Origin of the sequence: Pseudomonas donghuensis (genome assembly GCF_000696345.2) — a bacterium.
Classification (GTDB): domain Bacteria; phylum Pseudomonadota; class Gammaproteobacteria; order Pseudomonadales; family Pseudomonadaceae; genus Aquipseudomonas; species Aquipseudomonas donghuensis.
This window is the reverse complement of record NZ_CP071706.1, coordinates 168,046-222,815: the sequence shown is the minus strand read 5'-3', so window position 1 is coordinate 222,815 and position 54,770 is coordinate 168,046. Positions and strand designations below refer to the sequence as shown.

Below are 54,770 nucleotides of genomic sequence, written 5' to 3'. Positions count from 1 at the left end.
GGTTTACCCCGCGATCAGGGCGTCACAACTTCTCCAGACACCCCGCCAGATCATTGCCCAGCGTCTCCAGCAACTGCTCATACCCCCGGGCACTGGCCGGCGCCGTCCCGCCCAATGCATCCAGCTCCGCCAGCGTCACCGGCAGCCCCGCCGTCAGCGTCTCGGCCAAGCGCGGGCGCAATGGCGGCTCGCTGAACACACAGGTCTTGCCCACCTCCTGCAGACGCTTGCGCATCGCCGCCACGTGCTGGGCACCCGGCTGTACTTCCGCTGCCACGCTGAACACGCCGGTGTGCTTCAGGCCATAGGCCGACTCGAAGTAGTCAAACGCTTCATGGAAGACGAAGAACGGCTTGCCGCTGATGCCTGCCATACGCTTTTTCAGACGCGCATCCAACGCATCCATACGCTCGCCAAAGGTCTTGAGGTTGCTCTGGTAACGTGCGGCATTGGCCGGGTCGGCAGCGCTCAGGTCAGCCGCCATCTTCGCCGCAATCACCCGGGCGTTGACCGACGACAGCCACAGATGGGCATCGAGGCTGCCCGGGCGGTGATCGTGGTCATGATCGTCGCCATCTTCGTCGTGGGAGTGGCTATCTTCGCCAAAGTGGCGCAGATGCAGACCCGCCAGGCCCTGCACGGCGACGCTTGGCTTGCTGCGGGTCTTGAGCACCCGCGGCAGGAAGCCTTCCATGTCCGGGCCGATCCAGTACAACAGCTCGACGTCGCCCACGCGCCGTACGTCGGAAGGGCGCAGGGCGTAATGGTGCGGCGAAGCGCCTGGCGGCAGCAGCACTTCAGGCGTGCCGACACCGTCCTGGACCGCCGCAGCAATCTGCTGCAGGGGCTTGATACTGGTCAGCACACGCACTTCGGCCTGTGCCTGAGCCATCACCAGGGTGGCGGTAAAAGCGACAAAAAGGGCAAAAATTCGGGACACGATGACCACTCACAGGGGCTGAAACAGGTAACATAATAACGTCTCCAACCAGAACCGTCGCCGCTCATGCCTAAAACCCCGTTGGCCAACCGCCCCCACGACCACTCCCATTGCGTGCACAGCGCCCTGGCCGAGGCCGATGCGCTGTGCGCACGCCAGGGTGTGCGCCTGACCGCCTTGCGCCGGCGTGTGCTGGAACTGGTATGGCAGAGCCACAAGCCACTGGGTGCCTACGACATCCTCGCCGTGCTGAGCGAGCAGGATGGCCGCCGGGCGGCGCCGCCCACCGTCTACCGGGCGCTGGACTTCCTTCTGGAAAACAGCCTGGTGCACCGCATTGCCTCACTCAACGCCTTTATCGGCTGCAGCCACCCCGAGCACGCGCATCAGGGCCAGTTTCTGATCTGCCGCGAATGCCACGTGGCCATCGAGCTTGAGCAGAGCAGCATCAGCGACGCCATTGTCGCCAGCGCCAAAGACGTCGGTTTCAGCGTCGAAGCACAGACGGTCGAAGTGGTCGGCCTGTGCAGTAACTGCCGGAGCGCCTGATGAGCAATGCGCTGATTCGCCTCGAACAGGTGGGCGTGAGCTTCGCCGGGCAAGCGGTGCTCGACAGCATCGACCTGGCCGTGGAGCCCGGGCAGATCGTCACCCTGATCGGCCCCAATGGGGCTGGCAAAACCACCCTGGTGCGCGCCGTCCTGGGCCTGCTCAAGCCGCATACCGGCACGGTCTGGCGCAAACCGCGGTTGCGCGTCGGCTACATGCCGCAAAAGCTCCAGGTCGATGCCACCTTGCCGCTCTCGGTGCTGCGCTTTTTGCGCCTGGTGCCCGGTGTTGATCGCGCGGCGGCCTTGTCGGCGCTCAAGGAAGTCGGCGCCGAACACGTCATCGACAGCCCTATCCAGGGTATTTCCGGTGGCGAAATGCAGCGCGTACTGCTGGCCCGTGCCTTGTTGCGCGAGCCCGAGCTGCTGGTGCTCGATGAGCCGGTGCAGGGCGTCGACGTTGCGGGCCAGTCCGAGCTGTACAGCCTGATCACCCGCCTGCGCGACCGCCACGGCTGCGGCGTGCTGATGGTTTCCCACGACCTGCACCTGGTCATGAGCACCACCGATCAGGTGGTTTGCCTCAACCGCCACGTCTGCTGTTCCGGCCACCCGGAGCAGGTCAGCGGTGATCCGGCCTTTGTCGAACTGTTCGGCAGCAACGCGCCGAGCCTGGCGATCTATCACCACCATCACGACCACGCCCACGACCTGCACGGTTCGGTGGTCGCCCCGGCCAAAGGCGGCCACGTTCATGGAGATCACTGCAAGCATGGCTGATTTTCTGCTTTACGCCCTGCTCGCAGGTCTGGCGCTGGCATTGGTTGCAGGCCCTCTGGGGTCCTTTGTGGTCTGGCGGCGCATGGCCTATTTCGGCGATACCCTGTCCCATGCCGCGCTGCTCGGTGTTGCTCTGGGTTTCGTGCTGGATGTCAGCCCGGCCTTGGCGGTCACCGTCGGCTGCCTATTGCTGGCGATCCTGCTGGTGACCCTCCAGCAGCGTCAGCCACTGGCCTCCGACACCCTGCTGGGCATTCTTGCGCCCAGCACGCTTTCACTCGGTCTGGTTGTACTGAGCTTCATGCACGATGTGCGCATCGACCTGATGGCGTATCTGTTCGGCGACCTGCTGGCGATCAGCCCGGGGGATCTGGCCTGGATTCTCGGCGGCAGCACTGCGGTGCTGCTGTTGCTGGTGGTGCTGTGGCGCCCGCTGCTGGCGGTCACCGTGCATGAAGAGCTGGCCATGGTCGAGGGCCTGCCTGTCGTTGCGCTGCGCCTGGCGCTGATGCTGCTGATTGCCGTGGTGATTGCCGTGGCGATGAAAATCGTCGGCGTGCTGCTGATCACTTCGCTGCTGATCATTCCCGCCGCTGCGGCGCAACGTCACGCCCGCTCGCCGGAACAGATGGCCCTGGGCGCCAGCCTGCTGGGGGTTACCGCAGTATGCGGCGGCCTGGCGCTGTCGTGGTTCAAGGACACCCCGGCCGGGCCGTCCATCGTGGTCTGCGCCGCAGTGCTATTCTTGCTGAGCTTGGCACTGCCCCGGCGCTGAAGGCGTGGGGTGCAGCCTCGGCGGTTGCACCCTGCGACATTTAAAAAGCGCGCAGGGTCCTGAAGAGTTATTTTCGAGTCTGCGGACTGGGTGTAGACTTGCTCGCTTTTTGCGCAAATAGAGAGTCGCAGGAATGAAGCCGTTCGCCTCCCGTTATCTGCTCCTTGCCGCGTTTTCGCTGATCCTCGCCGCGTGCTCCAGCACCCCGGCCGACAACGCCGCCGTGCCTGCCCAGCCTGATGCCTGGCAGCAGCTGGAGCACAGCATCGCCAGCAGCGAGCTGGCCACTGCCGAAGATCAGCTCGCCACCCTGCAGAGCCAGGCGCCGAATGACAGCCGGATCGAGCAGTACCAGCGTCAGCTGGCCGAAGCCTACCTGCAACGCAGCCAGATCGTCCTGCAAAAGGGCGATGTGAATGCGGCAGCCACCGCATTGGCCCGCGCCCGTGCGCTGATGCCCAAGGCACCGGCGCTGACCGGTGGCGTCAACGGCGCAATTGCCCAGGCTCGCAAGGCCGAGCTCGATAAAGCCGAGGCTGCCCTGAAAGCCGCCGAAGCGCGCCCGGCCGCCAAGCTTATCGACCCGACGGCGCCCAACACCGTGGTTGCATTGAAAACCACCAATATTCGCGAAATGCGCAAGCAACTGGATGACATCGCCAGCGATGTGGTCAATTACCAGTGCGATGTGGTGTTCCAGGTGCCACGCAAGCAGGATGCACCCTGGCTGCAAACCTTGCTGGGCAAACGGGTGAAAAAACTCGACGGTGAATTTGCCCTGCAGCAAAGCCACGAGATTCACCGCAACCAGCCTGCCCAGGCGGTGCTGATCCCACGCCGCCCATGACAAACAGGGTGCCCTGATGGGCACCCTGTTTGTGCATCACGCCGGAATGGCTTTCGCTGCGGCCTCACGCTCCCACACCCGATGCTTGCTGATTGCCGTGATGAAGGCCTTGTAGGCTTTGTCATCATTGCCCAGCAGCAAACCGCTGTCGGCCTTGAGCCCCAGCTTGTCGAGCACGGCTTGCGCTTCGCTGGCCAAGCCAATCGGCTTGAGGTGCTTGTAGGCTTCAAGCAGAAAGTGCAGCGCCACACCGTCACCGGCCAGGGCCTGAAGCGAAGCCTTGCCGCCCGGCACCCAGGCCGCATCGAAGATCACCGACGGCATGCCTTCCATTGAGGCATCCACCGCCAGCGCCTTGCCCTGGGCGGTTTTTACCGGCGCCGAGCTCGGGCCAAGGATCTTGATCTGCGCGCTCTCGGCTTCCAGCGCCTTGACCAGGCTATCGACACTGACACCATCCACGCCATCAGCCACCAGCACCGCCACCTTGCGGCCCTTGATGCCTTCGCCGAGCAAATTCATCTGGCTCAGTGCCGGGGATTGTTTAAGGCTTGGCTGAGGCACATCCACCGTGCCTTTCTTCGGTGCCGGCAGGCCAAGGTTGGCGGCCACCCGCGCCGCCAGCGTGAGGTCGATATTGGCGAGGATCTCGTTGACTTCACGGGCGCGGATGAACTCCCGTTCAACTTTGCCCAGCTCGAAGCTGTAGGCACTGATGATGTGCTCCTGCTCGGTCGGGCTCATGCTCTGGAAGAACAACCGCGCCTGGGAGAAGTGGTCGGCAAATGATGGGCTGCGCTGGCGCACCTTGTGCGCTTCGATGCGCTCCGGATACGACTCGAAACCACCCTCGCTGGCTGCTGGCGCAGTCTCCTTGGGCCAGCCGCCGTCGATCGAGTTGGGCTCGTAGGAGGCGCGGCCCTTGTCCAGCGTGGTGCGGTGCTGCGCATCGCGCTGGCCGTTGTGGTTAGGGGCCAGCGGACGGTTGATCGGAATCTCGTGAAAGTTCGGCCCGCCTAGCCGGCTGATTTGGGTATCGGTATAGGAAAACAACCGGCCCTGCAGCAGCGGGTCGTTGGAGAAGTCGATGCCGGGGACGATATGCCCAGGGCAGAAGGCAACCTGTTCGGTTTCGGCAAAGAAATTGTCCGGGTTGCGGTTGAGCACCATCTTGCCCAGCGGCGTCACCGGCACCAGCTCTTCGGGGATGATCTTGGTCGGGTCGAGCAGGTCGAAGTCGAACTTGTGCTCGTCCTCTTCAGCGACGATCTGCACGCCGAACTCCCATTCCGGGTAATTGCCAGTTTCAATCGCTTCCCATAGATCACGGCGGTGGTAATCGGTGTCTTTGCCCGCCAGCTTCTGCGCTTCGTCCCAAAGCAGCGAACACACGCCGGCTTTGGGTTTCCAGTGGAATTTGACGAAGCTCGATTTGCCTTGGGCATTGATCAGGCGAAACGTATGCACGCCGAAGCCCTGCATGGTCCGCAGGCTTTTTGGAATGGCACGATCGGACATTGCCCAGATCACCATGTGCGCCGACTCCGGCACCAGTGAGACGAAGTCCCAGAAGGTGTCGTGGGCCGAGCCGCCGGTGGGCATTTCGTTGTGTGGCTCAGGTTTTACTGCATGGACGAAGTCGGGAAACTTGATCGCATCCTGGATGAAAAACACTGGCATGTTATTGCCGACCAGGTCGAAGTTGCCTTCTTCGGTAAAGAACTTCACGGCAAAACCGCGCACATCGCGCACGGTATCACCCGAGCCACGCGGGCCCTGAACGGTGGAAAAGCGCACGAACACCGGGGTGATTTTCTCCGGGTCCTGGAGAAAACCGGCCTTGGTCAACGCGGCATGTGATTCATAGGCCTGGAAATAGCCATGGGCCCCGGTACCGCGGGCATGGACGATGCGCTCGGGGATACGCTCATGGTCAAAATGCGTGATCTTTTCACGCATGATGAAGTCTTCCAGCAGCGACGGGCCTCGGTCACCGGCTTTCAGGGTGTTCTGGTTGTCGGCAACCTTGACCCCCTGGTTGGTGCGCAGCGCCTGGCCAGTGGCGTCACTGCGAAAGGTTTCCAGGCTTTGCAGCTTGGCGTTGGTATTGGCGCGGTCCGGGGTCTGGGTACCGGCGAGTTGGCTTTCCTTGGGCGGGTTCTTCTTGCTGGACATCAGTGTGCTCTCCTCACTCAATCAGTCCTACGGTTCGACCCCACGGCGGGCCCTATTCAGTAGTGACTGATGGCCCCTGCAGGCGTTCCTTCGGATTGACCACTGATCGCGTTATTCCAGTAGCATTGGTCAATTGCGAAATAAATGCTAAGAACCTCTATACGAACAGGCTAAAATGCGCGCCCGGCTAACCGCTGACCCCATTCCCATGCGCCCCACAAGGTTCGCTACGTGATCGAGTTTCAAAATGTTCATAAAACCTACCGCGTAGCCGGTAGGGATATCCCCGCACTGCACCCGACCAACCTGAGCGTCGAAGACGGCCAGGTGTTCGGGCTGATCGGCCATTCCGGCGCCGGTAAAAGTACCCTGCTGCGCCTGATCAACCGCCTGGAAGCGCCGAGCGGCGGCAAGATCATTGTCGACGGCGAAGACGTCACCGCGTTCAACGCCAATGATCTTCGGGGTTTCCGCCAGCAAGTCGGGATGATCTTCCAGCACTTCAACCTGCTGGCCTCCAAGACCGTCGCCGACAACGTGGCCCTGCCACTGACCCTCGCGGGCGAGCTGTCGCGCAAGGAAATCGACGCCCGCGTCAACGAACTGCTGGCCCGCGTCGGCCTGTCCGATCACGCGAAAAAATACCCGGCACAGCTCTCCGGCGGCCAGAAGCAGCGCGTCGGCATCGCCCGCGCCCTGGCCACCAAACCGAAGATCCTGCTGTGCGACGAAGCCACTAGCGCCCTCGATCCGCAGACCACCGCCTCGGTGTTGCAGCTGCTGGCCGAGATCAACCGCGAGCTGAAGCTGACCATCGTGCTGATCACCCATGAAATGGACGTAATCCGCCGGGTCTGTGACCGCGTAGCGGTGATGGACGCCGGTCAGATCGTCGAGCAAGGCCCGGTGGCCGATGTGTTCCTGCACCCGCAGCACCCGACCACCAAGCGCTTCGTCCAGGAAGACGAGCAGATCGACGAAAACGAACAGCGCGACGACTTCGCCCACGTGCCAGGCCGCATTGTGCGTCTGACCTTCCAGGGCGATTCGACCTACGCACCGCTCCTGGGCACCGTCGCCCGGGAAACCGGTGTGGACTACAGTATCCTGGCTGGACGCATCGACCGCATCAAGGACACCCCGTATGGGCAACTGACCCTGGCCGTCACTGGCGGCGACATGGAAGCGGCGTTCGCCCGCTTCACTGCGGCTGATGTTCATATGGAGGTACTGCGTTGATGGACGCCTTGAGTTTCTTTGCCAACGTCGACTGGGCCGAAATCTGGCTGGCTACTATCGACACCATGATCATGCTGTTCGGCTCGCTGTTCTTCACCGTGCTGCTCGGCCTGCCGCTGGGCGTGCTGTTGTTCCTTTGCGGCCCGCGCCAGCTGTTCGAACAGAAGGGCGTGTACGCGCTGCTGTCGCTGGTGGTGAACATTCTGCGCTCGCTGCCGTTCATCATCCTGCTGATCGTGATGATCCCGTTTACCGTGCTGATCACCGGCACCTCGCTGGGCGTCGCCGGGGCCATCCCGCCACTGGTGGTCGGTGCCACGCCATTCTTCGCTCGCCTGGTGGAAACCGCGCTGCGTGAAGTCGACCGCGGCATCATCGAAGCCACCCAATCGATGGGCGCCACTACCCGCCAGATCATCATCAACGCTTTGCTGCCCGAGGCCCGTCCGGGCATCTTCGCAGCCATTACCGTCACCGCCATTACCCTCGTGTCGTACACCGCGATGGCCGGTGTGGTGGGCGCTGGCGGCCTCGGTGACCTGGCGATCCGCTTCGGTTATCAACGCTTCCAGACCGACGTGATGGTAGTCACCGTGGTCCTGCTGCTGGTACTGGTTCAAGTCCTGCAGAGCGTGGGCGACAAACTGGTTGTGCATTTTTCCCGTAAGTAACCCCATGGGTCGGCGCTGCCGACGCACCGGGGGCCGGATCGGCCCTCACAAGGAGTGATTTGATGAAAAAACTGCTTGCTGTTGTCGCCGCCGTTGCGGCCTTCTCCGCCCAGGCCGAGACCCTGACCGTCGCCGCCACCCCGGTACCGCACGCCGAGATCCTCGAGTTCGTCAAACCGGCCCTGGCCAAAGAAGGCGTGGACCTGAAGGTGAAGGTGTTCACCGACTATATCCAGCCGAACGTGCAAGTGGCCGAGAAGCGCTTGGATGCCAATTTCTTCCAGCACCAGCCGTACCTGGATGAGTTCAACAAGGCCAAGGGCACCCAACTGGTGAGCGTTGCCGGTGTGCACCTGGAGCCGCTGGGCGCCTACTCGAGCAAGTACAAGAAGCTTGACGAGCTGCCATCGACGGCCACCGTGGTCATCCCCAACGACGCCACCAACGGCGGGCGCGCCTTGCTGCTGCTGGACAAGGCCGGTGTGATCAAGCTCAAGGACAACAAGAACATCCTCTCGACCGTCAAAGACATCGCCGAGAACAGCAAGAACCTGAAATTCCGTGAACTGGAAGCCGCGACCATCCCGCGCGTGCTGACCCAGGTCGACCTGGCGCTGATCAACACCAACTACGCGCTGGAAGCCAAGCTCAACCCCGAGTCAGATGCTCTGGTCATCGAAGGCAGCGATTCGCCTTACGTGAACATCCTGGTGACCCGCGCAGACAACAAGGACGCGGACGCTGTGAAGAAGCTGGTTGCAGCGCTGCACACCCCGCAAGTGAAGAAGTTCATCGAAGAGAAGTACAAGGGCGCGGTCAAGCCGGCGTTCTGATAAGCCGCATCGCCCTCATCGCTGGCAAGCCAGCTCCCACAGGTTCAGGTGCAAAGCCGGACCTTGTGGGAGCTGGCTTGCCAGCGATGCTTTTCAGTCGCGTTTAACCAATCCCGGCAATTGAGCAACCAGCTTCTGGTTGTTGAACGGCGCCCGGATAAACCCGCGCTGCTTGCCATCCGGCCCCAGCAGCGCCAGGTTGCCGCTGTGATCGACCGTGTAGTTCGGCTTGCTGGTATCGGCCGGAATAAACGGAATGCTCACCGCATTGGCCAGCTTCTGGATGTTCTCCAGCGAGCCGGTGACCCCGCGAAAATCCTTGTCGAAATAGCCCAGGTACTGCTTCAGCTGTGCCGGGGTATCGCGGTTCGGGTCGACACTGACCAACACCACCTGCAACCGCTCAACCGCCTCTTTGGGCAGCTCGCTTTTCACCTGGCGCAGCTGGGCGAGGGTGGTCGGGCAAATGTCCGGGCAGAAGGTGTAGCCGAAAAACAGCAGCGACCACTTGCCCTTGAGCTGGTCCATCACCACTGGCTGCCCCTGCTCGTCGGTCATCTCCACGGCAGGCACGGTGCGGCTCTGTGGCAGCAGAATGATGCCGGCATCGATCAGCTCGGTCGGGTTGCCTTCGCTGCGGCCGTTGAGCACCTTGTTGACGGTAAGCCCGAGGATCACGGCGACCAGGGCAACGAGAATAAAGACGGTTTTCTGGGTTCGAGTCATAGGTTCAACAGTAGGTAGTGGTCAACAAGCAGCGCGATGAACAGCAGCAACAGGTACCAGATAGAGTACTTGAAGGTCTTGATCGCCGCGTGCGGCCGACTGCCACGGTACAACACCCAGGCCCACTGCAGGAAGCGCCCGCCCAGGGCCAGGGCGCAGGCCAGGTATAACGGGCCGCTCATGTGGATGGCGTAGGGCAGCAGGCTGACCGCCAGCAACACCAGGGTGTACAGCAGGATATGCACCTTGGTGTAGTGCTCGCCGTGGGTCACCGGCAGCATGGGAATATCAGCCTTGGCGTACTCCTCCTTGCGGTGAATGGCCAGGGCCCAGAAGTGCGGCGGCGTCCAGGCGAAGATGATCAGCACCAGCAGCAATGGCTCGGCGCTGATATGCCCGCTGATCGCCACCCAGCCCAGCAGTGGCGGCGCAGCACCCGCCAGGCCGCCGATAACGATGTTCTGCGGCGTGGCGCGCTTGAGAAAGCCGGTGTAGATCACCGCGTAGCCGAGCAGCGAGGCCAGGGTCAGCCAGGCGGTCAGGGCGTTGGTGAATACCAGCAGCAGGGCCATGCCCAGTGTCGCTAACAACAGGGCAAAGGTCAGGGCTGCCGCCGGCGTCACCCGGCCTTCGGCAATCGGGCGCTTGTGCGTACGCGCCATCAGCGCGTCGATGCGCCGGTCCACCACATGGTTGACCACCGCAGCGCCACCGGCGCAACACGCGATGCCAAGGTTGCCGAACAGCAGGATGGTCCACGGCACTCCGGCGCGGGTGGCGAGAAACATGCCGACCAGCGAAGTGATCAGCATCAGCACCACCACCTTGGGCTTGGTCAGCTCAAGGTAATCGCGCCAGCCTGCTTGCAGCCTGCGCTCGCTCAGAAGCGTCGCCATGAATTATCTCCCAGATAATGAACGACTCCGCCGCTAGCCAGCGGGGTCAGGCGCCAGCCCTGGCTGACCCGACGGACTTTGGCCTGGGCAACCAGGCGAATGCGGTAATTGACCAGCACCATGCTCAGCAACAACAAGGCGCCACCGGCGTTGTGGGCCACGGCCACGGCCAGCGGCAGGTGGAACAGCACGTTGCTGATCCCCAAGCTCACCTGCACTGCCAGCGCCAGCAGCACCAACCCGGCCAGCCTGCGCAAACCATGGCGATGCAGCTTCCAGCTCAGGGTCAGCATGACCGCGGTCACCAGCAAGGCACCCAGGCGGTGGCTCATATGAATCGCCGTGCGTGCATCGCTGTCGAGCTGGCCGCCGAGGTAATTGGGACCGATGTGCTGGGTCAGGTGAAAGCCGTTGGCAAAGTCCGCCTGCGGCCACCACTGGCCATGGCAGGTCGGCAGGTCGATACAGGCGACTGCCGCGTAGTTGGCGCTGACCCAGCCACCCAGGGCGATCTGGCCGATCACCACCAGCAACCCCAGCGCCGCCACCCGGCGTACGCTCAACGGCAGCTTGGGCAAGGGCGCAAGGACCCGAGACAGGCGCAGGCTGAGCAGGAACAACAGGCTCAAGGTGGCAAAGCCGCCCAATAGATGTGCCGTGACCACCTGCGGCCAAAGCTTGAGGGTCACCGTCCACATGCCGAAGGCCGCCTGGGCGAGTACCACGCCGAGCAACAGCAGAGGCAGGCGATAAGGCTGGCCATCGCGGCCATGACGGCGCCAGGCCTGCAAGGCCAGCAGGCTGATCACCAGGGCCAGGGTGCCGGCAAAGTAGCGATGGACCATCTCGTTGCGGCCCTTGTGCGCCTCTACCGGAGTGTCGGGAAAGTGCCGCTCGGCATGGGCCAGCTGTGCTTCGGTCTTGGGCACGCTGATGAAGCCATAGCAGCCCGGCCAGTCCGGGCAGCCCAGGCCGGCGTGGGTCAGGCGGGTATAGGCACCGAGCAGGACGACAACCAGTGCCAGCAAGGTGGCGAAGACGGCGAGGCGAAATCCAGGTCTGGCCATGGCGATGTCCTACCCGATGTTGGACAGCTTGAGCAGGTGGCGCAGGTCGTTGAGCAAGTCCTTGCCCTTGACCCTGGCGTCATAGCGCAGCACCAGGTTGCCGTGTGGGTCGATGATCCACAGCTGGGCATCCTGTTTGCCCTGGCTGACTGTTCCGTAGCGCGACACGTCCAGGGGGTAGCGTTGCAATTGCGGGTATTCGCGATCCAGCTTGGCCTGGTAGTCACTGGCCAATGGCTGGGCGGCGGCCAGGGCATGACTGGCGCGGCTGGCATCACGGCCCAGGCCGATCTGGATCTGCCGGGCCAGGTACACCAGTTGCTGGCAGTCCAGCCCACAGTCCTTGGGCGTACTCACCAGCAATTGCCAGCGCCCTTCCTCAGCGCTCACCCCAAGGTCAGCGCGGGTCGGGCCGTTGCCGATCATTTCACCGTGGTAACTACGGCTGTCGGGTACCCAGAATTTGAGTTTGTACATGCTGGTGGCAAGGATCATCGGGCCGAGAACCACCAGCAGGATCAGCAGCAGTTGCAGACGCCCGCGCGCACGACTGCGCGGCGCCTTGCCTTCAGACATGTTGAGTGGACTTGTGACGGCTCCCATGCTGTTTCTCCTTGTTGTTATGCCAGCCGAAGTAGAGGTAGAGCAGCACCAGCGCCAACGCCAGGGCAAACCACTGCACGGCGTAACCCAGGTGTTTTTCCGGGCCCAGGGCGACCACCGGCCAATCCCGCCGATAACTGGCCGGGCCGGCTTCCAGGCGCAACTCATGGGCAAAACCTTCGCGGCCCAGTTGCGGCCACAGCGTGCTGGCGTCGCTGGCGGTGATCAGCCGCGGCCAGTTGCCCCCCTGCGGGTCGGCATGCAATTGAAAGGTCGCGCCCGCAGCAACGTACACCGAAGCGTTCAGGCTCAAGGGGTGCTCAGGCGTGCTGAACTGCACCGCAATACGCCGGTCCGGCCAGGGCAGCCAGCCACGATTGATCAACAGCCACAGGCCGCTGGCCTGGTCGAGAAAGGGTTGCAGCAGCTCGACGCCGACCTGACCGTCGCGCATGCGGTTATCCAGCAGCAGGCTGTGTTGACTATCGAATTGGCCATATAGATGCACACGGCGAAAGGCCGGATCTGCACTCTGCAGCAACTGCGCACTGCCGACCGCATCGCTGGCACTGCGCTCGGCGTAGACCTGTAGCAGCTGGCGTTTCTGCTCGGCCCGCCCGAGCTGCCAGCAGCCGAGCGCAATCAACCCCGGCAGCAGCAAAAACACCACTAGGGTCGGCACGATGCCGGGGCGAAAGCGCTTCACCGGGCCCTCGAAAGGTCAATCGCTATACTTGTACTCATCACTGCATCCCCCCGGAGTTTCGCCATGCTCAAAGCCGCGATTGTCCTGATGCTGTTGGCGACCATCGCCAGCCTGTTCAGTGGCCTGTTCTTTCTGGTCAAGGACGACGGACAGTCGACTCGCCTGCTTAAGGCCCTCACTGTTCGGGTCACCCTGGCCGCCTTGACCCTGGCCCTGGTGACCTGGGGGTTCTACAGCGGCCAGTTGGTGTCCCACGCGCCGTTCTGAACCCGGCTACAGCACGTAAACGAAGATAAACAGCCCCACCCAGACCACGTCGACAAAGTGCCAGTACCAGCTGGCGGCCTCGAAGCCGAAGTGTTTGTCGGCGTTGAAGTGCCCACGCATGATCCGCACCAGCATCACGAACAGAATCAGGGTGCCCATGGTCACGTGGGCACCGTGGAACCCCGTGAGCATGAAGAAGGTTGCGCCGTAGATACCCGAACCCAGGGTCAGCCCCAGCTCGGTATAGGCCTCGTGGTACTCGTAGGCCTGCAGTACCAGGAAGCCCAGGCCAAGGAGAATGGTCAATGCCAGCCAGGCCTTTAGCGGCCCGCGGTGATTCTTGCGCAAGGCATGGTGGGCGATGGTTACCGTGACACTGGAGCTGACCAGCAAAATGGTGTTGATCAACGGCAAGTGCCAGGGGTCGATGATCTCCTTGGGCGGCGGAAACAGCTTCGGGTCCGGGGTCTGGAGCAGCGGCCAGGCGAACTCGAAGTTCGGCCAGAGCATGTGCGCCACGCCCTTGGCGCCATCACCACCGAGCCACGGCCCGGCCAGGTTGCGCACATAGAACAGCGCGCCGAAAAAGGCGATGAAGAACATCACCTCGGAGAAAATGAACCACGACATGCCCCAGCGAAACGTGCGGTCCAGTTGTGGGCTGTAGAGCCCGGCACGGCTTTCCCTGACCACCGTGCCAAACCAGCCGAACAGCATGTAGGCCAGGCACAGCGTGCCAAAGAAGAAAATCCACGGCCCGTGGGACTCCGGCCGCCCGGCCTTGAGGTCGTTGAACCAGGTGCCCAGGCCGAACACCGTGATGAACATGCCGACCGTGGCAATGATCGGCCACTTGCTTTGCGCCGGAACGTAATAGTGCTCATGGGAAGCCATCGTGGTGTTCTCCTTATCGGGCGCCCTGTGCAACCGGGTCCGCCAGGTGTGCAACCGGCGGGTGGCGAGCGGTGATATCGAACAGCGTGTAAGCCAGCGTCAGGTGTTTCACATCCTTGGGCAGGTCGCGGTCGACGATGAAGCGCACCGGCATTTCAATGCGCTCACCCGGCTGCAGCACCTGCTGGGTAAAGCAGAAGCATTCGGTCTTGTGGAAGTACGCCGCCGCCTCGGCCGGGGTGATGCTGGGAATGGCCTGGGCGCTCATGGGTTTGTCGGTCGGGTTGCGGGCGATGAACACCATCTGGTTGACCGCTCCCGGATTGACGTCGATCTGGTCGGCGGTGGAGTAGAACTCCCAGACCATGTCGCTGGCGTTGGTCGACATGAACTGCACCTTCACCGTGCGGTTCATGTCACTGACCTGGGTGCCTTGATACTGCCCGCCGGTCTTGCCATTGATGCCGAAGGCTTTGCACATCACATCGTAGATCGGCACCAGGGCAAAACCGAAGGCGAACATCACCACGGTCAGCAGCATCAGCCGCCACACCAGGCGCTTGAGCGAGGTCCCTTCACTCATGGTTGCATCCTCGGGCCTGAGCCGTTCATTTCACTTCCGGTGGGGTCTGGAAGGTGTGATAGGGCGCCGGAGACGGCACCGACCACTCCAGCCCTTCGGCACCCTCCCAGGGTTTGGCCGGCGCCGGTACACCGCCGCGAATGCACTTGATGACGATGAACAGGAAGAAAATCTGCGTGGCGCCGAAGGTAAAGGCGCCGATCGACGAGACCATGTTGAAGTCGGCGAACTGCAGGTTGTAGTCCGGAATCCTCCGTGGCATGCCGGCCAGGCCAACGAAATGCATGGGGAAGAAGGCCATGTTCATGCCCACGAACGACAACCAGAAGTGCAGCTTGCCCAGGGTTTCGTCATACATGTGCCCGGTCCATTTCGGCAGCCAGTAATAGGCCGAGGCAAAGATGCCGAAGATTGCCCCGGGCACCAGTACATAGTGGAAATGGGCCACCACAAAGTAGGTGTCGTGGTACTGGAAATCCGCCGGGGCGATGGCCAGCATCAGCCCGGAAAAACCGCCGATGGTAAAGAGGATGACGAAGGCGATGGCGAACAGCATCGGTGTCTCGAAGGTCAACGAGCCTTCCCACATGGTGCTGACCCAGTTGAACACCTTCACCCCGGTGGGCACCGCGATCAGCATGGTGGCGTACATGAAGAACAGTTCGCCAACCACCGGAATGCCGACCACGAACATGTGGTGGGCCCAGACGATAAACGACAGGAAGGCGATCGCCCCGGTGGCGTAGACCATCGAGGTGTAACCGAACAGCGGCTTGCGCGAGAACGCCGGGATGATCGAACTGACCGCGCCGAAGGCCGGCAGGATCATGATGTACACCTCGGGGTGGCCGAAGAACCAGAACACATGCTGGAACAACACCGGGTCACCACCGCCGGCGGCGCTGAAGAAGCTGGTGCCGAAGTGGATGTCCATCAGCATCATGGTCACCACGCCCGCCAGCACCGGCATCACCGCAATCAGCAGGAAGGCGGTGATCAGCCAGGTCCAGACGAACAGCGGCATTTTCATCAGGGTCATGCCCGGGGCACGCAGGTTGAGGATGGTGGCGATGACGTTGATCGCGCCCATGATCGAGCTGATGCCCATCAGGTGGATGGCGAAGATGAAGAAGGTCACGCTTTCCGGCGCGTAGGTAGTCGATAGCGGCGCATAGAAGGTCCAGCCGAAGTTCGGTCCGCCGCCGGGCATGAACAGGGTCGAGACCAGCAGCAGGAAAGCCGCCGGCAGCAGCCAGAAGCTGAAGTTGTTCATCCGCGGCAGGGCCATGTCCGGCGCGCCGATCATCAGCGGGATCATCCAGTTGGCCAGGCCGACGAAGGCTGGCATCACCGCACCGAAGACCATCACCAGGCCGTGCATGGTGGTCATCTGGTTGAAGAACTCCGGCTGGACGATCTGCAGCCCGGGCTGGAACAGCTCGGCGCGGATGACCATGGCGAACGAGCCGCCAAGCAGGAACATCGTGAAACTGAACCACAGGTACAGGGTGCCGATGTCTTTGTGGTTAGTGGTCAGCACCCAGCGCATCAGGCCCTTGGCCGGTCCGTGGGCGTGCTCATGACCTTGGCTGTGGTCGTCGATCACTGCGCTCATGTCCTGTCTCCTGCAGTCCGGTGGCTGGGGCGCGGATACGCATCAACCCGGCTCATTTGCTTTCTGCCTGTTTGATCGCCAGCACGTCTTTTGGCGTGACCATGTCGCCCTTGTTGTTGCCCCAGGCGTTGCGTTCGTAGGTCACCACGGCGGCGATATCGACTTCCGAAAGCTGCTTGCCGAAGGCGGCCATGGCCGTGCCCGGCTTGCCGTGGAAGACGATGCTCAGGTGAGCTTCCTTCGGCCCGGTGGCGATCTTCGAGCCCTTGAGCGCCGGGAACATCGGCGGCAGGCCCTGGCCTTCGGCCTGGTGACAGGCCACGCAGGTGGTGTGATAGACCTTGTCGCCGCGCTCGATCAGCTCTTGCAGGGTCCATTCCTTGCTGGTCAGCTCTTTGAGCTTGGCCGCGTCGGCCTTGCGCTCGCCAAGCCAGGTGTCGTAGTCAGCCTTGGACTTGACCTCAACCACCACCGGCATGAACCCATGGTCCTTGCCGCACAGCTCGGTGCATTGGCCGCGGTAGATGCCGGGCTTCTCGACCCGGGTCCAGGCTTCGTTGACGAAGCCGGGGATGGCATCGCGCTTGACCGCAAAGGCCGGCACCCACCAGGAATGGATAACGTCGGCGGCGGTTACCAGAAAGCGCACCTTGGCGCCCACCGGCAGCACCAGTGGCTGGTCGACTTCGAGCAGGTAGTGCTCGTCCTTGGGTGACTTGTTGTGGATCTGATCGGCGGGGGTGGCCAGGTTGCTGAAGAACTCGACGTCCTGCCCCAGGTATTTGTAATGCCACTTCCACTGATAGCCGGTGACCTGGATGTCGACGTCCGACTCGCTGGCATCGTAGATATCGATCAGGGTCTTGGTCGCCGGAATGGCCATGGCCACCAGGATCAGGAACGGCACCACCGTCCACATGATCTCGACCCAAGTGTGCTCGTGAAAGTGCGCGGGCTGCTGGCCAGTAGAACGACGGTGGATGATCATCGACCAGAACATTGCGCCAAAGACCACCAGGCCGATGATCACGCAGATCCAGAAGATGGTCATGTGCAGGTCGAACACTGCGTTGCTGACTTCAGTCGCCCCTGGCGCCATGTTCACGGTCCAGGCGGCGTGCGCCTGACCGAATACCGACCACAACAGGAGGCCCATCCAGACATGTGGATGTCGCATCATTGCGGGTTCCCCTTATCGTTCTTGTTATCCCGGAGGCGTGGACCTACGGCTAAGGGTACGGTGGCCAAGACTGCGAACTTCGACGACCGAGCCCCTGCGAACTGCAGTCGGGCCTCATCAGCGAATCACTTTCAAACCGGAGTATAGACAGCGACCCCGGCCTGGCAATGCGCGCGGGGAAATCATCAACAGAAGTTGAACGTTTGCGCGCAAAGCCACGGATTGCCTGGCCTGGAGCACAATGATGGCACTTCGATATAATCGCCGAATATTAATTTATTAATGGTTATGCCAAATGCGTCTTAGCCATTTTCAGAACCGAGCTACCTTATGTCTTCCGTTTGTCACGCCTTTACCCTGGAGTTGTCATGAACATCGCCGCTTTGCGCGAGCAGATCACCCGTGCCCGTCAACATGAGACCGAAACCGGCCAACTGAAACAGCAACTCGAAAAACAGCTGCCACACCTGCACCCTTCGATCCATCTGCCAGAGGCCGATGCCCAAGGCGCTCTGGCCCGTTTCGTCGGCGCCTATATCGACCAGGTTCCAGAACTGCTGGAAGCGGCCAATGACGTTGCCCGCGAAGCCGGCATCGAGTCGCAGATCAAACCGGTGCTGAAAATCGCCGAGCAGTACTTCCTGCAACCGCCCGCCATCACCACTACCCACCTGGGCCTGGGCTGCCTGCTGGACGAGGCCTACCTGGCCCACCGCCTGGTGGAAGAAGTTAACGATTTGTACATCAAGCACTTCAATCAACCGCTGATCCCGCTGGACACTACCGTGGCCAACCTGATCGCCCACCAGTTGATCGGCGAGGCATTCGCCAACCAGCTGGATGAAGTGGTGCACCACTCGGTGGATGAGATGCTCAATGACCAGAGCTTCGCCCTGGAGTCGGTCGAGCAGTATCGCGACAAGCTCAGCAGCCCGGATACCGGTGCCGCCTGGAAGCGCTGGCCATGCCTGTCGCGGCAGTTGGGTGTGGGCCTGGAGCTGGATCAATCCGCTTGAGGCTGATGCGCCAGCAACGCCGGCAAGGCCGGCTCCCACCGGTTCAGTGCAGAGCCTGAGCGAGGTGTGGGAGCTGGCATTGCCAGCGATGGCAACACCGCTGAATCCAGATCAGGCCCCCAACCCCGCCGTCGTCCGTACTCGCCCCTCGACCCGGCGCTTGAGCCGCCGCTGTTCGATCAGCAGGCGCGAACCCTTGCCGGCATTGGCACGCCCCCAGTCTTCGAGCAGTTCCAGGCAGGAGTGGTCGATGTAGCTGAGGTTGGCCAGCGGCACATGCAGGGTGGTCGCGGGTGGAATGCCTTCAAGCACCTGGGCCAGCGCGGGCACCTTGAGAAAGGTCGCCGCGCCGCTCAAACGCAGTTCCAGATGGCCCGGTTGGTCCAGGCTGACCACGCTGATCTTCAGGCGTGCGGCCTTGAGCGCCAGCTTCAGTAGCGTCAGGGCAAAACCGAGCAACACACCGGTGAGCAGGTCGGTGAAGATGATCGCCAACGCCGTCGCCGCATACGTGAACATCGGCATGCGTCCATAACGGCCCAGCCCGCGAAAGGCCTTGAAGTCCACCAGCTTGACCCCGGTATACACCAGCACACCTGCCAGGCTCGCTACCGGAATCTGCTGCAGCACGCTGCTCAACACCACCACGAAGGCCAGTAACCAGACGCCATGCAGGATTGCCGACAAGCGAGTCTGCGCACCGGCCTGGACGTTGGCCGAACTGCGCACGATCACCCCGGTCATCGGTAGCGCACCGAGTACACCGCAAAGCATGTTGCCCAACCCCTGAGCCGACAATTCACGGTCAAAATCCGAACGCTGGCCGTTATGCATGCGATCGACCGCAGCGGCAGAGAGCAGGGTTTCGGCGCTGGCGATAAAGGCCAGGGCGAAGGCGGCGACCAACAGGTTCGGGTCGGCGAGATTGAGCAGGTCAGCCGGGCGCAGCCAGTCGATGGCTTCGCTGAGATTCGCCGGCACTTCGACCCGGTTCACTGGCAGCGTCAGCCAGATGCTGATCGCAGTCATCAAGGCCACGCCAAGCAAGGCCCCCGGAACGAAACGCAGCGACTGCGGGCGCAAGCGTTCCCAACCCCACATGATGGCGATGGTGCCCAGCCCAAGCGCACCGGCCTGCCAGCCATTGCCCGGGCGCTCCAGTGGCAGTGCCTGGCCCAGGGTTGCCGGAAAGCCTAACAGGTTGGCCAGGCCCGAGGGCTGCGGGGCGCTGTCGAACATCACGTGCACCTGGGACAAAACAATCAGCACACCGATCCCCGCGAGCATGCCGTACACCACCGCTGGCGCCGTTACCCGGAACCAGCAGCCCAGGCGCAAACGCCCGGCGAGCAGTTGCAACAGGCCGGCCAACAGCAGGATCGGGCCAAGCATCGCCACACCATGCTGGCGCACCAACTCGAACACCAGCACCGCCAGGCCGGCCGCCGGGCCGCTGACCTGCAACGGCGAGCCGGCCAGCCAGCCAACCACGATACCGCCGACAATCCCAGTGATCAGGCCTTTGGCCGGCGGCATGCCCGAGGCAATGGCGATACCCATGCACAAGGGCAAGGCAACCAGAAACACCACCACCGAGGCCAGCAATTCACGCGGCAATGCCGCTTTTACTTGTGTCGTGTTCACCGTGTCACTCCTTCTCTCACGTTTGATGGCCATTCCAATGGCCGCTGGTACACCCCCTGACACGCGCGCAGGCGCGCACCGCCAGCACAGTGCCGGCAAGGCCGTCAGGGAAATTCAAGGCAGCCGATGACCAAGGCCGCACCCGTCAGGTGCAGCCGTCAATCAGCGTTTTGGGGTGTCAGGGACGCTTAGTAGCGTCCTCTCGGGGTTGCGCAGGGGATCGGCTGGCCTTCGGCAAGCGGCAGGAAGCTGTCGCTTGCCGCATCGTAGGCTTCGACCTGGCTGGTTTCGATGTCGTAGATCCAGCCGTGGATAAACAACTGGCCAGCCGCCAGGCGCGAGGCCACCGACGGATGGGTGCGCAGGTGGTGCAGCTGGGCGATGACGTTTTCCTTGGTCAGCACCTGCATGGTTTCATGCTCGCTGCCACAGGAGCAGTTGTCTTCGACCACCGTGCGGGCAACTTCGGCATGGCGCAGCCAGGCCTTGACCGTCGGCATCTTCTCCAGGCTCTGCGGGTTGAGCACCGCGCGCATGGCACCGCAATCGGAGTGTCCGCAGACAATGATGTGGTGCACGCCCAGGGCCAGCACGGCGTATTCGATGGCGGTGGACACACCGCCGTTCATCTGCCCGTAAGGTGGCACGACGTTACCGACGTTGCGGGTGACGAACAGGTCGCCAGGGGAGCTCTGGGTGATCAGCTCGGGCACGATGCGCGAGTCGGCACAGGTGATGAACATCGCACGGGGCGTTTGTGCGGTGGCGAGTTTCTTGAACAGCTCCTGCTGCTCGGGAAAAACGTCATGATGGAACCGCAGAAAGCCGTCGACGATATGCTTCAGGGCAGCATCGGCGCTCTCGGCTGGGGCTTCCGGGACGGCCTTGGATGGGTCCTTGACGGGCATGATTCATCCTCTTTGACGGTTTTAGGTTAAGTCCATTTTACCGGGTTGATGATTCAAACGGCGTATGACAGTTGGATGAAATACGCGCGCCAACAATCACATCCGTTGTTGGCTGAATTCCTACGCTACTCGGCGAAACTTAACTCAAACTGAATTGCGAGGCTCTAGTACGGGCGTTCCAGAGATTCAAAGAGTTGTCCGGATAATATCAAAAAAACATTAATGGCCAATACCCATTATTGAAAATCAGAGCAGTGACATCTGCCCGCCAGGAGGGCAAAACGCACTGCAATCAAGCGCGTAGCCTTCGCGCCGGTTCAGCCCCAGGCGGCGGATCGCCTTGCTGAAGCGTTGCGCCAGCAACTCGGCAAATACCCCTTCACCGCGCATGCGCGCACCAAAGCGGCTGTCGTACAACTCACCGCCGCGGCTCTGGCGGATCAGGCTGAGCACATGATTGGCCCGTTGCGGATAATGGTCCTGCAGCCACTGCTCGAACAGCGGCGCCACCTCCAGCGGCAGACGCAGCATCATGTAGGCAGCGCTCAGTGCCCCATTGGCTTTGGCGGCCTCGAGCAGGTGCTCCAGTTCACTGTCATTGATCATCGGGATCATTGGCGAACACAACACGCCCACCGGAACACCGGCCTCAGTCAGCACCCGGATCGCCCGCAGCCGTGCCTTGGGCGCTGCCGCCCGCGGCTCGAGGGTGCGCTTGAGTTCGTCGTCCAGGGTGGTCAGGCTGATCATCACCTGCACCAGACGCTGCCGGGCCAGTTCGGCGAGCAGGTCCAGGTCACGCAAAATCAGTGAGCCCTTGGTGACGATGGTGACCGGGTGGCGATAACGCAGCAGCACCTCCAGCAGGCGCCGGGTCAGCTGTTGCTCGCGTTCGATGGGTTGATAGGGGTCAGTGTTGGACCCCAGGTTGATCGGCGCGCAGATATAGCCAGGCTTGCTCAATTGCTGTTCGAGCACAGCAGCGGCGTTGGTCTTGGCGATCAGCTTGGTTTCGAAGTCCAGCCCGGGCGACAGGTCCCAGTAGGCGTGACTGGGCCGGGCATAGCAGTAGATGCAACCATGCTCGCAGCCGCGATAGGGATTGATCGAACGGTCGAAGGGCAGGTCGGGCGAGTTGTTGCGGGTGATGATGCTCTTGGCGGTTTCGCTGCGCACTTCGGTGCCCTGGGTCAGGGGCACTTCCTGGTACCAGCCGTCGTCCTCGGCCACCGAACGGTTGGGGGCGAAGCGGTTGTGGGGGTTGCTGGCGGTGCCACGACCGCGCAGGGGAGCTGGAGCAACCATGGTGCACCTATACTGTTTTTTTATACAGTACACCACTCAAAAACGTTGATCCAGCACCGTTGGGCAGGCTCAGCCGGCGATCAGGCCGTACCAGCGCAAGAATGGCAGCGCGCTGGAAGGGCGCTTGAGGAAGGCCTCGACGCCGGTCTGAATGGGACGCGCAACGCCAGGCGCAAACACCTCATCCTGCAGCTCGCGACCGGTTTGCCGATTGAGCAGACCTTCCTGTTCAAATCGACTGAACAGATCGAAGGCATAGACGTTCGCCCAGAGATAGCCGAAGTAGCCCGCGTCATAGCCGTCAACCAGGTAATCGAAGGCATGCAATGGGCGCTCAAAGTCAGCCAGCGGCCAGGCCCCCGCCTCAATGAAGCTGTCTTCAACCTTTTTCTGGACACTACGACCATCTTCCGGATTGCCATGCAAGTCTAGATCGAACAATGACTTGGCCAGTTCGACCGCCAGCTTCGGACGCTCCTGCGCCTGCAGTTGATCCAGGAAAGTCTGCATCGCTTGGACCGTCAGCGGTTCGCCAGTCTGGTAGTGAGCGGATATACCCGCCAGATACTGCGCCGACCAGCACCAGCGCTCCAGCAATTGGCTGGCAATCTCGACACCACCAGGGCCCAGATTCAGTATATTACCCAGGTGATAGTTCGAAGTGCGGACCATGAGGTGGTGTAGGCAATGACCGAACTCGTGAAACAGCTTGCGCAGGTCCAGATGAGTCAGCAGCGGCGGCACATCACCCTGGCCGGCGGCAACATTGGTAAACAATGCTGCGGCACTCTTGTGATACTTGCCTTCGGCGTCGATGTGCCGATTCCAGACGTAATAAGTCCAGGCCCCTTCAGGCGACTTGCCGTCCCTGCCGATTGCGTCGATGTACAGATATCCCAGTAAAGCGTGATCTTGCACTACTTCAAACACACGAACATCGGGATCCCAGGTAGAAACTGCCTGTGCCTCAGTCAGCACCAAACCAAAGAGCTTGTGGGCCAGGTCTACCAATGCCTTTAAAACCGTATCCAGAGAGAAGCAGGCCCGCACATCGTCCTCTGACAATCGCAACGGTGTGTGGTCTTTCTGCTTGCGCATGAAGGCAACATCCCAAGGCTGAATGGGAGCCAGCCCTTGTTGCTGCGCCGCACTTTGCAGACGCTGCCTTTCCCGCTCCAGCCCCGGTCGAGCCTGGCGGACCAGGTCTTTAAGGAAAGCCAAAACCTGTTCCGCAGATGCGCCCCCTTTGAGCTGCAGGTTGTACTGGGGAAAGGTGTCAAAGCCGAGTAAACGTGCCTTTTTCTGCTTGGCTTGCGCCAACGCCTGAAACACACCGGCATTATCGAGGGCAGGGTCAGGATTGGCGCCACGGGTCAGATATGCCCGATAGACTTTCTCACGCAGATCCCGGTCCTGCGCATGTTCGATAATTGCCAGGTAGAGTGGCTCTTCGAGGGTAACTAGCCACCCGTTCAGGTTCCTGCTTTTTGCCGACGCCGCCATTGCGGCCTTGTCCAGTTCGGAAACTCCCTGCAGTCGCTGCTCATCCATGAGGTGCAAGCTCCAGTCATTGCTGGAGCGGGAAATGTTTTCGGAAAACGTCTTCTGCAACGCGCTGATCTGCCGTTCGAGCATCTGCAAGATTTCACGGCCCTCGAGGTTCAAGTGTACCCCTGATAGGCGAAACGATGTGATCGTTCGTTGCAACGCCGCTTTGCTTTGCCAATCAAGGTTCAGACCATGAGGGCTGCCGGCGAGACGCTCGTACAAACTCAGCAGTTCTACGTTTTGCAGCTTTTCCACGAAGTAGGCTTGTGCCAGATCCCAGCATTGATAGGCAACTTTCTGCCACTCACCTGGGCGATTGATCAGGGGCGCGATGTTGTACAAGGTGTTGTTCAGGCGGGCGTCCAGTGCATCAACCGCCAGCACCAGATCATCCCAGGTGGGAAGTGCACGTTGGTGCGCAATGATGATACTCAGCGCAGCACGGTTATCGGCGATCACCTGCTCGATTGCAGGTTGCAGATGTTCGATACGCACTGCAGCGTAATCGATCGGTTCGTCATGACGCAGTAAGGGGTTAACGGTACTCATAACAAGTTCCAGAGAGCGGGGTTGGGCCCGCTACTCTGGATTGCAGCTAACGCTCGCTGGTGCCAACTAAATAGCACCCAAGGCACCACGCGCCCTTACTCAGCCGGTTTCTTCAGCTTCGGATTAGGGAAGAACTGCACCGTCTGCACCGTGGTCGCGGCAGGTTTCACCTCGACCCTGTTGACCCGGGTGCCCAACTCCTTGGGCACCGACAGCCCCTGTTCGTTAAGGGTGTCGGAAAACCCGCAGGCCACGCACTCACGGTGCGGAACGCTGTCTTCGCTCCACATCATCAGTTTGTCCGGCTCGCTGCACGCCGGGCAGACCGCCCCGGCGATAAAGCGTTTTTTCGTTATCACAGGCCCATCACTCATGCCGCCACTTCCTCACTCAAGCCGCTATGGCGCAAGAGTGCATCGATTGATGGCTCGCGGCCACGGAAGTCGACGAACAGCAGCATCGGCTCCTGGGAACCACCACGGGCCAGGATCGCTTCGCGGAACGCGCGACCGGTGTCGGCATTGAGCACGCCTTCTTCTTCAAAGCGCGAGAAGGCGTCGGCCGACAGTACTTCAGCCCACTTGTAGCTGTAGTAACCGGCTGCATAACCACCGGCGAAGATATGCGCAAAGCTGTTGGGGAAGCGGTTGTACGCCGGTGGGCGCATGACCGAGACCTCGTCGCGGATGCCTTCGAGCACTTGCAGTACACCGCGGCCGTCGCCGTGGCTGGCGTGCAGTTCGAAGTCGAACAGCGAGAATTCCAGCTGGCGGACCATCATCAGCCCGGACTGGAAGTTCTTCGCCGCCAGCATCTTCTCGAGCAAATCCTGGGGCAGGGCTGCGCCAGTTTCGTAGTGAGCGGAAATCAGCGCCAGGCCTTCAGGCTCCCAGCACCAGTTTTCCATGAACTGGCTCGGCAGCTCGACCGCATCCCAGGCCACACCGTTGATACCGGAAACACCGGCATGCTCGATACGGGTCAGCAGGTGATGCAGGCCATGGCCGAACTCGTGGAACAGGGTGGTGACTTCGTCATGGGTCAGCAACGCCGGCTTGCCAGGGGCGGCCGGGGTGAAGTTGCACACAAGGTTGGCCACCGGGCTCTGCAATTGGCCGTCAGCAGTCAGGCGACGGTCGCGGGCGCCGTCCATCCAGGCACCGCCGCGCTTGTTGGCACGGGCATAGAGGTCGAAGAAGAAGCGCCCGACGTGCTGGCCGTGCTCCTTGATTTCGAACAGGCGTACGTCCGGATGCCAGCTATCGAAGCCCTTGAGCTCGGCAATCTCGATGCCGTACAGGCGCTGGACGATGGTGAACAGGCCGGTCAGCACCTTGTCGATCGGGAAGTAGGCGCGCAGGGTTTCCTGGGAAACGCTGTAGCGCTGTTCACGGAGTTTTTCCCCGTAGAAACCGCTGTCCCAGCTTTGCAGGTCCGGGCACCCCTGCTCGGCGGCATAGGCCTTGAGCTGGGCCAGGTCCTGTGTGGCAAACGGCTTGCTGCGCTTGGCCAGGTCACGCAGGAAGCTCAGCACCTGATCGCTGGACTCGGCCATCTTGGTCGCCAGGCTCAGCTCGGCGAAGTTCTGGTAGCCCAATAGCTGAGCCAGTTCCTGACGCAGGTCGAGGATCTCGCCCATCACCGGACCGTTGTCGAACTGGCCGGCGTTAGGGCCCTGATCAGAGGCGCGGGTGCAGTAGGCGGCGTAGATTTCTTCGCGCAGGGCGCGGTCTTCAGCGTAGGTCATCACCGCGTAGTAGCTGGGGAATTCCAGGCTGATCAGCCAGCCATCGAGGCCCTTGGCCTGGGCGGCGGCAGCCATCTGTGCCTTGGCCGAGTCCGTCAGGCCGGCCAGCGCCGCTTCGTCGGTGACGTGCTTGGTCCAGGCCTGGGTGGCGTCCAGCAGCTGGTTGGAGAAGCGGCTGCCCAGTTCGCTGAGCTTGCTCTGAACTTCGGCATAACGTTGTTGCTTATCGGCCGGCAGGTCGATACCCGACAGGCGGAAGTCACGCAGGGCGTGTTCGAGAATTGTCTTTTGCGCCACATCGAAGCCGGCGGCTTCGGGGCTGGCGATCAACGCTTCATAGGCCTGGAACAGCTCGCGGTTCTGGCCCATTTCGGTGGCGTAGGCGCTCAACGCCGGCAGGCAGGCCTCGTAGGCTTCACGCAGTTCGGCGCTGTTGCACACGGCATTGAGGTGGCTGACCGGGCTCCAGGCGGCGCCCAGGCGGTCGTTGAGTTCGTCCATGGCCAGGATCAGGCCGGCCCAGCTTGGGTGCTTGCCCTGAGCCTGGAGGATGTCGGCAATGGCTTTACGGTTGTCGGCCAGGATCTGTTCAATCGCCGGCTGCACATGCTCGGCACGGATCGCCGAGAAGGGCGGCAAGTCATAAGACTGCAGAAGCGGGTTGTTCGCACTCACGGTTAAACACCTTGGCAGAAGAAACACTTCCCCATCTTAATTACAATCGACGCCGACCGCAGCCCTATCCATACCAAAGAGAATTCCTATCATGGCCATCCGTAGCTTCCAGCATCACACTCCCAGGCTTGGCGAGCGTGCCTTTGTCGACCGCAGTGCCGTGGTGCTGGGCGATGTCGAGATCGGCGCCGACAGCTCGGTGTGGCCATTGACGGTGATCCGCGGCGATATGCAGCGCATCCGCATCGGCGCGCGCACCAGTGTCCAGGACGGCAGCGTGCTGCACATCACCCATGCCGGGCCGTTCAACCCGGATGGTTTCCCGCTGCTGATCGGCGATGAAGTAACCATTGGTCACAAAGTCATGCTCCATGGCTGCACCCTGGGCAACCGCATCCTGGTCGGCATGGGCAGCACCATCATGGATGGTGCCATCGTCGAAGACGAAGTGATCATCGGCGCCGGCAGCCTGGTGCCTCCGGGCAAGCGCCTGGAAGGCGGTTTTCTCTATGTCGGCAGCCCGGTCAAGCAGGCCCGCGCCCTGACCGAGAAGGAGCGCGCGTTCTTCCCCTACAGCGCCGGCAACTACGTCAAACTCAAGGATCAGCACCTGGCCGAAGGCTACCACCTGCCCGAGTGAACCTGTCCACAGCCCTATTCGAGACTGCCATGCACCAGCAAAACATCCTCTTCGACCTCGACGGTACTCTGACCGATCCGCGATTGGGCATCACCCGCTCGATCCAGTACGCACTGGCCAAGCTCGGCATCGACGAGCCGGACCTGACGCGCCTGGAACACTTCATCGGCCCGCCGCTGCTGCAGGCATTCATGCAGTTCTATGCTTTCGATGAAGCCAAGGCCTGGGACGCGGTGAATTTCTACCGGGAGCGCTTCAAGGTCACCGGCCTGTACGAAAACCAGGTGTTCGACGGCGTCAGCGAACTGCTCGAATCCCTGCAAGGGCAGGGGCGCACCTTGTACATTGCCACCTCCAAACCCTGGGAGTTTGCCCGCGAGATCGCCCGCCATTTCGATTTCGCCAAGCACTTCAAGGTGATCTACGGCAGCGAGCTGGACGGCACCCGCACCAACAAGGTCGAACTGATCCGCCACCTGCTGGCCGAGGAAGCCCTGGACCCGGCGCAAACCCTGATGATCGGCGATCGCAAGCACGACCTGATCGGGGCGCACAGCAACGGCCTGGAAGCGGTAGCGGTCGGCTATGGCTTTGGCAGCCATGAAGAGCTGACGGCGCAACAGCCGGCTTATCACTTTACGACCGTGAACCAGTTGCACCAGGCGTTTCAGCGCAGCTGAGAAACCGATCGCGGGTCAAGTCGAGTCGCCGCGCCGCCGCTCCTGTAGGAGCGGGCTTGACCCGCGATGCTTTTCAGCGCCTGCTGGCGTTGTTTGATTGGCAGCCGCCCCAAGGCTTCTACCCGTTGGTAGAACACCTGCCAATCGCCACCCACCTCGACAAACAGCTGTGCAAACGCCGGTACCCACTGGTCATACAGGCCAAAGGGCAGCAATTTGGCATTGTTCATCGGGGCATTGATCCAGGCGTCATAACGCCCGCGCCCGCCCCATTGGCTATCGCGCAAGGTTCGATACTCACCGCGCAGGCGTTCGAACTCAGCCTGCTTGCCTGCGCGCTTGGCGGCTTCGGTCAGCGGCGCCGCATACAAGGCCTTGAGCCGCTCGCGGCTGGCCAGTACCAGCCCGATGAACTGGTCGCGCTGCCGGCTGCCATCCTCGGCCAGCACCGGCAGCCCCCGCGCCGCGCGCCACTGGCGGGTGCCTTCCTGTTCGACGAAGGTGGCGAAAGACTCATTGAACGCGGTGTCGTCCCGCACATAGAGCCGTTGGTGGGCCAACTCATGGAAGATCACCGTGGCCAGGCGTTCATCGCCCCAGCCGAGCATGGAGCTGAGGATCGGATCGTCGAACCAACCCAGGGTGGAGTAGGCCTCAACACCGCCGACATAGACATCCAGCCCTTGCTGCTTCTGTAATGCCGCTGCCCCGCGCGCCGCGCCCTGCTTGTAATAACCGCGATAGGCGACGCAACCGGCGATCGGGAAGCAATGGGTTTGCGCCTCCAGTGAAAACTCCGGCGTGGCAAATACGTTCCAAACCACGAAGGGCCTGCCAATGTCGGCATACACCCGGTAACTGCGGTTGTCCGGCAGCTTCAGCTGGGCGCTGGCGAAAGCCCGGGCCTGCTCGGCCTTGAGCAGGTGCTGACGCAGTTTGCTGTCGGTGGCCGGATTGGCAACCAGGTCGGCAACCGGCTGGCGCGCCTGCAACAGCTGCCACTGACCGCTGGCCAGTTGCCCGTAGTAACTGACACTGGCACAACCGTTCAGCAGCCCGAAGGCCAGCAAGGGAACCAAGAAGCGCAAAATGTGGTCGAGTGCCCCATGACTTGAGCGCAACAAAAGAAATAGTCGAAGCATTCGCGTCCCGTCATTCGCTCAAGTACCCATCAGCTTCAAGACTATCCTGCCCGGCTGGAGTTTTACCATGCGTACACTGCTTGTCATCAGCGGTATTGTGCTTCTGTCCGGCTGCGCCGGCCTGCCTGCCCCCGACCCCAACCAGGCCTGGATCGACCTCGCATCAGGCCAGGACGACACCCTGCATGCCGTGGAAGTGGACGAGCGCGCCTGGGCCGACAAACGCTATTTCGAAGTACCGCCAGGCAGTCATGAGCTGACCGTGCGCTACCTGTTCCCGGTCAATCCAAGCAATATCGGCCCGGTCGACGAGCCGCTGTGGCGTGATTGCCAGCTGCATGTGAAGTTCAAGCATTTCAACGCCGGCCAGCGCTATCAGCTTGAGGCCGGCAGCATCGGTTTCCGCCCTTGGGCCAAGCTCTATGACGAACAGCGCAATGTGGTCGGCAAAGGCCTGCCGGCGGGCTGCCAGCGTACCTGAAGGCGTGAATGGCGCTATGCTTATGCTTTGTAGCCCGCACGCCGGAGTTCGCCATGCGCCAGCCTATGATGCTGCTCGCAATCAGTACCCTGGGAGCTTGCGCCAGCCCCCTGCCCCCTGTGGACAACAAGCAGGCCTGGGTCGACCTTTACACCATCACACCGGGCAAAGTGGTGATGGCCGAGCGGCTTGACGGAAAGCGCCTGACTGATGGTCGGTTCTTTCAGGTTACACCCGGTGCCCACGAGCTGGTGGTGAGGTTCGATTATGAAATCTATTCCGGTGGGTTCAGTACCGACCCGACCGAGCGCACCTGCTACCTGACGATCAAGTTCGCTCACTTCAAGGCAGGGCAGCGCTACCGTCTGGAAGCCCGCGCCCCAGCCATGCAGCCCAGCGCCTACCTCTATGACGCCCAGCGCAACGTCGTGGCCGAAGAGTCGAACGACGTGTTCTGCACACCCTGACGCCTAGCGATCATTGTTCTGGTAGATGATCTTCTTGGTGCCGTTTTCGCAGCTGCCGACCACCATGTTCTGGTCTTTGACTTCATCATTGCTGACGATTTCCAGGGTGTAGGAACTCACGTTGTTAGCCTGGATCTTGGCTTCGATCTCAGCCTTGAGCTCTTCACAGTCTTTCGTCGCGGCCAGCGCGGACGTTGCCAGCAGCGAAGCCAGCACAGCGATTGCAACACGGATCATGGAACAGCTCCTTGTGACAGCAGACGTTTTAGCGACCCTCATTTGACCACAACAAGCGCACTACGGTTCTGCCTTAGCTCAGCAGCATCGCGTCCAGGCTGACCCTCGACGCGGGACGGATTACAACGCCTGGCATTGATTCCTGCAGATGTGCCCATACAGAGCTAGAAAGGCCGTTGGATTATTTCGGCCAATCGACTGCCCTGGAGGCTCAAACGCCCATGAAGCAACTTGCGGATATCAAGATCTCTACCCTTGACCTGGTGCCGGTACGTGCCGACAGCGGCCCAGCGCAGTCTCTACGCAACTCCCTGGACCTGGCGCAACACGTCGAAAAATTCGGCTACAACCGCTTCTGGGTGGCCGAGCACCACAACATGGACGGCATCGCCAGCTCCGCAACTTCAGTGCTGCTCAGCTACCTGGCCGGTGGTACGTCAACCATTCGTGTGGGCGCCGGCGGGGTGATGCTGCCCAACCATGCACCGCTGGTGATCGCCGAACAGTTCGGCACCCTGGCCAGCCTGTATCCCGGGCGTATCGACCTGGGCCTGGGCCGCGCGCCGGGCTCCGACCAGATGACGGCCCGCGCGCTACGCCGCGAACGCTCTGGCAGTGCCGACGATTTCCCCGATGATGTCGAAGAACTGGTGCGCTACCTGGGGCCGCGCACGCCCGATCAGAAGGTCATCGCCGTACCCGGGTACGGTACCGAGGTGCCCATCTGGTTGCTGGGTTCGAGCTTGTTCAGCGCGCAACTGGCCGGCATGCGCGGTTTGCCCTACGCCTTCGCCTCGCATTTCGCTCCGCGTTACCTGCACGAAGCGATTCGCGTGTACCGCAACCACTTCCAGCCTTCGGCCGTGCTCGACAAGCCCTACGTTATGCTCGGCGTGCCGCTGGTGGCTGCCGAGACGGATGAACAGGCTGATTACCTGGCCACCTCGGTGTATCAGCGCATCCTCGCCCTGATGCGCGGGCAAAGCCTGGTGCAGCGTCCGCCGGTAGCGACCATGGACGGCCTGTGGCTGCCCCATGAGCGTGAAGCGGTGGGCAGTTTCCTTGGCCTGGCGATGGTCGGGAGCCCGCAGAAGATCCGCGCCAAGCTTGAGGTGTTGCTGGAGCAGACCGAGGCGGATGAGCTGATCTTTACCTGCGACCTGTATGAGCATGCGGACCGGATTCGGTCGTATGAGCTGCTTGCCCAAACGGTTTTGGGCAGCTGAAAGCCCTATCGCGGGGCAAGCCCGCTCCTACGTTGGAGCGGGCTTGCCCCGCGATGGCTTCAACACAGTCACCCGCGCTTGTAGACGATTTCCTTGGTGCCGCCTTCGCAGCTACCCACGACCTTGCCATCCGCGGCTGCGCCCTTATCGACGATTTCCAGGGAATAGCCGCTGACACCCTTGGCATCGAGCTTGGCGGCTATTTCAGCCTTGAGTTCTTCACACGGCTTGCCAGCAGCCAGCGCAGTACCCGCCAACGTCATCAAACCAATCGCTACTACCAACTTCTTCATCGATCGCTTTCCTTGTTCAGATCAAAATAGAGAAGGGCGCCAGGCAGGCCGGGCGCCTCAGGACTGTGTAACGCAATTGACCCGCACAAGCCAGTATCACCGCTTCAGCTGTTGACGATGCGAAAACCCACCTTGAGCGTGACCTGAAAATGCGCGGCCTTGTTGTCCTTGATATGGCCACGGGTATCGACCACCTCGAACCACTCAAGATGCTTGATGCTCTTGCCTGCCTCGGCCAGGGCGTTGTTGATCGCCTCTTCAATGGAGGTAGGCGAGGAGCCGACGAGTTCGATTTTCTTGTAGGTGTGGTGATCAGACATGGGCAATCTCCTTTTTGAATGTCAGATAGAGCCTAGCAGCGCTGGGCTGTTTTACCTGCGAAGGGTAAATGCCACTAAAAGTTCGACTGCACTTTCTCAACACCCTGTAGTCGGAATCTACACAGCTCAACTCAACCTTGAAGGAGAGTCACCATGGCCAACACCTCGCTGCGTAAAGCTTCACTGCAAAGCATGGAAGCGGAAATCGAAAGCCTGCTCAAGTCACTGGAAAGCCTCAAGGACGATGCCTCGGATGAGTCGCGCAAAACCCTGAAGGCGCTCAAGAGCAATGCCGAGAATGCCCTGCGCCATTCACGCCACCTGCTCAGCGATGCCTACGAAGAAGTCAAAACCAAAACCCGCGAGACCAGCCTGGCGACCCGCGACTATGCCCAGGAACACCCGTGGACCACCGCCGGTGTCGCTGTCGGTGCCCTCGGCTTGCTGGCGGCGTACCTGCTGTGCAGACGCGGTAACTAAGCGGCCTGGCGCGCAAGTTCCGCGCGCAACCAGCCAGCCAATTGCTCGGCGCGCCCATCTGCGGCGCGTCGCGGCACCCACAGGGCCAGCGCCGCCTGGGTTTCACAAAACCCCCAGGGCGCAGCCAGGCGCCCGCCACGCAAGTCATCAGCGACCAGCGGCTGCGGCGCTATCGCCACCCCCAGCCCCGCCACTGCCGCCTCCAACAAGTAATACAGATGCTCGAAATCCTGCCCATAGCGCAGCGCCTGGGGGTCGATACCCTGCTGCACGGCCCAGTTTGGCCAGGCTTGTGGGCGCGAGGTGGTCTGCAGCAGCGTTTCCGCCAGTAGCGCCTGCGCAGGCGCCCGCTGCAAGCGGTTGAACCCGGGAAAGTGCGGGCTGAGCACCGGGCCGATGCGCTCTTGGGCCAGCACGTGCACCTGCATATCCGCAGGCCACGGCGGCTCGGCAAACACCAGTAGCGCATCCAGCCCGGGGCGGCGCGGGTCGAGATCACCTTCACCGGCGGACAGGTGCAGGCGCAGTTCTGGCAAGTCCGCCTTGAGCCGGCCCAGTCGCGGGATAAACCAGCGCGCCAGCAGGCTGCCGGAGCAACCGAGGACAAACGGCGCATCGGCGCTGCTCTGGCTGATTTCTGCACAAACCCCGCGCAAGCGCTCAAAAGCATCGCTGCTGGCATCGCGCAGGCGCACGCCGGCATCTGTGAGTTTAAGGCCGCGTCCTTCTTTGACGAACAGCGCCACGCCAAGATGCTCTTCAAGCACCTTCAACTGGCGGCTCACTGCGCCATGAGTAACATGCAGCTGCTCGGCTGCCTGGCTGACACTGTTGAGCCGGGCGGTGGCTTCAAAGGCCCGAAGGGCATTGAGGGGAGGCAGGTCCTGGCGCATAACGTGTGAGTTTTCCTGACATGTTGTCGCAATCTTATCGGTTTTCAGCTGCGCGTGTCGTGGTTAGAGTAAAGCCATTGACGACTTAACTACCGCCCTGGAGCGACCCATGACCCAGACCAACTTCCGCGCCGGCCCTGATGCCAATGGCCTGTTTGGCGCATTCGGCGGCCGCTACGTGGCAGAAACCCTGATGCCGCTGGTGCTGGACCTTGCCCGCGAGTACGAAGCGGCCAAGGCCGACCCGCAGTTCCTCGAGCAACTGGCGTACTTTCAGCGCGACTACATCGGCAGGCCCAACCCGCTGTACTTCGCCGAACGCCTGACCGAACACTGCGGTGGCGCGAAGATCTTCTTCAAGCGTGAAGAGCTCAACCACACCGGCGCGCACAAGGTGAACAACTGCATCGGCCAGGTGCTGCTGGCCAAGCGCATGGGCAAGAAACGCCTGATCGCCGAAACCGGCGCCGGCATGCACGGCGTGGCCACTGCCACCGTCGCCGCGCGTTTCGGCCTGCCTTGCGTGATCTACATGGGCGCCACCGACATCGAACGCCAGCAGGCCAACGTGTTCCGCATGAAGTTGCTGGGCGCCGAAATCGTCCCGGTAACCGCCGGCACCGGCACCCTCAAGGACGCGATGAACGAGGCCCTGCGCGACTGGGTCACCAACGTCGACGACACCTTCTACCTGATTGGCACTGTAGCCGGCCCGCACCCGTACCCGGCAATGGTCCGCGACTTCCAATCGATCATCGGCAAAGAGACCCGCGAACAGCTGCAGGCCAAGGAAGGGCGCCTGCCCGACAGCCTGATCGCCTGCGTCGGCGGCGGCTCCAACGCCATGGGCCTGTTCCACGACTTCCTCGATGACGCCAGCGTGCAAATCATCGGCGTTGAAGCCGGGGGCCATGGCGTCGACACCGACAAGCATGCCGCCAGCCTCAACGGTGGCGTACCGGGCGTACTGCACGGCAACCGCACCTACCTACTGCAGGATGCCGACGGCCAGATCACCGACGCCCACTCGATTTCCGCCGGCCTCGACTACCCCGGCATCGGCCCTGAACACGCCTGGTTGCACGAAGTGAAGCGGGTCGAATACGTCAGTATCACCGACGACGAAGCCCTGGCCGCGTTCCACACCACCTGCCGCCTGGAAGGCATCATTCCGGCCCTGGAAACCTCCCATGCCCTGGCCGAAGCGATCAAACGCGCGCCGACCTTGCCCAAGGATCACCTGATGGTGGTGTGCCTGTCCGGGCGCGGCGACAAAGACATGCAAACCGTGATGAGCCATATGGCTGCCCAGGAGAAACAGGCATGAGCCGTCTTGAACAACGCTTCGCCGAGCTGAAGGCCGAAGGCCGCTCGGCACTGGTCACCTTCATCACTGCTGGCGACCCAGGCTACGACGCCTCGCTGCAAATTCTCAAAGGCCTGCCCGCCGCTGGCGCCGACGTGATCGAGCTGGGCATGCCGTTCACCGACCCGATGGCCGACGGCGTGGCGATTCAGCTCGCCACCCTGCGCGCCCTGGAGGCCGGCCAGACCCTGGCAAAGACCTTGCAGATGGTGGGCGAGTTCCGCGTCGACAACCAGACCACGCCGATCGTGCTGATGGGTTACTACAACCCGATCCACCGCTTTGGCGTCGAGGCCTTCGTTGCCCAGGCCAAGGCAGTGGGCGTGGATGGCCTGATCATCGTCGACCTGCCACCGGAGCATGACGCCGAGCTGGCCACCCCGGCCCAGGCCGCGGGTATCGACTTCATCCGCCTGACCACCCCGACCACCGATGACGTGCGCCTGCCACGCGTGCTGGAGCGCAGCTCGGGCTTTGTCTACTACGTGTCGGTTGCCGGTGTGACCGGTGCCGGCTCCGCGACGACCGAACACGTCAGCAGTGCCATCGAGCGCCTGCGTCGCCACACCGACCTGCCGATCAGCGTCGGCTTCGGTATCCGCACCCCGGAGCAAGCCGCGGCAATTGCCAAACTGTCGGATGGTGTCGTGGTCGGTTCGGCGCTGGTCGACAAGATTGCCACTGCCAAGACTGCCGAGCAGGCCGTGGGTGATGTGCTTGAGCTGTGCTCGGCACTGGCCCAGGGTGTGCGAGGTGCGCGCAAGGCTTGATACCTGTGGGAGCGGGCTTGCCCCGCGATTGCGGTCCATCAGACAGATCGCAATCGCGGGGCAAGCCCGCTCCTACCCCGGAGCCGTAAACTACTTGAAGATCGAAAGATCCAAAGGCCGCACCGCCCCCATCCAGATCGCATGATCACGATGATCGGCCAGTTCATCGCCGGTCAGCGGATGCAGAAACACCACCAACCCTCGGCGATACAACGCCAGCCAGGGCAACACCACCCCCACCACCTCAGGCCCGAACGCCAGTTGGCAGCTCCAGTCCGGATGCGGCCCGACCGGCTTCTGATGCATGCGCCCCATGGTCACCGGAAACAGCCGCGCGGCTTCTTCACACAGTTGCCGGGCCTGCTCCATGGTGCTGGCGTCATAGTAGATATGGGCGTGATAGCCTTTGATCCTTTGCACGAAAACTCCTGAATTACAACGAACCCGCAGGGTCTACACGGGTCAAATGATCACCCGCTGCCAATGGAGTGATCTGGTGAAAAATGCCGAAACCCCAGCGTTCAAACTGGTCCTGCTGGGAGGTTTGAGCAGCCTGGGCAGCGCCCTGATGGCCGAATTGCTCAAGCGCCAGCATGAGGTGATCGCCGTGGTCGATAACCTCAACAGCCTGGCGCCACGCCCCGGCTTGCACTTCAAGACTGGCGGCCTGGACAACCCCGATCAGGCCGAGCAAAGCGTGGCCGGTGGCTCGGCAGTGGTCTGCCTGCTGCCTGCACTGGCGCCCGACGACTTTGCCGCACAACTGCGCATGAGCCAGGCGCTGATCGCAGGTATGACCCGCACCACTATACGCCGGCTGTTGCTGGTGGGCGATTTCAGCGTGCTCGATCAGGGCGAAGGGCACAGCGAGCAGCAACGGGCCTGTGCCGACCAGATCGTCGACCTGTTGCAACGCAGCCCGCTGCACTGGACCCTGATCAACAGTCCGCAGCAAGTCGCCGGCCTGGGCATCGAGCACTTTCACCAGACGCATGGCACCCTCGAACCCGGTCTGGCCGAACCACTGCAGCGCCTGGCACGGGTGGCAGCCGCCATGGTCGATGCCCTGGAGCTGAAACTGCACCACGGTGAGCACGTGAACTTTGTCTTCTGACACGGCTTGCACCCGAGCGTCGGACATCGCACCCTGAACAGCTTCTGCCTGCGATAGAGAGTCTTCATGGCCTGGCCTGATCGCCACCGACTGCTGCCGTTTCTCACCTGGCTGCCGCGCCAGACCCGAGCCAGCGCGCGCCGTGATCTGTTGGTGGGTCTGAGCGGGGCGATCCTGGCACTGCCACAATCGATCGCCTACGCCCTGATCGCCGGGCTGCCCGCCGAGTACGGGCTGTACGCGGCAATTGTGCCGGTGATGGTCGCCTGCCTCTGGGGTTCGTCCTGGCACCTGATCTGCGGGCCAACGGCGGCGATCTCCATCGTTCTCTACGCCAGCGTCAGCCCGCTGGCGGTCGCTGGCAGCAGCGACTACATCACCCTGATCCTGCTGCTGACCTTCCTCGCTGGGGTGTTTCAGTGGTTGCTGGGGCTGCTGCGCTTTGGCGCGCTGGTCAATTTTGTCTCGCAATCGGTGGTGCTGGGCTTCACCCTGGGTGCTGCGGTGGTGATCGCGCTTGGACAACTGCCCAACTTGCTGGGGATGAACCTGCCCAGCCAGGCCACGGCCTTGAAGACCCTGCAACACCTGCTGGAGCACGCCGGGGAGGTGGATTGGCCTTCGTTATTGCTCGGCCTGGGCACTGTGCTGCTGGGTGCTGCGGTAAAGATGCTGCGCCCGCGCTGGCCCGGCCTGTTGATAACGTTGACGCTCGCCAGCTTGCTGGCCTGGTCGCTACCAGGGCTATTTGGCCATGTGCAGTTGGTACCCGGCTTCATCGGCCAGTTGCCACCGTTGAGTCCGTTGCCACTGCTGGACCTGGAATTGATCCTGCGTCTGCTGCCCAGCGCCGTGGCGGTCGGCATGCTCGGCCTGGTCACCAGCCTGTCGATTGCCCGCTCGCTGTCATCGCACTCTGAACAGCTCATCGACGCCAATCAGGAGATCCGCGCTCAGGGCCTGTCGAACATGGTCGGCGGATTCTTCTCCGGCTATCTGTCGTCCGGTTCCTTCACCCGCTCCGGGCTCAGCTATGACGCTGGCGCCCGCTCGCCCCTGGCGGGGGTGTTTGCCGCCCTGTGGGTAACCTTGTTTGCGGTGACCGGGGCGGGGTTGATCGCGCATATCCCGATCCCGGCCATGGCTGGCAGTATCCTGCTGATCTGCTGGGGCCTGGTTGATCATCGGGCGATACGTGCGCTATTCCGGGTCAGCCGTTCGGAATTCCTGGTCATGGCCCTGACGGGCGCCGCCACCTTGTTGCTGGAACTGCAAACGGCCATCTACGCCGGGGTGCTGGCGTCGCTGTTCTTTTACCTCAAGCGCACCTCGCGACCACGGGTACAGCAGTCCCGGGAGGGCGATGCCGATGTACTGCGTGTAGGCGGTTCAATCTTCTTTGGCGCCAGTCATTACCTGCAGGTACGCCTGCAACGTTGCCAGGGCCCGCAGGTGGTGATCGATGCGCGGCAGATCAATTTCATCGACTATTCCGGGGTCGACATGCTGCACCGCGAGGCACGACGGCTAGGTCGCGCAGGCGGCAGCCTGACGCTGCAACGGGCGCGCCCGCAAGTGATCGAGGAATTGCACAAACTCGAAGGGGCAGCGAACTGCCCGATCCGCTTCGAGGATTAGCCGCGCGCCAGTTGGCGGCGCAATTCGTTCAGCACCGGGGCGGTGTCGGGACGCACGCCACGCCAGATGAAGAACGCCTCGGCGGCCTGTTCGGCGAGCATGCCCAGGCCATCCAGGACCTTGGCGGCCTTGTGCTCGCTGGCCCAACGGCAGAAAGGCGTCGGCTCCTTGCCATACATCATGTCGTAGCACACGGTGTTACCCGGCTCGATCAGGCTGGCGGAGATGGGCGGCAGCTCACCGGCAAGGCTGGCAGAAGTCGCATTGATGATCAGGTCGACCGGCTCTTCAAGCCAGTCGAAACCGCTGGCAGCCACCGGCCCCAGGTCGGCGAACTCACGGGCCAGTTGTTCAGCTTTTTCCACCGTGCGGTTGGCGATCACCAGCGATGCCGGGTTGTGTGCCAGCAACGGCTCCAGCACCCCGCGCACGGCCCCGCCGGCGCCGAGCAGCAGGATGCGTTTGCCGGTCAGTTGCACACCGGCATTGACGGTAAGATCGCGGACCAACCCGGCGCCATCGGTGTTATCGCCCTGCAGGCTGCCGTCGACCAGCTTGCTCAGGGTGTTCACCGCCCCGGCGCGCTTGGCCCGCGGCGTCAGGCTATCGACCAGGCGATAGGCTTCTTCCTTGAACGGCACAGTGACGTTGGCACCCAGGCCCTGCTTGAAAAAGCCCTGGGCACACATGCTGAAATCATCCAGCGGCGCCAGCAAGGTGCTGTATTCCAACTGCTGGCCGGTCTGGTCGGCGAACAGACGGTGGATCAGCGGCGACTTGCTGTGGCCGATCGGGTTGCCGAATACAACGTACTGGTCCATTCACGCGGTTCCTGGGTCAAGGCCGGGCAGGCCCGGAAAGTTATCCACAGCAGCTCAATGGCTGGTCTTGGCCTCGCCAAGCCAGTCACGATCCTGCAGGAAATACTCGGTCAGGCGCGCTTCTTCGCTGCCTGGCGCGGCCTTCCAATCGTACCCCCAACGCACGTGCGGTGGCAGCGACATCAGGATCGATTCGGTGCGCCCGCCCGATTGCAGACCGAACAGGGTGCCACGGTCGTAGACCAGGTTGAACTCGACATAACGGCCGCGACGGTATTCCTGGAACTCACGCTGCTCGGCGGTGTAGGGCTGATCCTTGCGGCGCTGGACGATCGGCAGGTAAGCCTCGACATAGGCATCGCCAATGGCACGGATGAAGGCAAAGCAGGTATCGAAGTCCCACTCGTTCAGGTCATCGAAGAACAGGCCGCCAATACCCCGTGGTTCGCCGCGGTGCTTGAGGTGGAAGTAGCGGTCGCACCAGGCCTTGTAACGCGGATAGACGTCGGCACCGAAAGGCGCACAGGCGCGCTCGGCAACCCGGTGCCAGTGCACGCAGTCTTCTTCGTTACCGTAGTAGGGCGTCAGGTCAAAGCCACCGCCGAACCACCAGACGGCTTCTTCACCTTCTTTCTCGGCAATGAAGAAACGCACGTTGGCGTGTGAGGTCGGTACATGCGGGTTATGCGGGTGAATCACCAGCGACACGCCCAATGCTTCGAAGCCACGCCCGGCCAGCTCCGGCCGGTGGGCACTGGCCGATGGCGGCAGGCCGCTGCCGAAAACGTGAGAGAAGTTCACCCCACCTTTCTCGATGACCTTGCCATCACCGATCACCCGGGTCCGCCCACCGCCGCCGGCCTCGCGCGTCCAGGCATCCTCGACAAAGCGGGCACCACCGTCTTCGTTTTCGAGGGCGGTGCAGATACGGTCTTGCAGGTCGAGCAGGTAGGCTTTCACGGCCTCGGTGCGGCTAGTCATCAGGTCACCTGGAAGCGGGCTAAGGCAAATTCGGCGCGTAGCATACCACCGGCGGCAGGCTGGCCGCAGTTGACGGCGATCAAGCAAAGGCGTCCGATAGGGGTTTTCCCGGTACCTTCAGGAGAGTGCAGATGGCCAAGCGTATTCAGTTCAGCCAGCATGGCGGCCCCGAAGTCCTCACCCTGGTCGACTTCGAGCCGGCGGCGCCCGGCCCGCAGCAAGTTCGCGTGCGTAACCAGGCAATCGGCCTGAACTTCATCGATACCTACTTTCGCAGCGGCCTCTATGCGCCGCCATCGCTGCCCTCGGGCCTGGGCACTGAAGGCGCCGGGGTGGTCGAGGCAGTGGGTGAGCAGGTCTCTGGGCTGAAAATCGGCGACCGCGTCGCCTATGCCGGCGGCCCGCTGGGTGCCTACAGCGAAGTGCATGTGCTGCCTGAAGCCAATCTGGTCAAGCTCCCCGACAGCATCAGCTTTGAGCAAGCGGCGGCAGTGATGCTCAAGGGCCTGACCGTGCAGTACCTGCTCAAGCAGACCTACGCGGTGCAGCCGGGCGATACCATTTTGTTCCATGCCGCCGCCGGGGGCGTCGGCTCGCTGGCCTGCCAATGGGCCAAGGCATTGGGAGCCAGGTTGATCGGTACGGTCAGCAGTGCCGAGAAGGCTGAACGGGCCAAGGCCCTGGGTGCCTGGGCAACCATTGATTACAGCCGCGAAGACGTGGTCCAGCGGGTACTGGAACTGACCGACGGAAAGAAATGCCCGGTGGTGTACGACGGCGTTGGCCAGGACACCTGGCTGACCTCGCTGGACTGCCTGGCGCCGCGCGGGTTGATGGTCAGCTTCGGCAATGCCTCTGGCGCGGTGAGCGGCGTCAACCTTGGCATCCTGGCGCAGAAGGGCTCGTTGTATGTCACCCGGCCAACCCTGGCCAGCTACGCCAACAATGCACAAAACACCCAGGCGATGGCGGATGACCTGTTTGCGATGATCACCAGCGGCAAGTTGACTGTGGATATCCAGCAACGCTATCCACTGAGCGAGGCGGCTAAGGCGCAGAGCGAGCTGTCGGCGCGCAGGACGGTGGGGTCGACAGTGTTGCTGCCTTGAATCGGTGATGAATTCATCGCCGGCAAGGCCGGCTCCCACAGGGCTCTCGGTAAACCTTGTGGGAGCTGGCTGGCCAGCGATCAGGGCATCAACCGGCCCGCACAACCTCGCCGGTCACCAGGTCACGAATCACACTCGGATTACGCCGCCCACCCAAGGCGCCACCGAGCACCATGTCCAGCTGCCCACGGAAGTACTGCTCGACCCGCAAGCGGGTCTTGGCGGCTGGGCGGCCTTGCGGGTTGGCCGACGTGGAAATCAGCGGCCCGACCAGCGCGCACAAGTCGCGTACCACCGGATGATCGCTGACGCGCAGGGCCACTGTGTCATGCACCCCGGTAATCCACTCTGGGAGCAGGTTCTGATGCGGCACCAGCCAGGTGTTCGGTCCCGGCCAGGTCGCAGACATGCGGTCCAGCCAGGTTTCGGGGAAATCCTCGAAAAGGAAGTCGAACTGGCGGATATTATCGGCGATCAGGATTAATCCCTTGTCGACCGAGCGCGACTTGATTGCCAGCAGGCGATCCACCGCTTCTTCGTTCCACGGGTCACAGCCCAGGCCCCAGACCGCCTCGGTCGGGTAGGCAATCACCGCACCGGCCCGAATTTCACGCGCGGCTTGTTGCACACGCCAACTGCTCACCATTGCTTTCACTCCGCATAAAGGCAGATAGCAGTGTACTTAGCCAGGCCGGGCAAACCAACGCCCAGCTTCATTGCAGACGCTGCCCGCCAGCTCCAGCTCAGTCAGCGCCGCCAACACCCTGGGCAACGGCCAGCCACTGCTGCTGGCCAGCCCCTCGGTGGTTTGCGGCGCAGCCAGCAACAGATCGACCAGTTCATGGCGGGGGGTGGCGGCCGCCTGCAAGGGCGGCAAGCGCTGCCAACCCTGCAGGGTCTCGACGATCTGGTCGACGGTTTCCACCAGCAAGGCGCCATCGCGGATCAACTGGTGACAACCTTTGGACCCTGGGTGATGAATCGAGCCTGGAATCGCATACACCTCCCGGCCTTGCTCGGCGGCCAGGCGTGCGGTGATCAGCGAGCCACTGGCAAGACTCGCCTCGACCACCAGCACGCCCAGTGACAGGCCGCTGATGATCCGGTTACGCCGGGGAAAGTTGCTGGCTGTCGGCCCGGCATCCAGCGGAAACTCGGAAATCACCGCGCTGCCTTGCGCGATCATTGCGGCCGCCAGCGCCCTGTGACGCTGTGGATAAAGTTTTTGCAGCCCGGTACCCAGCACGCCGATGGTCTGCCCGCCAGCATCCAGGGCAGCCTGATGCGCGGCGCCATCGACCCCCAGGGCCAGGCCGCTGGTAATGACAAAACCACCCCGGGAAAGACTGCGAGAGAAAGCCGCAGCGGTATCCAGCGCCGGCCTGGAGGCCCGGCGACTGCCGACGATCGCCAGCTGTGGTTTTTCCAGGATGGCCGGGTTGCCGGCAATGAACAGCAGCGGCGGGGCGTCCCCCAGTTCGGCCAGCAAGCCAGGGTAGCAGGGCTCGTCCCACATCAACAAATGCTGGTCACAAGCCTCTAGCCAGCGCATTGCAGCCGCCGCGCCATCGCGCACGCCAAGGCTGCGCCGGGCATCGCTGCTCTCTGCCGGTACCTGCAGCGCGCGCCAGGCCGAGGCCGGCGCGCTGAGTGCCGCCGAGGCATTGCCGAAGGCCTGGATAAGGGTGTGAAAACGCCGCGGCCCCAGGGACGGCAGCAAATGAAGACGCAAGCGCGCTTCGAGTTCGGCGGGTGAACACGCCGACGATAAGGGTTGCGACATAACGATCATCCTTGATCGGGCAGCCCGGGTCTGCCGTGAAGAAGCTGTGGATAACTCTGTTGATAATACTTTGACAACCGGTTGAAGGATTTCCCTCAAGGGCATTCCTTCAGGCTTGCAGGCACGGGTGCGAAAGCCCCCTGAAACCTTAGCTGACCTTTGCCAGGTGCCGAATGCGCCGAATCCCTTTATTATGTGTACTCATGTTTGTAATTCATCGCACAGTGCAGCTCATACGCTTATGGCCATTCTGAACATCCTCGAATTCCCGGACCCGCGCCTTCGTACCATCGCCAAACCGGTGAGCGAAGTCGACGACGGCGTTCGCCAGTTGATCGATGACATGTTTGAAACCATGTACGAAGCCCCTGGCATCGGTCTCGCCGCCACCCAGATCAACGTGCACAAACGCATCGTGGTCATGGACCTGAGCGAGGATCGCAGCGAGCCACGGGTGTTCATCAACCCCGAGCTCGAGATGCTGACCGACGAAATGGATCAGTACCAGGAAGGCTGCCTGTCGGTGCCCGGCTTCTACGAGAACGTCGATCGCCCGATACGGGTCAAGGTCAAGGCGCTGGATCGCGACGGCAAGCCGTACGAGCTGGTCGCCGAAGGCCTGCTGGCAGTGTGCATCCAGCATGAGTGCGACCACCTCAACGGCAAGCTGTTCGTTGACTACCTGTCGACGCTCAAACGCGACCGAATCAAGAAGAAGCTGGAAAAACAGCATCGCCAGCAAGCTTGATCTCCTCTTCCCAAAGGCTTGCTCCGGCAAGCCTTTTTCTTTTTAAGCGAGAACTCCATGCGCATTGTCTTCGCAGGCACCCCAGAGTTTGCCGCCGAACACCTCAAGGCCCTGATCGACAGCCCCTATGACGTGGTGGCGGTCTACACCCAGCCGGACCGCCCGGCCGGGCGTGGGCAAAAACTGATGCCAAGCGCGGTCAAGCAACTGGCTGTGGATAACGGCATCCAGGTCCTGCAACCGCCGACCCTGCGCAACGCCGAGGCGCAAGCGGAACTGGCAGCCCTGCAACCGGACCTGATGGTGGTGGTCGCCTACGGCCTGATCCTGCCGCAGGCGGTGCTGGATATTCCGCGCCTGGGCTGCATCAACAGTCACGCTTCGCTGCTGCCTCGCTGGCGTGGCGCCGCGCCGATCCAACGTGCGGTCGAAGCCGGCGACAGCGAAAGCGGCGTCACCGTAATGCGGATGGAAGCAGGCCTGGACACCGGGCCGATGCTGCTCAAGGTCAGCACCCCGATCAGTGCCAGCGACACCGGCGGCACCTTGCACGATCGCCTGGCCGAAATGGGCCCGCCAGCCGTACTCGAGGCCGTTGCCGGTCTTGCTGCTGGCACCTTGCAGGGTGAAGTTCAGGACGACAGCCTGGCCACTTATGCACACAAGCTGAACAAGGACGAAGCGCGCCTGGACTGGAGCCGCCCGGCGGTTGAGCTGGAGCGCCTGATTCGCGCCTTCAACCCGTGGCCGATCTGCCACAGCACCCTCAACGGGGAAGCGGTGAAGGTCCTCGCTGCGAACTTATCCACAGGCTCGGGCGCCCCGGGTGAAATTCTCTCTGCCAGCAAGGACGGGCTGATCGTCGCCTGCGGTGAACAGGCGCTGTGCCTGACCCGCCTGCAGTTGCCTGGCGGCAAGGCACTGAACTTCAGCGACCTGTTCAACAGCCGCCGCGAAAAATTCGCCACCGGCACGGTGCTTGGCCAATGAATCCACGTCTGGCAGCCGCCCGCGCCCTGGCGGCAGTACTCAGTGGCAAGGCGTCGCTGAACAGCTCGCTGCCAAGCCAGCTGGACAAGGTCGAAGTACGTGACCGCGGCCTGACCCAGGACCTGGCCTTCGGCACCGCGCGCTGGCAACCACGCCTGTCGGCCCTGGCCGAGCGCCTGTTGCAGAAGCCGTTCAAGGCCGCCGATGCCGACGTCGAGGCGCTGCTGCTGGTCGGTCTGTACCAACTGCTCTACACGCGCGTCCCCGCGCACGCCGCCATCGGCGAAACCGTAGGCTGTGCCGAGAAACTGAAAAAGCCCTGGGCCAAGGGCTTGCTCAACGCCGTATTGCGCCGTGCGCAACGGGAAAGCAGCGAGATCTTCGCCGAACTCGAGCGCGACCCGGTCGTACGCACCGCGCACCCGCGCTGGCTGCAAAAGTCGCTCAAGGCCTTCTGGCCCGAGCATTGGGAAGCCATCTGCGCCGCCAACAACGCCCATCCGCCGATGATCCTGCGGGTCAACCGCCGCCATCACAGCCGCGATGCCTACCTCGAACTGCTGCGTGAAGCCGGCCTTGAAGCGGCGCCCTGCCAGTTCAGCGGCGACGGCATCCTGCTCGCCGAAGCCTGCGATGTCCGCGGCCTGCCCGGTTTCGACCAGGGCTGGATCAGCGTCCAGGACGAAGCCGCACAACTGGCCGCCGACCTGCTCGACCTGGCCCCCGGCCAGCGCGTGCTCGACGCCTGCTGCGCCCCGGGTGGCAAGACCTGCCACCTGCTGGAAGCCCAAGCCGGGCTCGATGCCGTCGTTGCCATTGACCTGGAAGCCAAACGCCTGACCCGCGTGCGCGAGAACCTCGATCGCCTCGGCCTCGACGCCCAGTTGATCGCCTGCGACGCCCGCGACACCGCCAGCTGGTGGGACGGCAAGGGCTTCCAGCGCATCCTGCTCGACGCGCCGTGCTCAGCCACCGGGGTGATCCGCCGCCATCCTGACATCAAGCTGACCCGCCAGGCCGACGACATCGCCGCCCTGGCCAGCCTGCAAGGCGAGCTGCTCGACGCCCTGTGGCCAACCCTCGAGGTCGGCGGCATCCTGCTCTACGCCACCTGCTCGACCCTGCCGACGGAAAACACCGAAGTGATCGAGGCGTTCCTCGCCCGCACCCCCGGTGCGCGTGAGCTGGACCTGGCGACCCAGGCCGGTATCCGCCAGCCCCATGGCCGCCAGCTGCTGGCCCAGGAAGGCGGGCACGACGGCTTCTACTATGCCAAGCTGATCAAAATCGCCGCCGCGCGCGGATAACAAGAGAAGGGAACAGCGGATGAAGATCATCATCCTCGGCGCAGGGCAGGTCGGCGGTACGCTGGCTGAACACCTGGCCAGCGAAGCCAACGACATCACCGTGGTCGACACCGATGGCGACCGTCTGCGCGACCTCGGCGACCGCCTGGACATCCGCACCGTGCAAGGCCGCGCCTCCTTTCCAACCGTGCTGCGCCAGGCCGGTGCCGATGACGCCGACATGCTGGTGGCGGTGACCAACAGCGACGAGACCAACATGGTCGCCTGTCAGGTTGCCCATACCCTGTTCCACACCCCGACCAAGATCGCCCGGGTGCGCGAATCGGCCTACCTGACTCGCGCCGGCCTGTTCGACAACGACGCCATTCCGGTCGACGTGCTGATCAGCCCCGAGCAGGTGGTCACCCACTACATCAAGCGCCTGATCGAACACCCCGGCGCCCTGCAGGTGATCGACTTCGCCGAAGGCAAAGCCCAGCTGGTAGCGGTCAAGGCCTACTACGGCGGGCCGCTGGTAGGCCAGCAACTGCGCCAGATCCGCGCGCACATGCCCAATGTCGACACCCGCGTGGCGGCGATCTTTCGCCGTGACCGGCCGATCCTGCCGCAGGGCGACACGGTTATCGAAGCCGACGACGAAGTGTTCTTCATCGCCGCCAAGGCGCACATCCGTGCGGTGATGGGCGAGCTGCGGCGCATCGACGAGACCAACAAGCGCGTAGTCATCGCGGGCGGCGGGCAGATCGGCGAACGCCTGGCCGAGGCCATCGAAAGCCGCTACCAGGTGAAAATCATCGAGATGAACCCGGCCCGTTGCCGGCACCTGTCCGACACCCTGGAAAGCACCGTGGTACTGCAGGGCAGCGCCTCGGACCGTGACCTGATGCTGGAAGAGAACATTGCCGAAGCCGACATCTTCCTGGCCCTGACCAACGATGATGAAGCCAACATCATGTCCTCGCTGCTGGCCAAGCGCCTGGGCGCGCGCAAGGTGATGACCATCATCAACAACCCGGCCTATGTCGACCTGGTCCAGGGTGGCGAAATCGACATCGCCATCAGCCCGCAGCTGGCCACCATCGGCACCCTGCTGACCCACGTGCGCCGCGGCGATATCGTCAGCGTGCACTCGCTGCGCCGGGGTGCGGCCGAGGCCATCGAGGCCATTGCCCACGGTGACTCGAAGTCGAGCAAGGTAATCGGCAAGGCCATCGAAGACATCGCCCTGCCACCGGGCACCACCATCGGCGCGATCATCCGCGACGAAGAAGTACTGATCGCCCATGACGACACGGTGATTGAAGCCGGCGACCACGTGATCCTCTTCGTTGTGGATAAAAAGTACATCCGTGACGTCGAGAAGCTGTTCCATGTAGGGTTGAGCTTCTTCTAAGGGGGGCCTGGAATGCGCGAATCACTGGAAAAGATGCTGGCCAAGGGTGTGGATAACGCCCTGTTGCGTTTCGGCCTGGGCAAGGCCTGGCTCGATGAGGGCAATGGCGCCGAGGCGGCCGTGCACTTGCAGCGCTGCGTCGAGCACGACCCGAAGTACTCGGCGGCGTGGAAGCTGCTGGGCAAGGCGCATCAGCTACAGGGTGACCTGGCGGCGGCGCGCAAGGCCTGGGAGCAGGGGCTGGAAGCGGCTCGCGCGCATGGCGACAAGCAGGCCGAGAAAGAGATGACGGTATTTCTGAAGAAGCTCGACAGGGCTGTTTAGGACCGCTTCGCGGTCCATCGCCGGCAACGCCGCTCCCACAACTGATGGCCAAACTCGATCCTGTGGGAGCTGGCTTGCCAGCGATAGGGCCCTCAATACCAGCGTGGCTCACCCGCCGGGCGCTTCTTGAAGCGCTTCATGCTCCACATGTATTGGCTCGGATACGCCCGCACATAGCGCTCGACCACCTGGCTCATGGCCGCCGCCGAGGTTTCGGTGTCTTCGCTGTACATCGCCTCGGGCGCCGCTTCCAGAATGACCTTGAAACCGGAACCGTCCGGCAGGCGCAGGGCATGCAGGAACACCCCGACCGCCTTGCCGCCCGCGAGCATGTTCGGCACGAACTTGCTGGTCAGTGCCTTGGTGGCAAAGAATGGCACGAAGATGCCCGCCGATTCGGCCGGCTCCGGGTCGGCCGGAATCCCCACCTGACCGCCTTTGCGCACTTCCTTGATGATGCTCAGGATGCCTTCCTTGGTCGACGCCGCCACGCGGTTGCCCAGTTGCACGCGCTGTTCGCGCAGCAGGTCATCGACCGCCTTGAGCTTGGGCGGGCGGTAGAAAATGATCGGTTTGCACTGGCTGCAATAGAAGTGGTTGAGCACTTCCCAGTTACCCAGGTGGCTGGTAATGCCGACCACGCCCTTGCCCGAAGCCAGGGCAGCTTCAAGCACTTCCAGGCCTTCGACCTCACGCACCAGGTCGAGCGAGCGCTGGGCCGGCCAGATCCAGGCGCAGGCACTCTCGGTGAAGGATTTGCCGATGTCCATCAGGGTCCGGCCCACCAGTCGCTCACGGGCAACCGGGTCCATTTCCGGGAAGCATTTGGCCAGGTTGATGCGCACCACGTTGCGCGAACTGTTCGGCACCTTCCACATGATCCAGCCGATGGCCGCGCCGACCCGCTGTACCGCGCCCCAAGGGAGCTTGGCAAACAACCGCAACGCCCCGACCATCAAGGCGCCCTTGAATTTATCCACAGGCTGGTTCCTCTTTCTGCAAGCCGGCCATTGTAACCCTCAGCGCAGCAGAGCGGCGTAGCGATCACAATCGGTGGTGTGGTCCATGACCATGCCGGTGGCCTGCATGAAGGCGTAGCAGATGGTCGGGCCGACAAAGGTGAAACCGGCTTTCTGCAAGGCCTTGCTCATTGCCGTGGCTTCCTCGGTGACTGCTGGCACCTCGCTACGCTGAACGAAATGATTGATTTTCGGCGCACCGCCGACGAACGACCAAAGCCAATCAGCGGGGTGTTCCAGCTCCAGCCAGGCCCGCGCATTGCGCCGTGCGGCATTGAGCTTGAGGCGGTTGCGGATGATGCCCGGGTCGAGCATGCGCTCCTCGATTTCTTCATCGCTCATCTGCGCCAGGCGCTGCGGGTCAAAGCCGAACAGTACCTGGCGGTAGCGTTCGCGCTTTTTCAGCACGGTGATCCACGACAACCCGGCCTGGAAGCCTTCCAGCAGCAACATCTCGAACAGCTGGCGCGGATCACGCTGCGGCGTGCCCCACTCCTGGTCGTGGTAAGCCTGGTAAAGCGGATCGTCGGTACACCAAAAGCAACGTGGCATAAGGCTCCAAGGGTAGAGGCCTGCGCGAATCGGGTTATACTCCCGCTCTTTATATTCGCAGCCCTAGAAACAGGTGAATTTCGTGAGCCAGCCTACGCCAGCCGTGCGTACCTTCCAAGACTTGATCCTCGCCCTGCAGAACTACTGGGCCGAGCAAGGTTGTGTGGTGCTTCAGCCCTACGATATGGAAGTAGGCGCCGGCACTTTCCATACTGCCACGTTCCTGCGCGCCATCGGCCCGGAAACCTGGAACGCCGCCTATGTGCAGCCTAGCCGTCGTCCGGCGGATGGCCGTTATGGCGAAAACCCGAACCGCCTGCAGCACTACTATCAGTTCCAGGTGGTGCTCAAGCCGAACCCGGCGAACTTCCAGGAACTGTACCTGGGCTCGCTGAAAGCCATTGGCCTCGACCCGCTGGTGCACGACATCCGTTTCGTCGAAGACAACTGGGAATCGCCGACCCTCGGCGCCTGGGGCCTGGGTTGGGAAATCTGGCTCAACGGCATGGAAGTCACCCAGTTCACCTACTTCCAGCAAGTAGGCGGCATCGAGTGCTTCCCGGTCACCGGTGAAATCACCTACGGCCTGGAACGCCTGGCCATGTACCTGCAGGGCGTTGATTCGGTCTACGACCTGATCTGGACCGACGGCCCATTCGGCAAGGTGACCTACGGCGACGTGTTCCACCAGAACGAAGTGGAGCAGTCGACCTACAACTTCGAGCACGCCAACGTCGAGAAGCTGTTCGAGCTGTTCGACTTCTACGAGAGCGAAGCCAACCGCCTGATCGAGCTGGAGCTGCCGCTGCCGACCTATGAAATGGTCCTCAAGGCCTCGCATACCTTCAACCTGCTCGATGCCCGTCGCGCCATCTCGGTGACCGAGCGTCAGCGTTACATCCTGCGTGTACGGACCCTGGCCCGCGCCGTGGCCCAGAGTTACCTGCAAGCCCGCGCCAAGCTGGGCTTCCCGATGGCGTCCCCTGAATTGCGTGATGAAGTGTTGGCTAAGCTGGAGGCTGCACAATGAGTGCTCAAGATTTCCTGGTTGAACTGGGCACCGAAGAACTGCCACCCAAGGCCCTGAGCAGCCTTGCTGATGCCTTCCTCGCCGGTATCGAAAAAGGCCTGCAGGCCGCAGGCCTGAACTACACCGACAAGCAGGTGTTCGCCGCGCCGCGCCGCCTGGCCGTACTGATCCGCAACCTCGACACCCAGCAGCCGGACCGCAGCGTCAACCTTGACGGCCCGCCACGCCAGGCGGCCTTCGACGCTGAAGGCAACCCGACCCAGGCCGCCCTGGGCTTTGCCAAGAAGTGCGGGGTAGAGCTGTCGGATATCGACCAGAGCGGCGCCAAGCTGCGCTTCTCCCAGCACATCCCGGGCAAGGCCACCGCCAGCCTGCTGCCAACCATCGTCGAAGACTCGCTCAACGACCTGCCGATCCCCAAGCGCATGCGCTGGGGTGCACGCAAGGAAGAGTTCGTGCGTCCGACCCAGTGGCTGGTCATGCTGCTCGGTGACGACGTGGTCGACTGCACCCTGCTGGCGCAGAAAGCCGGTCGCGAATCCCGTGGCCACCGCTTCCACCACCCGGAAAACGTGCGCATCAGTGCCCCGGCCAACTACCAGGAAGACCTGCGCAAGGCCTATGTCCTGGCCGATTTCGCCGAGCGCCGCGAGCTGATCAGCAAGCGCACCGCCGAACTTGCCCTGCAACAGGAAGGCAGCGCCATCGTGCCGCCAGCCCTGCTCGATGAAGTGACCGCCCTGGTTGAATGGCCGGTGCCGCTGGTGTGCTCGTTCGAGGAACGCTTCCTTGAAGTGCCTCAGGAAGCGCTGATCACCACCATGCAGGACAACCAGAAGTACTTCTGCCTGCTGGATGCCGACGGCAAGCTGCTGCCGCGCTTCATCACCGTGGCCAACGTCGAGAGCCGCGATCCGAAGCAGATCGTCGAAGGCAACGAGAAGGTCGTGCGCCCACGCCTGACCGACGCCGAGTTCTTCTTCAAGCAAGACAAGAAGCAGCCGCTGGAAAGCTTCAACGAGCGCCTGCAGAACGTGGTGTTCCAGGCCCAGCTGGGCAGCGTTTTCGACAAGGCCGAGCGGGTTGCCAAACTGGCCGCCTTCATCGCCCAGCGTATCGGCGGCGATGCCCAACGCGCGGCGCGTGCCGGTTTGCTGTCGAAGTGCGACCTGGCCACCGAGATGGTCGGTGAGTTCCCTGAGATGCAGGGTGTTGCCGGTTACTACTACGCCCTCAACGACGGCGAGCCGCAAGACGTCGCCCTGGCCCTGAACGAGCAGTACATGCCGCGCGGTGCCGGTGCTGAGCTGCCGTCGACCCTGACCGGTGCGGCCGTGGCTATCGCCGACAAGCTCGACACCTTGGTCGGTATCTTCGGTATCGGCATGCTCCCGACCGGCAGCAAGGACCCCTACGCCCTGCGTCGTGCGGCACTGGGCGTACTGCGCATCCTGATCGAGAAGCAACTGGACCTGGACCTGAACGAAGCGGTGAACTTCGCCGTGACCCAGTTCGGCGCCAAGGTCAAGGCCGCAGGCCTGGCCGAACAGGTACTGGAGTTCGTCTTCGATCGTCTGCGTGCCCGTTACGAAGACGAAGGCATCGACGTTGCCACCTACCTGTCGGTACGTGCCCTCAAGCCAGGCTCGGCCCTGGACTTCGACCAGCGCGTGCAGGCCGTCCAGGCCTTCCGCCAATTGCCGGAAGCCGCAGCCCTGGCCGCGGTGAACAAGCGCGTGTCGAACCTGCTGAGCAAGGCCGAGGGCGCTGTCGCCACCACGGTCGAGCCAAAGTACTTCGACAACGCCAACGAGTTCTCCCTGTACTCGGCGATCCAGCAAGCCGACCAGGCCGTGCAGCCAATGGCCGCCGCGCGCCAGTACAGCGAGTCGCTGGCGCGCCTGGCAGCCCTGCGTGAGCCGGTCGACGCCTTCTTCGAAGCGGTGATGGTCAACGCCGAGGACGCCAAAGTCCGCGCCAACCGTTATGCCCTGCTCAGCCGCCTGCGCGGTCTGTTCCTGGGCGTGGCTGACATTTCGCTGCTGGGGTAAGTCTTGAAGCTGCTGATTCTCGATCGGGACGGGGTGATCAACCAGGACTCCGACGCTTACATCAAGTCGCTGGACGAGTGGATTCCGATCCCCGGTTCGATCGAAGCGATTGCGCAGTTGAGCAAGGCCGGCTGGACGGTGGCGGTGGCCACCAACCAGTCCGGCATTGCCCGCGGCTACTACGACCTGGCGACCCTCGACGCCATGCATGCGCAGTTGCGCAGGCTGGTGGCCGAGCAGGGTGGCGAGGTCGGGCTGATCGTCTATTGCCCGCACGGGCCCGATGAGGGCTGCGCCTGCCGCAAACCCAAGCCGGGCATGCTCACCGCCATTGCCACGCACTACAACGTGAATCTGGCTGGCGTGTGGTTTGTCGGTGATAGTAAGGGTGACCTGGAAGCCGCTTTGGCCGTCGATGCTCAACCGATTCTGGTAAAAACCGGAAAAGGCGAGAAGACCCTGAGCAAGGGAATTCCTGAAAAAACGCTGATTTTCGATGATCTGGCAGCCATCGCCAGAGAACTTATCCACAAATAGCGCGCCTGCACAACAGGCGCACTTTTACTAGGCGGGCAAGCCCGCAACGGTACATGCCGCTATGTCGATCTTGCAGGCGATCAGAATTTTTCTTTTTTACCTGCTGCTGGGTACCAGCTCCTTGCTGTGGTGCACCCTGAGCTTTTTTATCGCGCCGTTTCTGCCATTCAGCGCCCGATATCGCTTTATCAACGTCTACTGGTGCCGCTTTGCGCTGGTGCTGGTACGGGTGTTTCTCAACATCAAGGTCAAGGTCACCGGGGCTGAGAACATCCCCAAGCAACCCTGTGTGATCCTCTCCAATCACCAGAGCACCTGGGAAACCTTTTTCCTTTCCGCCTATTTTTCGCCCTTGAGCCAGGTGCTCAAGCGTGAACTGCTGTACGTGCCGTTCTTCGGCTGGGCCATGGCCATGCTGCGGCCGATCGCCATCGATCGCGACAACCCCAAGGCCGCCTTGAAGCAAGTCGCCAGCAAGGGCGACAAGCTGCTTAAAGAGAACGTCTGGGTACTGATCTTTCCGGAAGGCACCCGCGTGCCGTTTGGCCAGATCGGCAAATTCTCGCGCAGCGGTGCCGCTTTGGCGGTAAACGCTGGCTTGCCGGTACTGCCGATCGCTCACAACGCCGGCAAGTTCTGGCCCAAGCAGGGCTGGGGCAAGCGCGCTGGCACCATCGAGGTGGTGATTGGCGCCCCGATGCATGCCGAAGGCAGCGGCCCACGGGCCATTGCCGAGCTCAACGACCGCGCTGCGGCATGGAACGAACAAACCCAGCGCGACCTCGGCTCACTGCCTGCAGCAGCGCCAAATCAAGCGCAGGGCGTGGCCTGACCGATCTGTGGATAACTTGTGTACAGTATTTGGATTTCTCAGCATAAAATTCGCTAAGTGATTAATTTAGCTACTTATTTCTCTGTATGACTGTTTTTTGAAAATCGTGCATAAGTTTTTTCGCGGCATAAAAAAACCGGCGCTTACGCCGGTTTTTTTGTGCCTGCAAATCCTTACACCTTGTCGATATCCACATCACGGGTTTCTTTCAGGCAGAACAGCCCCACCACCAGGCTGATACCGGTGATCAGTACCGGGTACCAGAGCCCGTAGAAAATATCGCCGGTGTACACCACCAAGGCAAAGGACACCGTGGGCAGGAAGCCGCCGAACCAGCCGTTGCCGATGTGATAGGGCAGCGACATCGAGGTATAGCGGATGCGGGTCGGGAACAATTCGACCATCACCGCCGCCAGCGGGCCGTAGGTCATGGTCGCGATCAGGATCATCGCCACGATCAGCACCACCACCATCGGCTGGTTGACGCTGGCAGGATCCGCCTTGGCCGGGTAGCCGGCCTTGTCGATGGCCGCGCGCATGGCCGCTTCGTCGAAGCCGCTGATTTTCCGCTCGCCAATGCTCACCACTACCTCGGTGCCGGCAGCCGCCTCAGCCGAGCTGTAAGGCAGGCCCTGTTTGACCAGGAAGGTTTTGACCTTGTCGCACGGGCTGTCAAAACGCGCCTTGCCCACCGGGTCGAACTGGAAGGTGCAGCCCTGCGGGTCGGCCATCACCACGATCGGCGCCTGACGGCTGGCGGCGTCGATCTGCGGGTTGGCGTAGTGGCTCAGGGCCTTGAACAGCGGGAA

The 54,770-nt window shown here is 62.4% G+C and carries 59 protein-coding genes (1 of these 59 running past the window's edge); 29 read left to right on the top strand and 30 right to left on the bottom strand.

The window, feature by feature from the left end:
* Window positions 1-22: 22 nt before the first annotated feature.
* Window positions 23-940 (bottom strand): zinc ABC transporter substrate-binding protein, encoded by a 918-nt coding sequence (locus BV82_RS01105; protein WP_036995332.1) that lies wholly within the window; start codon window positions 938-940, stop codon window positions 23-25.
* 66 nt (window positions 941-1,006) lie between these two features.
* Here BV82_RS01105 and zur point away from each other — a divergent pair, with 66 nt between their 5' ends.
* From zur to BV82_RS01085, 4 genes are all read left to right on the top strand, one after another.
* A complete protein-coding gene (gene zur, locus BV82_RS01100) occupies window positions 1,007-1,489 on the top strand; it encodes a zinc uptake transcriptional repressor Zur (RefSeq protein ID WP_010222627.1) in 483 nt (160 codons plus the stop codon).
* On the top strand, window positions 1,489-2,268 hold the full coding sequence (gene znuC / locus BV82_RS01095) for a zinc ABC transporter ATP-binding protein ZnuC (RefSeq protein ID WP_010222628.1): 780 nt from the start codon (window positions 1,489-1,491) through the stop codon (window positions 2,266-2,268). Before zur ends, znuC begins: the two co-directional genes overlap by 1 nt.
* On the top strand, window positions 2,261-3,043 hold the full coding sequence (gene znuB, locus BV82_RS01090; protein WP_010222629.1) for a zinc ABC transporter permease subunit ZnuB: 783 nt from the start codon (window positions 2,261-2,263) through the stop codon (window positions 3,041-3,043). Before znuC ends, znuB begins: the two co-directional genes overlap by 8 nt.
* A 133-nt stretch (window positions 3,044-3,176) precedes the next feature.
* Window positions 3,177-3,890: a PA5502 family lipoprotein gene (locus BV82_RS01085; protein ID WP_036995307.1), complete on the top strand. Its 714-nt coding sequence runs from the start codon at window positions 3,177-3,179 to the stop codon at window positions 3,888-3,890.
* Between the two features lie 36 nt (window positions 3,891-3,926).
* Here BV82_RS01085 and katE read toward each other — a convergent pair whose 3' ends face one another.
* Window positions 3,927-6,065 (bottom strand): catalase HPII, encoded by a 2,139-nt coding sequence (gene katE, locus BV82_RS01080; protein WP_036995306.1) that lies wholly within the window; start codon window positions 6,063-6,065, stop codon window positions 3,927-3,929.
* Window positions 6,066-6,296: 231 nt separating this feature from the next.
* On the opposite strand from katE, the gene BV82_RS01075 reads away from it, so the two are divergent.
* From BV82_RS01075 to BV82_RS01065, 3 genes are all read left to right on the top strand, one after another.
* Window positions 6,297-7,304, top strand: coding sequence for a methionine ABC transporter ATP-binding protein (locus BV82_RS01075; RefSeq protein ID WP_036995305.1), 1,008 nt, complete (start codon window positions 6,297-6,299; stop codon window positions 7,302-7,304).
* Window positions 7,304-7,975, top strand: a complete 672-nt coding sequence (locus tag BV82_RS01070) for a methionine ABC transporter permease (protein WP_010222633.1) — start codon at window positions 7,304-7,306, stop codon at window positions 7,973-7,975. Before BV82_RS01075 ends, BV82_RS01070 begins: the two co-directional genes overlap by 1 nt.
* A 62-nt stretch (window positions 7,976-8,037) precedes the next feature.
* Window positions 8,038-8,808 (top strand): MetQ/NlpA family ABC transporter substrate-binding protein, encoded by a 771-nt coding sequence (locus BV82_RS01065; RefSeq protein WP_010222634.1) that lies wholly within the window; start codon window positions 8,038-8,040, stop codon window positions 8,806-8,808.
* Window positions 8,809-8,901: 93 nt separating this feature from the next.
* Here the strand turns inward: BV82_RS01065 and BV82_RS01060 are convergent, their stop codons facing one another.
* Genes BV82_RS01060 through BV82_RS01040 form a run of 5 tightly spaced genes read right to left on the bottom strand, consistent with a single transcriptional unit; the run spans window position 8,902 to window position 12,806 of the window.
* Complete coding sequence (locus tag BV82_RS01060) at window positions 8,902-9,534, bottom strand: SCO family protein (protein ID WP_010222636.1); 633 nt, start codon at window positions 9,532-9,534, stop codon at window positions 8,902-8,904.
* Entirely contained in the window at window positions 9,531-10,430 is a 900-nt protein-coding gene (gene cyoE / locus BV82_RS01055; RefSeq protein ID WP_010222637.1) for a heme o synthase, read from the bottom strand. The genes BV82_RS01060 and cyoE overlap by 4 nt, the downstream gene beginning before the upstream one ends.
* On the bottom strand, window positions 10,415-11,497 hold the full coding sequence (locus tag BV82_RS01050; RefSeq protein WP_010222638.1) for a COX15/CtaA family protein: 1,083 nt from the start codon (window positions 11,495-11,497) through the stop codon (window positions 10,415-10,417). Before BV82_RS01050 ends, cyoE begins: the two co-directional genes overlap by 16 nt.
* A 9-nt stretch (window positions 11,498-11,506) precedes the next feature.
* Window positions 11,507-12,100, bottom strand: coding sequence for a hypothetical protein (locus BV82_RS01045; RefSeq protein ID WP_036995304.1), 594 nt, complete (start codon window positions 12,098-12,100; stop codon window positions 11,507-11,509).
* Entirely contained in the window at window positions 12,066-12,806 is a 741-nt protein-coding gene (locus BV82_RS01040) for an SURF1 family protein (RefSeq protein WP_010222641.1), read from the bottom strand. The genes BV82_RS01045 and BV82_RS01040 overlap by 35 nt, the downstream gene beginning before the upstream one ends.
* 63 nt (window positions 12,807-12,869) lie before the next feature.
* Here BV82_RS01040 and BV82_RS01035 point away from each other — a divergent pair, with 63 nt between their 5' ends.
* Entirely contained in the window at window positions 12,870-13,073 is a 204-nt protein-coding gene (locus BV82_RS01035) for a twin transmembrane helix small protein (RefSeq protein ID WP_010222642.1), read from the top strand.
* A gap of 6 nt (window positions 13,074-13,079) precedes the next feature.
* Here BV82_RS01035 and BV82_RS01030 read toward each other — a convergent pair whose 3' ends face one another.
* From BV82_RS01030 to coxB, 4 genes are read right to left on the bottom strand one after another with little or no spacing between them, the layout of a single operon-like run.
* A complete protein-coding gene (locus tag BV82_RS01030) occupies window positions 13,080-13,967 on the bottom strand; it encodes a cytochrome c oxidase subunit 3 (protein ID WP_010222644.1) in 888 nt (295 codons plus the stop codon).
* Window positions 13,968-13,980: 13 nt separating this feature from the next.
* Window positions 13,981-14,550, bottom strand: coding sequence for a cytochrome c oxidase assembly protein (locus BV82_RS01025; RefSeq protein WP_010222645.1), 570 nt, complete (start codon window positions 14,548-14,550; stop codon window positions 13,981-13,983).
* 25 nt (window positions 14,551-14,575) lie between these two features.
* Window positions 14,576-16,165 carry a cytochrome c oxidase subunit I gene (ctaD, locus tag BV82_RS01020; protein WP_010222647.1) on the bottom strand — a complete coding sequence of 530 codons (1,590 nt, stop codon included), beginning with the start codon at window positions 16,163-16,165 and terminating at the stop codon, window positions 14,576-14,578.
* Window positions 16,166-16,217: 52 nt separating this feature from the next.
* On the bottom strand, window positions 16,218-17,345 hold the full coding sequence (coxB, locus tag BV82_RS01015) for a cytochrome c oxidase subunit II (RefSeq protein WP_010222649.1): 1,128 nt from the start codon (window positions 17,343-17,345) through the stop codon (window positions 16,218-16,220).
* Window positions 17,346-17,713: 368 nt separating this feature from the next.
* Here coxB and BV82_RS01010 point away from each other — a divergent pair, with 368 nt between their 5' ends.
* Entirely contained in the window at window positions 17,714-18,361 is a 648-nt protein-coding gene (locus tag BV82_RS01010; protein ID WP_010222650.1) for a hypothetical protein, read from the top strand.
* Window positions 18,362-18,472: 111 nt separating this feature from the next.
* Here the strand turns inward: BV82_RS01010 and BV82_RS01005 are convergent, their stop codons facing one another.
* The 6 genes from BV82_RS01005 to prlC form a co-directional block, all read right to left on the bottom strand.
* Window positions 18,473-20,038, bottom strand: a complete 1,566-nt coding sequence (locus BV82_RS01005) for a SulP family inorganic anion transporter (RefSeq protein ID WP_162471127.1) — start codon at window positions 20,036-20,038, stop codon at window positions 18,473-18,475.
* A 155-nt stretch (window positions 20,039-20,193) separates the two neighbouring features.
* Window positions 20,194-20,913, bottom strand: coding sequence for a carbonic anhydrase (locus tag BV82_RS01000; protein WP_010222653.1), 720 nt, complete (start codon window positions 20,911-20,913; stop codon window positions 20,194-20,196).
* A gap of 246 nt (window positions 20,914-21,159) precedes the next feature.
* The gene (locus tag BV82_RS00995; RefSeq protein WP_010222654.1) at window positions 21,160-22,218 is read right to left on the bottom strand and encodes a PA0069 family radical SAM protein; all 1,059 of its coding nucleotides are present in this window, start codon (window positions 22,216-22,218) and stop codon (window positions 21,160-21,162) included.
* Window positions 22,219-22,287: 69 nt separating this feature from the next.
* A complete protein-coding gene (locus BV82_RS00990; RefSeq protein ID WP_036995303.1) occupies window positions 22,288-24,315 on the bottom strand; it encodes a M3 family metallopeptidase in 2,028 nt (675 codons plus the stop codon).
* Between the two features lie 95 nt (window positions 24,316-24,410).
* Complete coding sequence (locus BV82_RS00985) at window positions 24,411-24,689, bottom strand: YheV family putative zinc ribbon protein (protein WP_010222656.1); 279 nt, start codon at window positions 24,687-24,689, stop codon at window positions 24,411-24,413.
* Window positions 24,686-26,737, bottom strand: coding sequence for an oligopeptidase A (gene prlC / locus BV82_RS00980; protein ID WP_036995301.1), 2,052 nt, complete (start codon window positions 26,735-26,737; stop codon window positions 24,686-24,688). The genes BV82_RS00985 and prlC overlap by 4 nt, the downstream gene beginning before the upstream one ends.
* 91 nt (window positions 26,738-26,828) lie before the next feature.
* Here prlC and BV82_RS00975 point away from each other — a divergent pair, with 91 nt between their 5' ends.
* Both BV82_RS00975 and BV82_RS00970 read left to right on the top strand, forming a co-directional pair.
* The gene (locus BV82_RS00975; protein WP_010222659.1) at window positions 26,829-27,377 is read left to right on the top strand and encodes a gamma carbonic anhydrase family protein; all 549 of its coding nucleotides are present in this window, start codon (window positions 26,829-26,831) and stop codon (window positions 27,375-27,377) included.
* Window positions 27,378-27,406: 29 nt separating this feature from the next.
* Window positions 27,407-28,057, top strand: a complete 651-nt coding sequence (locus tag BV82_RS00970; RefSeq protein WP_010222660.1) for an HAD family hydrolase — start codon at window positions 27,407-27,409, stop codon at window positions 28,055-28,057.
* Here the strand turns inward: BV82_RS00970 and BV82_RS00965 are convergent.
* A complete protein-coding gene (locus BV82_RS00965; protein ID WP_223253807.1) occupies window positions 28,045-29,181 on the bottom strand; it encodes an aminopeptidase in 1,137 nt (378 codons plus the stop codon). The genes BV82_RS00970 and BV82_RS00965 overlap by 13 nt on opposite strands.
* Window positions 29,182-29,266: 85 nt before the next feature.
* Here BV82_RS00965 and BV82_RS00960 point away from each other — a divergent pair, with 85 nt between their 5' ends.
* Together BV82_RS00960 and BV82_RS00955 are read left to right on the top strand one after the other, a co-directional pair.
* Window positions 29,267-29,680: a PA0061/PA0062 family lipoprotein gene (locus BV82_RS00960; protein ID WP_010222662.1), complete on the top strand. Its 414-nt coding sequence runs from the start codon at window positions 29,267-29,269 to the stop codon at window positions 29,678-29,680.
* 53 nt (window positions 29,681-29,733) lie between these two features.
* Entirely contained in the window at window positions 29,734-30,147 is a 414-nt protein-coding gene (locus BV82_RS00955; RefSeq protein ID WP_010222663.1) for a PA0061/PA0062 family lipoprotein, read from the top strand.
* Window positions 30,148-30,150: 3 nt separating this feature from the next.
* Here the strand turns inward: BV82_RS00955 and BV82_RS00950 are convergent, their stop codons facing one another.
* Window positions 30,151-30,384 (bottom strand): DUF1161 domain-containing protein, encoded by a 234-nt coding sequence (locus tag BV82_RS00950; protein ID WP_010222664.1) that lies wholly within the window; start codon window positions 30,382-30,384, stop codon window positions 30,151-30,153.
* A 221-nt stretch (window positions 30,385-30,605) separates the two neighbouring features.
* Here BV82_RS00950 and BV82_RS00945 point away from each other — a divergent pair, with 221 nt between their 5' ends.
* Entirely contained in the window at window positions 30,606-31,610 is a 1,005-nt protein-coding gene (locus BV82_RS00945; RefSeq protein WP_010222665.1) for an LLM class flavin-dependent oxidoreductase, read from the top strand.
* 68 nt (window positions 31,611-31,678) lie between these two features.
* On the opposite strand, the gene BV82_RS00940 is transcribed toward BV82_RS00945, so the two are convergent.
* Both BV82_RS00940 and BV82_RS00935 read right to left on the bottom strand, forming a co-directional pair.
* Window positions 31,679-31,903 (bottom strand): DUF1161 domain-containing protein, encoded by a 225-nt coding sequence (locus BV82_RS00940; RefSeq protein WP_010222666.1) that lies wholly within the window; start codon window positions 31,901-31,903, stop codon window positions 31,679-31,681.
* Window positions 31,904-32,007: 104 nt separating this feature from the next.
* Window positions 32,008-32,223 (bottom strand): dodecin, encoded by a 216-nt coding sequence (locus BV82_RS00935; RefSeq protein WP_010222667.1) that lies wholly within the window; start codon window positions 32,221-32,223, stop codon window positions 32,008-32,010.
* 153 nt (window positions 32,224-32,376) lie between these two features.
* Here BV82_RS00935 and BV82_RS00930 point away from each other — a divergent pair, with 153 nt between their 5' ends.
* Window positions 32,377-32,703 (top strand): ElaB/YgaM/YqjD family protein, encoded by a 327-nt coding sequence (locus BV82_RS00930; protein ID WP_010222668.1) that lies wholly within the window; start codon window positions 32,377-32,379, stop codon window positions 32,701-32,703.
* On the opposite strand, the gene BV82_RS00925 is transcribed toward BV82_RS00930, so the two are convergent.
* Window positions 32,700-33,596 carry a LysR family transcriptional regulator gene (locus BV82_RS00925; protein WP_036995300.1) on the bottom strand — a complete coding sequence of 299 codons (897 nt, stop codon included), beginning with the start codon at window positions 33,594-33,596 and terminating at the stop codon, window positions 32,700-32,702. The genes BV82_RS00930 and BV82_RS00925 overlap by 4 nt on opposite strands.
* Before the next feature lie 109 nt (window positions 33,597-33,705).
* On the opposite strand from BV82_RS00925, the gene trpB reads away from it, so the two are divergent.
* Window positions 33,706-34,923 carry a tryptophan synthase subunit beta gene (gene trpB / locus BV82_RS00920; RefSeq protein ID WP_010222670.1) on the top strand — a complete coding sequence of 406 codons (1,218 nt, stop codon included), beginning with the start codon at window positions 33,706-33,708 and terminating at the stop codon, window positions 34,921-34,923.
* Entirely contained in the window at window positions 34,920-35,732 is an 813-nt protein-coding gene (gene trpA, locus BV82_RS00915; RefSeq protein WP_036995299.1) for a tryptophan synthase subunit alpha, read from the top strand. The genes trpB and trpA overlap by 4 nt, the downstream gene beginning before the upstream one ends.
* Window positions 35,733-35,822: 90 nt before the next feature.
* On the opposite strand, the gene BV82_RS00910 is transcribed toward trpA, so the two are convergent.
* On the bottom strand, window positions 35,823-36,152 hold the full coding sequence (locus BV82_RS00910) for a DOPA 4,5-dioxygenase family protein (protein WP_036995298.1): 330 nt from the start codon (window positions 36,150-36,152) through the stop codon (window positions 35,823-35,825).
* A gap of 76 nt (window positions 36,153-36,228) precedes the next feature.
* Between BV82_RS00910 and BV82_RS00905 the strand changes: the two genes are divergently transcribed.
* On the top strand, window positions 36,229-36,846 hold the full coding sequence (locus BV82_RS00905; RefSeq protein WP_010222673.1) for an NAD(P)-dependent oxidoreductase: 618 nt from the start codon (window positions 36,229-36,231) through the stop codon (window positions 36,844-36,846).
* A gap of 66 nt (window positions 36,847-36,912) precedes the next feature.
* Window positions 36,913-38,484: a SulP family inorganic anion transporter gene (locus BV82_RS00900; RefSeq protein ID WP_010222674.1), complete on the top strand. Its 1,572-nt coding sequence runs from the start codon at window positions 36,913-36,915 to the stop codon at window positions 38,482-38,484.
* Here BV82_RS00900 and aroE read toward each other — a convergent pair.
* On the bottom strand, window positions 38,481-39,305 hold the full coding sequence (gene aroE, locus BV82_RS00895; RefSeq protein ID WP_010222675.1) for a shikimate dehydrogenase: 825 nt from the start codon (window positions 39,303-39,305) through the stop codon (window positions 38,481-38,483). The two genes, BV82_RS00900 and aroE, sit on opposite strands and share 4 nt — an antisense overlap.
* Window positions 39,306-39,359: 54 nt before the next feature.
* Complete coding sequence (hemF, locus tag BV82_RS00890; RefSeq protein ID WP_036995297.1) at window positions 39,360-40,286, bottom strand: oxygen-dependent coproporphyrinogen oxidase; 927 nt, start codon at window positions 40,284-40,286, stop codon at window positions 39,360-39,362.
* 131 nt (window positions 40,287-40,417) lie between these two features.
* Between hemF and BV82_RS00885 the strand changes: the two genes are divergently transcribed.
* The gene (locus BV82_RS00885; protein WP_036995296.1) at window positions 40,418-41,395 is read left to right on the top strand and encodes an NADPH:quinone reductase; all 978 of its coding nucleotides are present in this window, start codon (window positions 40,418-40,420) and stop codon (window positions 41,393-41,395) included.
* An 88-nt stretch (window positions 41,396-41,483) separates the two neighbouring features.
* Here BV82_RS00885 and tsaC read toward each other — a convergent pair whose 3' ends face one another.
* The gene (gene tsaC / locus BV82_RS00880; protein ID WP_010222680.1) at window positions 41,484-42,041 is read right to left on the bottom strand and encodes an L-threonylcarbamoyladenylate synthase type 1 TsaC; all 558 of its coding nucleotides are present in this window, start codon (window positions 42,039-42,041) and stop codon (window positions 41,484-41,486) included.
* A gap of 36 nt (window positions 42,042-42,077) precedes the next feature.
* Window positions 42,078-43,178, bottom strand: a complete 1,101-nt coding sequence (gene dprA, locus BV82_RS00875) for a DNA-processing protein DprA (protein ID WP_036995295.1) — start codon at window positions 43,176-43,178, stop codon at window positions 42,078-42,080.
* 241 nt (window positions 43,179-43,419) lie between these two features.
* Here dprA and def point away from each other — a divergent pair, with 241 nt between their 5' ends.
* Genes def through BV82_RS00850 form a run of 5 tightly spaced genes read left to right on the top strand, consistent with a single transcriptional unit; the run spans window position 43,420 to window position 47,940 of the window.
* Entirely contained in the window at window positions 43,420-43,926 is a 507-nt protein-coding gene (def, locus tag BV82_RS00870; protein WP_010222682.1) for a peptide deformylase, read from the top strand.
* Between the two features lie 57 nt (window positions 43,927-43,983).
* A complete protein-coding gene (gene fmt, locus BV82_RS00865; RefSeq protein WP_036995294.1) occupies window positions 43,984-44,916 on the top strand; it encodes a methionyl-tRNA formyltransferase in 933 nt (310 codons plus the stop codon).
* Window positions 44,913-46,223: a 16S rRNA (cytosine(967)-C(5))-methyltransferase RsmB gene (gene rsmB / locus BV82_RS00860; protein WP_036995293.1), complete on the top strand. Its 1,311-nt coding sequence runs from the start codon at window positions 44,913-44,915 to the stop codon at window positions 46,221-46,223. The genes fmt and rsmB overlap by 4 nt, the downstream gene beginning before the upstream one ends.
* Window positions 46,224-46,242: 19 nt before the next feature.
* Window positions 46,243-47,616 carry a Trk system potassium transporter TrkA gene (trkA, locus tag BV82_RS00855; protein WP_036995292.1) on the top strand — a complete coding sequence of 458 codons (1,374 nt, stop codon included), beginning with the start codon at window positions 46,243-46,245 and terminating at the stop codon, window positions 47,614-47,616.
* A gap of 12 nt (window positions 47,617-47,628) precedes the next feature.
* Entirely contained in the window at window positions 47,629-47,940 is a 312-nt protein-coding gene (locus BV82_RS00850) for a tetratricopeptide repeat protein (protein ID WP_010222686.1), read from the top strand.
* Window positions 47,941-48,032: 92 nt separating this feature from the next.
* Here BV82_RS00850 and BV82_RS00845 read toward each other — a convergent pair whose 3' ends face one another.
* Together BV82_RS00845 and BV82_RS00840 are read right to left on the bottom strand one after the other, a co-directional pair.
* Window positions 48,033-48,920 carry a lysophospholipid acyltransferase gene (locus BV82_RS00845; RefSeq protein ID WP_036995291.1) on the bottom strand — a complete coding sequence of 296 codons (888 nt, stop codon included), beginning with the start codon at window positions 48,918-48,920 and terminating at the stop codon, window positions 48,033-48,035.
* Between the two features lie 39 nt (window positions 48,921-48,959).
* Window positions 48,960-49,511: a DNA-3-methyladenine glycosylase I gene (locus tag BV82_RS00840; protein ID WP_010222688.1), complete on the bottom strand. Its 552-nt coding sequence runs from the start codon at window positions 49,509-49,511 to the stop codon at window positions 48,960-48,962.
* 82 nt (window positions 49,512-49,593) lie between these two features.
* On the opposite strand from BV82_RS00840, the gene glyQ reads away from it, so the two are divergent.
* From glyQ to BV82_RS00820, 4 genes are all read left to right on the top strand, one after another.
* Complete coding sequence (gene glyQ / locus BV82_RS00835) at window positions 49,594-50,541, top strand: glycine--tRNA ligase subunit alpha (RefSeq protein WP_010222689.1); 948 nt, start codon at window positions 49,594-49,596, stop codon at window positions 50,539-50,541.
* A complete protein-coding gene (glyS, locus tag BV82_RS00830) occupies window positions 50,538-52,592 on the top strand; it encodes a glycine--tRNA ligase subunit beta (protein WP_036995290.1) in 2,055 nt (684 codons plus the stop codon). The genes glyQ and glyS overlap by 4 nt, the downstream gene beginning before the upstream one ends.
* Window positions 52,593-52,595: 3 nt before the next feature.
* A complete protein-coding gene (gene gmhB / locus BV82_RS00825) occupies window positions 52,596-53,129 on the top strand; it encodes a D-glycero-beta-D-manno-heptose 1,7-bisphosphate 7-phosphatase (RefSeq protein ID WP_010222692.1) in 534 nt (177 codons plus the stop codon).
* 61 nt (window positions 53,130-53,190) lie between these two features.
* A complete protein-coding gene (locus BV82_RS00820) occupies window positions 53,191-53,961 on the top strand; it encodes a lysophospholipid acyltransferase family protein (RefSeq protein ID WP_010222693.1) in 771 nt (256 codons plus the stop codon).
* Between the two features lie 173 nt (window positions 53,962-54,134).
* On the opposite strand, the gene BV82_RS00815 is transcribed toward BV82_RS00820, so the two are convergent.
* Window positions 54,135-54,770: the 3' portion of an MFS transporter gene (locus tag BV82_RS00815; RefSeq protein ID WP_036995289.1), read on the bottom strand. It continues 987 nt past the right edge of the window; the window shows 636 of its 1,623 coding nt (coding positions 988-1,623); the start codon falls outside the window, past its right edge; it ends in the stop codon at window positions 54,135-54,137.

What these genes read in the sequence shown, in the direction of transcription:
- zur (WP_010222627.1), top strand. Translation starts at nt 1,007, where the DNA reads ATGCCTAAAACCCCGTTGGCCAACCGCCCCCACGACCACTCCCATTGC.
- znuC (WP_010222628.1), top strand. Translation starts at nt 1,489, where the DNA reads ATGAGCAATGCGCTGATTCGCCTCGAACAGGTGGGCGTGAGCTTCGCC.
- znuB (WP_010222629.1), top strand. Translation starts at nt 2,261, where the DNA reads ATGGCTGATTTTCTGCTTTACGCCCTGCTCGCAGGTCTGGCGCTGGCA.
- BV82_RS01085 (WP_036995307.1), top strand. Translation starts at nt 3,177, where the DNA reads ATGAAGCCGTTCGCCTCCCGTTATCTGCTCCTTGCCGCGTTTTCGCTG.
- katE (WP_036995306.1), bottom strand. Translation starts at nt 6,065, where the DNA reads ATGTCCAGCAAGAAGAACCCGCCCAAGGAAAGCCAACTCGCCGGTACC.
- BV82_RS01070 (WP_010222633.1), top strand. Translation starts at nt 7,304, where the DNA reads ATGGACGCCTTGAGTTTCTTTGCCAACGTCGACTGGGCCGAAATCTGG.
- BV82_RS01065 (WP_010222634.1), top strand. Translation starts at nt 8,038, where the DNA reads ATGAAAAAACTGCTTGCTGTTGTCGCCGCCGTTGCGGCCTTCTCCGCC.
- BV82_RS01060 (WP_010222636.1), bottom strand. Translation starts at nt 9,534, where the DNA reads ATGACTCGAACCCAGAAAACCGTCTTTATTCTCGTTGCCCTGGTCGCC.
- cyoE (WP_010222637.1), bottom strand. Translation starts at nt 10,430, where the DNA reads ATGGCGACGCTTCTGAGCGAGCGCAGGCTGCAAGCAGGCTGGCGCGAT.
- BV82_RS01050 (WP_010222638.1), bottom strand. Translation starts at nt 11,497, where the DNA reads ATGGCCAGACCTGGATTTCGCCTCGCCGTCTTCGCCACCTTGCTGGCA.
- BV82_RS01045 (WP_036995304.1), bottom strand. Translation starts at nt 12,100, where the DNA reads ATGGGAGCCGTCACAAGTCCACTCAACATGTCTGAAGGCAAGGCGCCG.
- BV82_RS01035 (WP_010222642.1), top strand. Translation starts at nt 12,870, where the DNA reads ATGCTCAAAGCCGCGATTGTCCTGATGCTGTTGGCGACCATCGCCAGC.
- BV82_RS01030 (WP_010222644.1), bottom strand. Translation starts at nt 13,967, where the DNA reads ATGGCTTCCCATGAGCACTATTACGTTCCGGCGCAAAGCAAGTGGCCG.
- BV82_RS01025 (WP_010222645.1), bottom strand. Translation starts at nt 14,550, where the DNA reads ATGAGTGAAGGGACCTCGCTCAAGCGCCTGGTGTGGCGGCTGATGCTG.
- ctaD (WP_010222647.1), bottom strand. Translation starts at nt 16,165, where the DNA reads ATGAGCGCAGTGATCGACGACCACAGCCAAGGTCATGAGCACGCCCAC.
- coxB (WP_010222649.1), bottom strand. Translation starts at nt 17,345, where the DNA reads ATGATGCGACATCCACATGTCTGGATGGGCCTCCTGTTGTGGTCGGTA.
- BV82_RS01010 (WP_010222650.1), top strand. Translation starts at nt 17,714, where the DNA reads ATGAACATCGCCGCTTTGCGCGAGCAGATCACCCGTGCCCGTCAACAT.
- BV82_RS01005 (WP_162471127.1), bottom strand. Translation starts at nt 20,038, where the DNA reads ATGGCCATCAAACGTGAGAGAAGGAGTGACACGGTGAACACGACACAA.
- BV82_RS01000 (WP_010222653.1), bottom strand. Translation starts at nt 20,913, where the DNA reads ATGCCCGTCAAGGACCCATCCAAGGCCGTCCCGGAAGCCCCAGCCGAG.
- BV82_RS00995 (WP_010222654.1), bottom strand. Translation starts at nt 22,218, where the DNA reads ATGGTTGCTCCAGCTCCCCTGCGCGGTCGTGGCACCGCCAGCAACCCC.
- BV82_RS00990 (WP_036995303.1), bottom strand. Translation starts at nt 24,315, where the DNA reads ATGAGTACCGTTAACCCCTTACTGCGTCATGACGAACCGATCGATTAC.
- BV82_RS00985 (WP_010222656.1), bottom strand. Translation starts at nt 24,689, where the DNA reads ATGAGTGATGGGCCTGTGATAACGAAAAAACGCTTTATCGCCGGGGCG.
- BV82_RS00975 (WP_010222659.1), top strand. Translation starts at nt 26,829, where the DNA reads ATGGCCATCCGTAGCTTCCAGCATCACACTCCCAGGCTTGGCGAGCGT.
- BV82_RS00970 (WP_010222660.1), top strand. Translation starts at nt 27,407, where the DNA reads ATGCACCAGCAAAACATCCTCTTCGACCTCGACGGTACTCTGACCGAT.
- BV82_RS00960 (WP_010222662.1), top strand. Translation starts at nt 29,267, where the DNA reads ATGCGTACACTGCTTGTCATCAGCGGTATTGTGCTTCTGTCCGGCTGC.
- BV82_RS00955 (WP_010222663.1), top strand. Translation starts at nt 29,734, where the DNA reads ATGCGCCAGCCTATGATGCTGCTCGCAATCAGTACCCTGGGAGCTTGC.
- BV82_RS00950 (WP_010222664.1), bottom strand. Translation starts at nt 30,384, where the DNA reads ATGATCCGTGTTGCAATCGCTGTGCTGGCTTCGCTGCTGGCAACGTCC.
- BV82_RS00945 (WP_010222665.1), top strand. Translation starts at nt 30,606, where the DNA reads ATGAAGCAACTTGCGGATATCAAGATCTCTACCCTTGACCTGGTGCCG.
- BV82_RS00940 (WP_010222666.1), bottom strand. Translation starts at nt 31,903, where the DNA reads ATGAAGAAGTTGGTAGTAGCGATTGGTTTGATGACGTTGGCGGGTACT.
- BV82_RS00935 (WP_010222667.1), bottom strand. Translation starts at nt 32,223, where the DNA reads ATGTCTGATCACCACACCTACAAGAAAATCGAACTCGTCGGCTCCTCG.
- BV82_RS00930 (WP_010222668.1), top strand. Translation starts at nt 32,377, where the DNA reads ATGGCCAACACCTCGCTGCGTAAAGCTTCACTGCAAAGCATGGAAGCG.
- BV82_RS00925 (WP_036995300.1), bottom strand. Translation starts at nt 33,596, where the DNA reads ATGCGCCAGGACCTGCCTCCCCTCAATGCCCTTCGGGCCTTTGAAGCC.
- trpB (WP_010222670.1), top strand. Translation starts at nt 33,706, where the DNA reads ATGACCCAGACCAACTTCCGCGCCGGCCCTGATGCCAATGGCCTGTTT.
- trpA (WP_036995299.1), top strand. Translation starts at nt 34,920, where the DNA reads ATGAGCCGTCTTGAACAACGCTTCGCCGAGCTGAAGGCCGAAGGCCGC.
- BV82_RS00900 (WP_010222674.1), top strand. Translation starts at nt 36,913, where the DNA reads ATGGCCTGGCCTGATCGCCACCGACTGCTGCCGTTTCTCACCTGGCTG.
- aroE (WP_010222675.1), bottom strand. Translation starts at nt 39,305, where the DNA reads ATGGACCAGTACGTTGTATTCGGCAACCCGATCGGCCACAGCAAGTCG.
- hemF (WP_036995297.1), bottom strand. Translation starts at nt 40,286, where the DNA reads ATGACTAGCCGCACCGAGGCCGTGAAAGCCTACCTGCTCGACCTGCAA.
- BV82_RS00885 (WP_036995296.1), top strand. Translation starts at nt 40,418, where the DNA reads ATGGCCAAGCGTATTCAGTTCAGCCAGCATGGCGGCCCCGAAGTCCTC.
- tsaC (WP_010222680.1), bottom strand. Translation starts at nt 42,041, where the DNA reads ATGGTGAGCAGTTGGCGTGTGCAACAAGCCGCGCGTGAAATTCGGGCC.
- dprA (WP_036995295.1), bottom strand. Translation starts at nt 43,178, where the DNA reads ATGTCGCAACCCTTATCGTCGGCGTGTTCACCCGCCGAACTCGAAGCG.
- def (WP_010222682.1), top strand. Translation starts at nt 43,420, where the DNA reads ATGGCCATTCTGAACATCCTCGAATTCCCGGACCCGCGCCTTCGTACC.
- fmt (WP_036995294.1), top strand. Translation starts at nt 43,984, where the DNA reads ATGCGCATTGTCTTCGCAGGCACCCCAGAGTTTGCCGCCGAACACCTC.
- rsmB (WP_036995293.1), top strand. Translation starts at nt 44,913, where the DNA reads ATGAATCCACGTCTGGCAGCCGCCCGCGCCCTGGCGGCAGTACTCAGT.
- trkA (WP_036995292.1), top strand. Translation starts at nt 46,243, where the DNA reads ATGAAGATCATCATCCTCGGCGCAGGGCAGGTCGGCGGTACGCTGGCT.
- BV82_RS00850 (WP_010222686.1), top strand. Translation starts at nt 47,629, where the DNA reads ATGCGCGAATCACTGGAAAAGATGCTGGCCAAGGGTGTGGATAACGCC.
- BV82_RS00840 (WP_010222688.1), bottom strand. Translation starts at nt 49,511, where the DNA reads ATGCCACGTTGCTTTTGGTGTACCGACGATCCGCTTTACCAGGCTTAC.
- glyS (WP_036995290.1), top strand. Translation starts at nt 50,538, where the DNA reads ATGAGTGCTCAAGATTTCCTGGTTGAACTGGGCACCGAAGAACTGCCA.
- BV82_RS00820 (WP_010222693.1), top strand. Translation starts at nt 53,191, where the DNA reads ATGTCGATCTTGCAGGCGATCAGAATTTTTCTTTTTTACCTGCTGCTG.